Annotated in this window: 62 protein-coding genes (1 of these 62 only partly in view); 37 read left to right on the forward strand and 25 right to left on the reverse strand. The window is 55.9% G+C overall.

Annotated elements, in window-relative coordinates; translation table 11 throughout:
- The first annotated feature begins 303 nt into the window (after positions 1-303).
- Positions 304-1,149, forward strand: coding sequence for an AraC family transcriptional regulator (locus tag ACZRJ6_RS24880; RefSeq protein ID WP_003464995.1), 846 nt, complete (start codon positions 304-306; stop codon positions 1,147-1,149).
- A 29-nt stretch (positions 1,150-1,178) separates the two neighbouring features.
- On the opposite strand, the gene ACZRJ6_RS24885 is transcribed toward ACZRJ6_RS24880, so the two are convergent.
- Positions 1,179-1,697 (reverse strand): YkgB family protein, encoded by a 519-nt coding sequence (locus ACZRJ6_RS24885; protein ID WP_003464991.1) that lies wholly within the window; start codon positions 1,695-1,697, stop codon positions 1,179-1,181.
- A 730-nt stretch (positions 1,698-2,427) separates the two neighbouring features.
- On the opposite strand from ACZRJ6_RS24885, the gene sdhC reads away from it, so the two are divergent.
- The gene (gene sdhC / locus ACZRJ6_RS24890) at positions 2,428-2,802 is read left to right on the forward strand and encodes a succinate dehydrogenase, cytochrome b556 subunit (RefSeq protein ID WP_005005993.1); all 375 of its coding nucleotides are present in this window, start codon (positions 2,428-2,430) and stop codon (positions 2,800-2,802) included.
- Positions 2,803-3,662: 860 nt separating this feature from the next.
- On the opposite strand, the gene ACZRJ6_RS24895 is transcribed toward sdhC, so the two are convergent.
- From ACZRJ6_RS24895 to ACZRJ6_RS24915, 5 genes are all read right to left on the reverse strand, one after another.
- Positions 3,663-3,929 (reverse strand): hypothetical protein, encoded by a 267-nt coding sequence (locus tag ACZRJ6_RS24895; protein ID WP_003464988.1) that lies wholly within the window; start codon positions 3,927-3,929, stop codon positions 3,663-3,665.
- 169 nt (positions 3,930-4,098) lie between these two features.
- Positions 4,099-4,380 carry a DUF427 domain-containing protein gene (locus ACZRJ6_RS24900; protein ID WP_003464986.1) on the reverse strand — a complete coding sequence of 94 codons (282 nt, stop codon included), beginning with the start codon at positions 4,378-4,380 and terminating at the stop codon, positions 4,099-4,101.
- A 67-nt stretch (positions 4,381-4,447) separates the two neighbouring features.
- Positions 4,448-4,720: a glutaredoxin 3 gene (gene grxC, locus ACZRJ6_RS24905; protein WP_005005995.1), complete on the reverse strand. Its 273-nt coding sequence runs from the start codon at positions 4,718-4,720 to the stop codon at positions 4,448-4,450.
- 453 nt (positions 4,721-5,173) lie between these two features.
- Positions 5,174-5,920, reverse strand: coding sequence for a ferredoxin reductase (locus ACZRJ6_RS24910; protein WP_002118292.1), 747 nt, complete (start codon positions 5,918-5,920; stop codon positions 5,174-5,176).
- Complete coding sequence (locus tag ACZRJ6_RS24915) at positions 5,913-6,560, reverse strand: sulfite oxidase-like oxidoreductase (protein WP_002118288.1); 648 nt, start codon at positions 6,558-6,560, stop codon at positions 5,913-5,915. The genes ACZRJ6_RS24910 and ACZRJ6_RS24915 overlap by 8 nt, the downstream gene beginning before the upstream one ends.
- 422 nt (positions 6,561-6,982) lie before the next feature.
- Here ACZRJ6_RS24915 and ACZRJ6_RS24920 point away from each other — a divergent pair, with 422 nt between their 5' ends.
- Positions 6,983-7,453: a TlpA family protein disulfide reductase gene (locus ACZRJ6_RS24920; protein WP_003464979.1), complete on the forward strand. Its 471-nt coding sequence runs from the start codon at positions 6,983-6,985 to the stop codon at positions 7,451-7,453.
- Positions 7,454-7,778: 325 nt separating this feature from the next.
- Here ACZRJ6_RS24920 and ACZRJ6_RS24925 read toward each other — a convergent pair whose 3' ends face one another.
- The 3 genes from ACZRJ6_RS24925 to ACZRJ6_RS24935 all read right to left on the reverse strand — a co-directional run bounded on the left by ACZRJ6_RS24925 (position 7,779) and on the right by ACZRJ6_RS24935 (position 9,648).
- Positions 7,779-8,072, reverse strand: a complete 294-nt coding sequence (locus ACZRJ6_RS24925; protein WP_010591688.1) for a DUF1330 domain-containing protein — start codon at positions 8,070-8,072, stop codon at positions 7,779-7,781.
- A gap of 58 nt (positions 8,073-8,130) precedes the next feature.
- Entirely contained in the window at positions 8,131-8,562 is a 432-nt protein-coding gene (locus ACZRJ6_RS24930; RefSeq protein ID WP_005006001.1) for a GlcG/HbpS family heme-binding protein, read from the reverse strand.
- A 72-nt stretch (positions 8,563-8,634) separates the two neighbouring features.
- A complete protein-coding gene (locus ACZRJ6_RS24935; protein WP_002118279.1) occupies positions 8,635-9,648 on the reverse strand; it encodes a zinc-binding alcohol dehydrogenase family protein in 1,014 nt (337 codons plus the stop codon).
- Positions 9,649-9,723: 75 nt separating this feature from the next.
- Here ACZRJ6_RS24935 and ACZRJ6_RS24940 point away from each other — a divergent pair, with 75 nt between their 5' ends.
- On the forward strand, positions 9,724-9,891 hold the full coding sequence (locus tag ACZRJ6_RS24940; RefSeq protein ID WP_016487060.1) for a hypothetical protein: 168 nt from the start codon (positions 9,724-9,726) through the stop codon (positions 9,889-9,891).
- A gap of 204 nt (positions 9,892-10,095) precedes the next feature.
- On the opposite strand, the gene ACZRJ6_RS24945 is transcribed toward ACZRJ6_RS24940, so the two are convergent.
- From ACZRJ6_RS24945 to istA, 7 genes are all read right to left on the reverse strand, one after another.
- A complete protein-coding gene (locus tag ACZRJ6_RS24945) occupies positions 10,096-11,064 on the reverse strand; it encodes a magnesium and cobalt transport protein CorA (RefSeq protein WP_003464971.1) in 969 nt (322 codons plus the stop codon).
- The gene (locus tag ACZRJ6_RS24950; RefSeq protein ID WP_003464969.1) at positions 11,061-11,765 is read right to left on the reverse strand and encodes a glutathione S-transferase N-terminal domain-containing protein; all 705 of its coding nucleotides are present in this window, start codon (positions 11,763-11,765) and stop codon (positions 11,061-11,063) included. Before ACZRJ6_RS24950 ends, ACZRJ6_RS24945 begins: the two co-directional genes overlap by 4 nt.
- Positions 11,766-11,905: 140 nt before the next feature.
- Positions 11,906-12,445 carry a peptide-methionine (S)-S-oxide reductase MsrA gene (gene msrA, locus ACZRJ6_RS24955; RefSeq protein ID WP_003464967.1) on the reverse strand — a complete coding sequence of 180 codons (540 nt, stop codon included), beginning with the start codon at positions 12,443-12,445 and terminating at the stop codon, positions 11,906-11,908.
- A gap of 1 nt (position 12,446) precedes the next feature.
- The gene (gene msrB / locus ACZRJ6_RS24960) at positions 12,447-12,890 is read right to left on the reverse strand and encodes a peptide-methionine (R)-S-oxide reductase MsrB (protein ID WP_003464965.1); all 444 of its coding nucleotides are present in this window, start codon (positions 12,888-12,890) and stop codon (positions 12,447-12,449) included.
- A gap of 282 nt (positions 12,891-13,172) precedes the next feature.
- Complete coding sequence (locus tag ACZRJ6_RS24965) at positions 13,173-14,294, reverse strand: ISAs1-like element ISPa60 family transposase (protein ID WP_010455375.1); 1,122 nt, start codon at positions 14,292-14,294, stop codon at positions 13,173-13,175.
- Between the two features lie 354 nt (positions 14,295-14,648).
- Positions 14,649-15,452 carry an IS21-like element ISPst3 family helper ATPase IstB gene (gene istB / locus ACZRJ6_RS24970; protein ID WP_010454871.1) on the reverse strand — a complete coding sequence of 268 codons (804 nt, stop codon included), beginning with the start codon at positions 15,450-15,452 and terminating at the stop codon, positions 14,649-14,651.
- Positions 15,445-16,944, reverse strand: coding sequence for an IS21-like element ISPst3 family transposase (gene istA / locus ACZRJ6_RS24975; RefSeq protein ID WP_024012635.1), 1,500 nt, complete (start codon positions 16,942-16,944; stop codon positions 15,445-15,447). The genes istB and istA overlap by 8 nt, the downstream gene beginning before the upstream one ends.
- A gap of 933 nt (positions 16,945-17,877) precedes the next feature.
- On the opposite strand from istA, the gene ACZRJ6_RS24980 reads away from it, so the two are divergent.
- Positions 17,878-18,057, forward strand: a complete 180-nt coding sequence (locus ACZRJ6_RS24980; protein WP_217648984.1) for a hypothetical protein — start codon at positions 17,878-17,880, stop codon at positions 18,055-18,057.
- Between the two features lie 32 nt (positions 18,058-18,089).
- Positions 18,090-18,386, forward strand: a complete 297-nt coding sequence (locus ACZRJ6_RS24985) for a hypothetical protein (RefSeq protein WP_047741491.1) — start codon at positions 18,090-18,092, stop codon at positions 18,384-18,386.
- A 14-nt stretch (positions 18,387-18,400) separates the two neighbouring features.
- On the opposite strand, the gene ACZRJ6_RS24990 is transcribed toward ACZRJ6_RS24985, so the two are convergent.
- From ACZRJ6_RS24990 to ACZRJ6_RS25005, 4 genes are all read right to left on the reverse strand, one after another.
- A complete protein-coding gene (locus ACZRJ6_RS24990; RefSeq protein ID WP_047741493.1) occupies positions 18,401-19,360 on the reverse strand; it encodes a tyrosine-type recombinase/integrase in 960 nt (319 codons plus the stop codon).
- Positions 19,357-19,908 carry a GNAT family N-acetyltransferase gene (locus tag ACZRJ6_RS24995; RefSeq protein ID WP_071667625.1) on the reverse strand — a complete coding sequence of 184 codons (552 nt, stop codon included), beginning with the start codon at positions 19,906-19,908 and terminating at the stop codon, positions 19,357-19,359. The genes ACZRJ6_RS24990 and ACZRJ6_RS24995 overlap by 4 nt, the downstream gene beginning before the upstream one ends.
- A gap of 710 nt (positions 19,909-20,618) precedes the next feature.
- Entirely contained in the window at positions 20,619-20,948 is a 330-nt protein-coding gene (locus tag ACZRJ6_RS25000) for a stability/partitioning determinant (protein WP_169907245.1), read from the reverse strand.
- Entirely contained in the window at positions 20,945-21,652 is a 708-nt protein-coding gene (locus ACZRJ6_RS25005) for a ParA family protein (RefSeq protein ID WP_169907244.1), read from the reverse strand. Before ACZRJ6_RS25005 ends, ACZRJ6_RS25000 begins: the two co-directional genes overlap by 4 nt.
- 592 nt (positions 21,653-22,244) lie before the next feature.
- Here ACZRJ6_RS25005 and ACZRJ6_RS25010 point away from each other — a divergent pair.
- The 8 genes from ACZRJ6_RS25010 to ACZRJ6_RS25045 all read left to right on the forward strand — a co-directional run bounded on the left by ACZRJ6_RS25010 (position 22,245) and on the right by ACZRJ6_RS25045 (position 29,267).
- The gene (locus ACZRJ6_RS25010; protein ID WP_169907235.1) at positions 22,245-22,505 is read left to right on the forward strand and encodes a hypothetical protein; all 261 of its coding nucleotides are present in this window, start codon (positions 22,245-22,247) and stop codon (positions 22,503-22,505) included.
- A gap of 31 nt (positions 22,506-22,536) precedes the next feature.
- Positions 22,537-23,061 (forward strand): hypothetical protein, encoded by a 525-nt coding sequence (locus tag ACZRJ6_RS25015; RefSeq protein WP_200661100.1) that lies wholly within the window; start codon positions 22,537-22,539, stop codon positions 23,059-23,061.
- Positions 23,062-23,104: 43 nt separating this feature from the next.
- Entirely contained in the window at positions 23,105-23,338 is a 234-nt protein-coding gene (locus tag ACZRJ6_RS25020) for a hypothetical protein (RefSeq protein WP_169907242.1), read from the forward strand.
- A gap of 354 nt (positions 23,339-23,692) precedes the next feature.
- On the forward strand, positions 23,693-24,382 hold the full coding sequence (locus ACZRJ6_RS25025) for an NYN domain-containing protein (protein WP_169907241.1): 690 nt from the start codon (positions 23,693-23,695) through the stop codon (positions 24,380-24,382).
- Between the two features lie 395 nt (positions 24,383-24,777).
- Positions 24,778-25,245, forward strand: coding sequence for a TrfB-related DNA-binding protein (locus tag ACZRJ6_RS25030; protein WP_048402831.1), 468 nt, complete (start codon positions 24,778-24,780; stop codon positions 25,243-25,245).
- 586 nt (positions 25,246-25,831) lie between these two features.
- On the forward strand, positions 25,832-27,805 hold the full coding sequence (locus ACZRJ6_RS25035) for a ParB/RepB/Spo0J family partition protein (RefSeq protein ID WP_169907240.1): 1,974 nt from the start codon (positions 25,832-25,834) through the stop codon (positions 27,803-27,805).
- Positions 27,806-28,142: 337 nt separating this feature from the next.
- Entirely contained in the window at positions 28,143-28,979 is an 837-nt protein-coding gene (locus tag ACZRJ6_RS25040) for a DUF932 domain-containing protein (RefSeq protein ID WP_048402826.1), read from the forward strand.
- 69 nt (positions 28,980-29,048) lie between these two features.
- The gene (locus ACZRJ6_RS25045; RefSeq protein ID WP_169907239.1) at positions 29,049-29,267 is read left to right on the forward strand and encodes a hypothetical protein; all 219 of its coding nucleotides are present in this window, start codon (positions 29,049-29,051) and stop codon (positions 29,265-29,267) included.
- Positions 29,268-29,322: 55 nt separating this feature from the next.
- On the opposite strand, the gene ACZRJ6_RS25050 is transcribed toward ACZRJ6_RS25045, so the two are convergent.
- Complete coding sequence (locus tag ACZRJ6_RS25050; RefSeq protein ID WP_169907238.1) at positions 29,323-29,607, reverse strand: mobilization protein; 285 nt, start codon at positions 29,605-29,607, stop codon at positions 29,323-29,325.
- Between the two features lie 252 nt (positions 29,608-29,859).
- On the opposite strand from ACZRJ6_RS25050, the gene mobA reads away from it, so the two are divergent.
- Positions 29,860-30,192 (forward strand): plasmid mobilization protein MobA, encoded by a 333-nt coding sequence (mobA, locus tag ACZRJ6_RS25055; RefSeq protein ID WP_198818298.1) that lies wholly within the window; start codon positions 29,860-29,862, stop codon positions 30,190-30,192.
- Between the two features lie 6 nt (positions 30,193-30,198).
- On the forward strand, positions 30,199-32,157 hold the full coding sequence (gene traI / locus ACZRJ6_RS25060; RefSeq protein ID WP_169907236.1) for a TraI/MobA(P) family conjugative relaxase: 1,959 nt from the start codon (positions 30,199-30,201) through the stop codon (positions 32,155-32,157).
- Positions 32,158-32,227: 70 nt separating this feature from the next.
- Here the strand turns inward: traI and ACZRJ6_RS25065 are convergent, their stop codons facing one another.
- On the reverse strand, positions 32,228-33,652 hold the full coding sequence (locus ACZRJ6_RS25065; protein WP_048402818.1) for an aminotransferase-like domain-containing protein: 1,425 nt from the start codon (positions 33,650-33,652) through the stop codon (positions 32,228-32,230).
- A gap of 165 nt (positions 33,653-33,817) precedes the next feature.
- Between ACZRJ6_RS25065 and ACZRJ6_RS25070 the strand changes: the two genes are divergently transcribed.
- Positions 33,818-34,006 (forward strand): hypothetical protein, encoded by a 189-nt coding sequence (locus tag ACZRJ6_RS25070; protein WP_048402816.1) that lies wholly within the window; start codon positions 33,818-33,820, stop codon positions 34,004-34,006.
- A gap of 9 nt (positions 34,007-34,015) precedes the next feature.
- On the opposite strand, the gene ACZRJ6_RS25075 is transcribed toward ACZRJ6_RS25070, so the two are convergent.
- Positions 34,016-34,369 (reverse strand): helix-turn-helix domain-containing protein, encoded by a 354-nt coding sequence (locus tag ACZRJ6_RS25075; protein ID WP_169906946.1) that lies wholly within the window; start codon positions 34,367-34,369, stop codon positions 34,016-34,018.
- A 244-nt stretch (positions 34,370-34,613) separates the two neighbouring features.
- Here ACZRJ6_RS25075 and ACZRJ6_RS25080 point away from each other — a divergent pair, with 244 nt between their 5' ends.
- The 17 genes from ACZRJ6_RS25080 (at position 34,614) to ACZRJ6_RS25160 (ending at position 49,651) form a co-directional block, all read left to right on the forward strand.
- Positions 34,614-35,126 carry a transcription termination/antitermination NusG family protein gene (locus tag ACZRJ6_RS25080; protein WP_169906945.1) on the forward strand — a complete coding sequence of 171 codons (513 nt, stop codon included), beginning with the start codon at positions 34,614-34,616 and terminating at the stop codon, positions 35,124-35,126.
- Between the two features lie 368 nt (positions 35,127-35,494).
- On the forward strand, positions 35,495-35,713 hold the full coding sequence (locus ACZRJ6_RS25085; RefSeq protein WP_048402810.1) for a hypothetical protein: 219 nt from the start codon (positions 35,495-35,497) through the stop codon (positions 35,711-35,713).
- A 293-nt stretch (positions 35,714-36,006) separates the two neighbouring features.
- Positions 36,007-36,498 carry a lytic transglycosylase domain-containing protein gene (locus ACZRJ6_RS25090; protein ID WP_048402806.1) on the forward strand — a complete coding sequence of 164 codons (492 nt, stop codon included), beginning with the start codon at positions 36,007-36,009 and terminating at the stop codon, positions 36,496-36,498.
- 36 nt (positions 36,499-36,534) lie between these two features.
- Positions 36,535-37,002 carry a DotD/TraH family lipoprotein gene (locus tag ACZRJ6_RS25095; protein ID WP_048402804.1) on the forward strand — a complete coding sequence of 156 codons (468 nt, stop codon included), beginning with the start codon at positions 36,535-36,537 and terminating at the stop codon, positions 37,000-37,002.
- Positions 36,999-37,799 (forward strand): type IV secretion system DotC family protein, encoded by an 801-nt coding sequence (locus ACZRJ6_RS25100; RefSeq protein WP_048402803.1) that lies wholly within the window; start codon positions 36,999-37,001, stop codon positions 37,797-37,799. Before ACZRJ6_RS25095 ends, ACZRJ6_RS25100 begins: the two co-directional genes overlap by 4 nt.
- Positions 37,796-38,968 (forward strand): plasmid transfer ATPase TraJ, encoded by a 1,173-nt coding sequence (gene traJ, locus ACZRJ6_RS25105; RefSeq protein WP_048402868.1) that lies wholly within the window; start codon positions 37,796-37,798, stop codon positions 38,966-38,968. Before ACZRJ6_RS25100 ends, traJ begins: the two co-directional genes overlap by 4 nt.
- A complete protein-coding gene (locus tag ACZRJ6_RS25110) occupies positions 38,965-39,516 on the forward strand; it encodes a phospholipase D family nuclease (protein ID WP_048402802.1) in 552 nt (183 codons plus the stop codon). Before traJ ends, ACZRJ6_RS25110 begins: the two co-directional genes overlap by 4 nt.
- 37 nt (positions 39,517-39,553) lie before the next feature.
- On the forward strand, positions 39,554-39,799 hold the full coding sequence (locus ACZRJ6_RS25115; protein ID WP_048402800.1) for a hypothetical protein: 246 nt from the start codon (positions 39,554-39,556) through the stop codon (positions 39,797-39,799).
- Positions 39,800-39,837: 38 nt separating this feature from the next.
- On the forward strand, positions 39,838-40,125 hold the full coding sequence (gene icmT, locus ACZRJ6_RS25120; RefSeq protein WP_048402798.1) for an IcmT/TraK family protein: 288 nt from the start codon (positions 39,838-39,840) through the stop codon (positions 40,123-40,125).
- 48 nt (positions 40,126-40,173) lie between these two features.
- Positions 40,174-44,265, forward strand: a complete 4,092-nt coding sequence (locus tag ACZRJ6_RS25125) for an LPD7 domain-containing protein (RefSeq protein WP_463954513.1) — start codon at positions 40,174-40,176, stop codon at positions 44,263-44,265.
- Between the two features lie 34 nt (positions 44,266-44,299).
- Entirely contained in the window at positions 44,300-44,656 is a 357-nt protein-coding gene (locus ACZRJ6_RS25130) for a conjugal transfer protein (protein WP_082149452.1), read from the forward strand.
- Positions 44,653-45,360, forward strand: a complete 708-nt coding sequence (locus ACZRJ6_RS25135; RefSeq protein ID WP_048402794.1) for a DotI/IcmL/TraM family protein — start codon at positions 44,653-44,655, stop codon at positions 45,358-45,360. Before ACZRJ6_RS25130 ends, ACZRJ6_RS25135 begins: the two co-directional genes overlap by 4 nt.
- Positions 45,361-45,455: 95 nt before the next feature.
- Positions 45,456-46,535, forward strand: a complete 1,080-nt coding sequence (locus tag ACZRJ6_RS25140) for a DotH/IcmK family type IV secretion protein (protein ID WP_087148782.1) — start codon at positions 45,456-45,458, stop codon at positions 46,533-46,535.
- 9 nt (positions 46,536-46,544) lie between these two features.
- Complete coding sequence (traO, locus tag ACZRJ6_RS25145; protein WP_048402793.1) at positions 46,545-47,921, forward strand: conjugal transfer protein TraO; 1,377 nt, start codon at positions 46,545-46,547, stop codon at positions 47,919-47,921.
- The gene (gene traP / locus ACZRJ6_RS25150) at positions 47,921-48,637 is read left to right on the forward strand and encodes a conjugal transfer protein TraP (protein ID WP_048402792.1); all 717 of its coding nucleotides are present in this window, start codon (positions 47,921-47,923) and stop codon (positions 48,635-48,637) included. The genes traO and traP overlap by 1 nt, the downstream gene beginning before the upstream one ends.
- A gap of 8 nt (positions 48,638-48,645) precedes the next feature.
- Positions 48,646-49,188: a conjugal transfer protein TraQ gene (gene traQ, locus ACZRJ6_RS25155; RefSeq protein WP_048402791.1), complete on the forward strand. Its 543-nt coding sequence runs from the start codon at positions 48,646-48,648 to the stop codon at positions 49,186-49,188.
- A gap of 76 nt (positions 49,189-49,264) precedes the next feature.
- Positions 49,265-49,651, forward strand: coding sequence for a DUF6750 family protein (locus ACZRJ6_RS25160; protein WP_048402790.1), 387 nt, complete (start codon positions 49,265-49,267; stop codon positions 49,649-49,651).
- Positions 49,652-49,693: 42 nt separating this feature from the next.
- Here ACZRJ6_RS25160 and ACZRJ6_RS25165 read toward each other — a convergent pair whose 3' ends face one another.
- Both ACZRJ6_RS25165 and relB read right to left on the reverse strand, forming a co-directional pair.
- Positions 49,694-49,969, reverse strand: coding sequence for a type II toxin-antitoxin system RelE/ParE family toxin (locus ACZRJ6_RS25165; RefSeq protein WP_048402789.1), 276 nt, complete (start codon positions 49,967-49,969; stop codon positions 49,694-49,696).
- Positions 49,956-50,147: a type II toxin-antitoxin system RelB family antitoxin gene (gene relB / locus ACZRJ6_RS25170; RefSeq protein ID WP_048402787.1), complete on the reverse strand. Its 192-nt coding sequence runs from the start codon at positions 50,145-50,147 to the stop codon at positions 49,956-49,958. The genes ACZRJ6_RS25165 and relB overlap by 14 nt, the downstream gene beginning before the upstream one ends.
- Positions 50,148-50,329: 182 nt before the next feature.
- Here relB and ACZRJ6_RS25175 point away from each other — a divergent pair, with 182 nt between their 5' ends.
- The 3 genes in view from ACZRJ6_RS25175 to traW are tightly spaced (at most 11 nt apart) and all read left to right on the forward strand, a layout consistent with a single transcriptional unit that may run on beyond the window.
- Positions 50,330-50,956 carry a hypothetical protein gene (locus ACZRJ6_RS25175; RefSeq protein WP_048402785.1) on the forward strand — a complete coding sequence of 209 codons (627 nt, stop codon included), beginning with the start codon at positions 50,330-50,332 and terminating at the stop codon, positions 50,954-50,956.
- Positions 50,931-53,984 carry an ATP-binding protein gene (locus tag ACZRJ6_RS25180; protein WP_463970457.1) on the forward strand — a complete coding sequence of 1,018 codons (3,054 nt, stop codon included), beginning with the start codon at positions 50,931-50,933 and terminating at the stop codon, positions 53,982-53,984. Before ACZRJ6_RS25175 ends, ACZRJ6_RS25180 begins: the two co-directional genes overlap by 26 nt.
- Before the next feature lie 11 nt (positions 53,985-53,995).
- A protein-coding gene (gene traW, locus ACZRJ6_RS25185) for a conjugal transfer protein TraW (RefSeq protein WP_233100841.1) crosses the window boundary here: on the forward strand, positions 53,996-55,083 show its 5' portion. Its footprint extends 130 nt past the window's final position; the window shows 1,088 of its 1,218 coding nt (coding positions 1-1,088); the start codon lies at positions 53,996-53,998; its stop codon lies beyond the right edge, outside the window.

A 55,083-nucleotide genomic window follows, 5' to 3' on the forward strand; every position in this document is an offset into this window, starting at 1 on the left:
CACCTTCCAGACTGACGGCAAGTTCATCGACCTGGATGCGCTCGTGGCGGGACTGGAGCTGGGCTGACGGAAATTTCTGGGATTCCGGCGTACAACCCCGTAAAATAGAAGAGTGAGCACTTGATTTGCTGGTGCTTTCAAACAACGGTGTTGTTTTTTTAACAGCCGAACTGGAAAGGGAGGCTGAGCTGCTCAGTGATCACTTTATCCGTTGGCTGATTTACGCCGGCATGTTCGCTACAGGCACTGAACGACAACGCAGATGGTATGGTCTGTGCGTTCTGACTCGTCAAGGATCGGCCAATGGATCGTTTGTCTAATTTGCTCTCGCGGTTCGGCGTGCGGGCCAATCTGTTCTATGACGGCGACCTATGCGGCTCTGCATCTTACGATGGCGCCGAGCGGCGAGGTTATATCCATCTGCTTCAGGCCGGCAGCGTGACGTTGCTTGGTCCCGATCGCAAGGATTTGCAGCTCACTCGCCCTAGCTTGATTTTTATGCCACGCCCCGCCAAGCATCAATTGTTTGCGGGTGAGTCCGATGGCGCAAAGTTGTTGTGTGCTTCCATGGAGTTTGAGGGCGGAATTGATAATCCTTTGTCGGCTTCATTACCGGACTGTTTGGTGCTCGCACTCGATGATCTGCCCATGCTGGCAGACACGTTGGAGTGGATGTTTGCCGAGGCGGCAAATGTGCATTGTGGAAGGGAAGCCGCGCTTGAGCGCTTATTTGAGCTCCTAATCATTCTGTTGCTCCGTTACCTGCTCGATCATCACCAGTTGCGCACCGGAATGATGGCTGGACTGGCCGACATGCGGCTTGCCCGATCGCTTTTACAGATGCACAACTCCCCGGAACATGCCTGGTCAATAGCAGAGCTGGCCAGTGAGTCAAATATGTCACGCGCTGCGTATGCCGTGCATTTCAAGAGTGTCATCGGACAGACGCCTGCTGATTATTTGTTGAGTTGGCGAGTTAGCCTGGCTCAGAAGCTGATGCGAGAAGGGCGCTCGATTACGCTGATTGCAGCTCAAGTCGGCTACGAAAGTCCTTCGGCGCTGTCTCGCGCATTTAGACGCAAGACGGGGTTGAGCCCTCGTGACTGGTTGAAAGATCTGGCGGGGGAAAATGATGGCAAAAAGGCCTAAGGCATTACTGCCTTAAGCCATTGAAAAAATTATGCATTAATTTTACGTTTTTCCAGTTCAACCAGCGAATGGCCTGCCACAAATATCGAAACAGCAAGCAACCCTAAGTCTTTAAGCAGAAACTGACCTGGCGCAACGGAAATCGCCGGAAACCCTAAACTAGGCTCAATGACGCCCGGAGTGGAAAACATAAAGCTAAGGGTTGTGAAGAACAGGCCTGCAGACAGAGCGCCTCCTACCACGGATAGTTTGGGCGACAGCATGCGGCCTGCGATCAGAGTGCCGATCGAAATCTCTAGTATGCCGAGCAGGCTGGAGAACATGTCGACCGAAAAAATGCTATACACCCATCCCAAAAGCGGGCTGTTGCTCACCAGTGGAACCAGGCCCTCGGCCTCGTAGTGGGTAAATTTCATGCCGCCGAACCAGAAGTAAATAATAGCGAGAGCCAAGTACGCGCCATAGATACCTAGCCCCATAGTTTTGGTTCCAAGCGTTAAGTGGGCCTGTACGCTGGACTTCGAGTTTTCAATGCCTATGGTTTTCATGTCTGAGCTTCCAGTAGTGAGTGAGAGTGTGTTGGCTGCCGAACGCCGTATGCGTTGGCGATGAGATGATTATGGCTGGCATCTCTAATCAAGAGGCATCAGAAAGTATTGATTTCAGTGCAGATCGTCTTGGGCGGTGCAATTCGCGATGAAGGGATCGCCGTGGAGAGCGATGAGTGCACTATTTCGATAAAGGAGTCGTTTTACATAGGTCGATGAAGCGCGTTGCGGCATCGCCTACTGTCATTTCTCAAATCTGACTATGGGGCTTGGGGCGAAGGGCGGCACTGACTAGGCTTAGAACAGCTACCAACTAGCCGCGCGGCCGCGATGCACAAAGAATGGTAACTGAGCCGTGAGTGCGGTGGGCGCCCGCATTTATTTCCAAACCCTACAGATACATCGATCTTCGACTTCAACCGGGCAGATAGCTGTTGCAGCAAGCCTATCAATCGACTTTGACGTGTTAAAGAGGATAGGTTTTCCAGGGTTGGGGAACAGCATGCCCTGCAGAACGACACACGTCACTTTTGTTAAATTAATAAGCTAGCTACCTATTGGGCATAACCTTGCAATTTGCTTCAATTTACGCACATGCACTTGCGACCTCAAAATGCAACGTAAGCCCCGAATATCTCCATTATTGTCGCCGCCAGCCTTAGTTACAGCTGCTATGATGAATGAGATCGAAAACTGAAATCCCCCACTAGAATTGTTGACTGGAGTCAAAATGAATAAAAAGCGGCCGGTTAATCTTGATATTCGAACCATTCAGCTTCCTCTCACGGCGCTTACATCGATTCTGCACCGGATTTCAGGAATTATGCTCTTTATTTTTCTGGGACTGATACTGTATATGCTGAGCAAATCGTTGGAGTCAGAAAAGGGTTTTAATGAAGTCAAGGAGATTTTTTCTTCACCTTTCGGCAAAGTTAGTTTCTGGTTGGTATACTCTTCATTTATTTATCATCTCGTAGCCGGAATTCGACACCTAGTTATGGATGTGGGTGTTGGTCATACTTTGAAAGGCAGCAATCGCGCCTCTACTATTGTTTTAGTAGTGTCGGGTGTTTTAATGGTTGCTGGCGCCGTATGGATTTGGTAGCTGTGGAGTCGTAATGCGTATTTACAAGGACTAAAAGCGTCCTTTAAAGCTAACTTACGAAAGTATTTATAATCGACGGTTCACGCTTAAACGGTTGAATCCTTTCGGGCTTCCGAATAGCTGTTAGCTGAAAGCTATCATGAGCTAAGTTTTCTGTGCATCATCAAATGTGTTAATGGGAGCGCCATAGTACTAGGTACAAATATGGCTCTAGGACAATGTTAGATGTTTTGGATTTTGAGGCGGATCGCTCTTATCGAAGATCGTCTAATTCGCTCTGAAGCGCAGGTTTTTTGAAACTATCACCTGGTTGGCACACTGTGCGAATCAACATCAGATATGAGAAAGCCAATCAGGTGAACACTACCCTCGAGGGCTCATCTGTCCAGTTAAAGCCTCGAGTCTTTCTGGGTGCGCAAAAGACAAGAAGGTTATATGGGAAAATTATGAGGCCTGGATACCATGCGTCATGGGCGTGCCGATGCTGTGAGTGACAGAGCGAGAAGCAAGTGAAAGTCCCTGAAGTAGGGGCGGGATGCGCCCGAGTGGCATTTTTTGTCTTAAGGTAGATCGCGTAGCTGTTCTTCAGAATAATCTTCAGAGCGTTGACGACAGCCATCGCTGTGCATTCCTCAAGAATAGAATGTGTCGGAAGGGTGGCGTCATTGGTGTTAGTCATCGCTTAGGATTTCTCAATCTGGCTTACACGGGCGCCTGTACCGATATCCCCGCGGATGGCGACGTATCGATGTTGAATTCCTCGCCAGACGAAGTGCAATGAGCTGCGGCTATAGGCTTGCGCAGCCTTAGATAGCCGGCCGTCGCAGGCGCGCCGGTTGGCCGGGATCTTCTTCTGCCCGTCAGGTGTCCGGTCGGAACTCCAGCACGAACGCTACGACCTTTTCGGCGGACATTTCGCACGGCTTCAACAATGTCCTATCTGATGTAACGCGGAAGAGGTTGAAGCTGACAATGTCAGTCCCGTCCAACTCCCTGGCGAACAGACTGTTGCGACGTCCGTCCCCAGATCGCCGGACGATCAAGCTGAAACGCCGGCCTTCATAAGTCCCTTCTCTGTATCCCTCCGCAAGCTTCGCGAAAGCGGCATCGAACTCGGAATGCTCCATGTCATCCATCCTTATTGATAGAACAGAGGCGCGGCGGGTGCGAGACCGCCAGTGCCGGGTCGCGCTAAGGTGCCGGGCAGATTCCTGCAGCCGACGAGGCCCGGGGTGGGCAGGATAATTGAGATGTCGGCGCCCGCATGGCTATCAGCGAAGTCGTCCGTCCAGTCTGCTAGGCAACGTCCACGCCTTTCCAGAAAGCGATGTAATCCCGGATACCCTCGGCATCCGGAGTGGGGGCGGGATAGGTCCAAGCGGCGTTCACGTTGAGCGCGTCACCCGCGCGAACATGAAAGAAGCGCGCGGCGCCTTTGATCGGACAGACAGATGTGTGCGGGCTCATCTCAAGCAGGCTCAGGTCGACTCCTGACGGTGGGAAGTAGTGATTTCCCTCGACGATGACTGTTTCGTCGCTTGTGGCGATAGTAGTGTCTTTCCAGATGGCTGAGACCAACGGACTCTCCTTTTGTATTCATCAACCGGCGAAGGCTCGCGGGCTGGCTGCCCCAAGCCGCACCTCCTCAGGTGGCAGGCGGGTTGCGCCCGAGAAGTTTGTCGAGCTCGCCTCTGACATCGAGCGCGAATAGCTCATCGGAGCCACCGATAAGGGTGCCATTGATGAAGATCTGCGGCACGGAGCTTCGCCCCGACGCTTCCGCCATGGCCTGCCGGTGAGCCGGATCCGCCTCAATATCGAGCTCCTTCCATCGCACGCCCTTTTCCTTGAGGAGCGCCTTCGCTCGGCGGCAGAACGGGCACCAATTCGTGGTGTACAGCAATACATCAGTTGTCATATTGCATCTCCGGCAGTTGCACGCGGATCGCTGTCATGGCGTTGATCTCCAATTCGCGGCGTTCAAAGATGGCGACTGCACCTTGGCCGACATCGGAGCAGATGCTGACGATTGGCCGCTATCCAGGCGACATGGCCCAAAGTGCTTTCACCGCCAGGCAGAGGCCGCACGCGCCTCCTGTAGCGCCGAGCCGATGCTCTAAGGTAACCGAGCCTCGATTGGGACGGAAGCGGTCCCGCTCGAATCGCCCATCATGCTGGTCGAGCATATCAGGACGACGGATAGTGCAGGAACTTTCAAATTGAGCTTGATGTCGAGCCAGGTATCGCGAGCGAAGGCGTTCTAGAGGCCGGGGGGTACGAAGACTGTGTTCGGCAAAACGGTTCACGTTGATCGCCAAAGCTTCCCAGGGCGCACGTCTACGATCGGCGCGACGTGAGATAGCTCGCGCCGCTAGCCCCCGTAGCGCTCCGTCTTGATGATGGAGGCGTCCAAGCCCGCCAGCAGCGCGCTATCGGTTGCGATGTTGACGAATCCGTTAGACCCGCAGACGAACACTTGCGTCGGCTTTCCCTGAAGCCTGGTTAGAATTTCTTGGACCATCATGCCGTCGATCCGTCGCGCAAAGTCCGATGCGCGAACCGGTTTCTCGCGCGTAATCGCGAGCGCCAGGACGAACGCCGGATCGCTGATTTCGATGCAATGAAGTTCTTCTGAGAAGAGAACGTCCTCGGCGGTTCGTGCGGACAGGAGCAACGCTGTCGGAACGGCTTGGGCCAATGCGCGGCGCTGCCGGATCATTGCCATCAACGGCACGAGGCCGGAGCCTCCCCCGATCAACAGAACCGGATCTATGGCAGGCTCAGGCCAAAGGAAATGGCCACCGAGCGGACCGCGAACTTCGATTTCGTCACCAATCGCCGCGATGTCGTGAAAAAACGGCGAAACTTCGGCATCCGGCATGCGCTCGATAGCTATCTCGACGATCGGGGTCGAAACTGCCGATGACGCGATCGAGTAGCTGCGCATTGCACTGTAGCCGTCGGGCGCGGTCAGCCGGATATCGACGTGCTGACCTGCGGTGTGCGCGAACGGCTTGCTCAACCGAAGGAAGAAGCTCTTGATACTCGGTGTTTGCTGGATGATGTCGTCGATCACGCATGATTGCCACGAACGGACTTGCGCTTCGTTTTCAGTCATGGGTGTATCGTTGTTCGCGCCACGGATCGCCGTAGATGTGATAGCCGTGCAGCTCCCAAAAGCCGGCCTCGTCACGCGTCGTGAATTGCAGCGCATTCACCCATTTGGCGGATTTCCAGAAGTAAAGGTGCGGCACTAGAAGACGCGCCGGCCCCCCATGATCGCGGGAAAGTGGCTTGCCCGCATAACTGAGGGCGACCATCGCTTTCCCGGAAAGCAGATCCGTCAGAGGGACGTTTGTCGAATAATTATCGTAGCAGTGCGCCAAGACGAAATCGGTAGGCCGATCAAGCTCTGCATCTGCAAGGATGTCTTCAATGAGTACACCCTCCCAAACGGTATCCAGTTTGGACCAAGAGGTGACGCAGTGAATATCCTTTGTCACCTGGGTCTTTGGTAGAGTGTTGAATTCGCCCCAATTCCACGTTTTGACGGGCTTCGGACCAATTTTGACTGTGAATTTCCAGTCGGAGGGCTCTACCCTCGGCGTAGGGCCGGCCGACAGAACAGGGAAATCCTCCACCAGATGCTGACCTGGCGGAATCCGATCGGACTGGTCGCCTGAACCGCGACCGGTGAAACCTCTGGTGACCATAGTGACCCCTCTTGCTCGATACGGCAGACCGAAGCCGGCCTTCATTTCAGTACTCTGCGTAAAGCATTTGCCCGCACATCCGCCGAATAAGCCAATCGACTAAAAATCAGATACAGATGCTCTATCATCGTAAAAAATCGCGTATCGAACATAGCGTCAGGCCAGCATGATTCCCAATACCCAATGGCTATAGGGTAGATAACCCCAAGGCTGCGTACGCTGATCTGCGGTATGCGGAGCGGAAGTTGCAGGTTCGCTCTCAAACGGATGGGCAGCGTGCAAAGCTCAAGGCTCACCAGCGCATGGTTGCCCAGTTCGCGCTCGCCGGCAGCTTGAGTATATTAAGGACGAAATGTCGATCTGATCTATTCTGGCTTCAGGAAATAGGGAAAATAAGGTCGGACGTTCGCGCACCGTCGCGACGCGCGATCATCCACTAAGCTTCTGTATCGGGGTTGGAGGATCAGATGAACGAGATCGAACGACAAGCGCCTGAGCTGCGGGTGCAAAAATGGATTGGCAAAGATGGGGAAAGTATCGCGCCGTTCAAACTGTCAGATATCGGGCCCGGCCCGAAAATCTTGTTTGCCTTCCAGCATTGGTGCCAAGGTTGCCATTTGCATGGGTTTCCGACGCTACAAAAGTTGCATGCAGCGTTGAGCTCAAAAGACGTGGGGTTCGCAGTGATCCAGACCGTCTTCGAAGGAACGCATGAGAATACCTTCGAGAAGTTGCGCGTGAACCAGCTCAAGTATGAGCTTCCTATCGTTTTCGGTCACGACGAGCAACCGACCGGCTCGCCGTTTCCAACCTTCATGGAAGACTACCGCACACGAGGAACTCCGTGGTTTACGGTTATCGACGCTGGCGGTAGCATTGTTTTCTCGGACTTCCATCTCGACGCGGAGCGACTAGTGAAGCAACTTGAGCAAGGTTAATCGTTGGAAGGTGGGCAATCATCCTGATTGCCACCCATCCCCTGATGCCCACTACAGGCGTTGCGCGCTGTAACTCTGTTGATCAGCGTGCGAAAACCCGGATCCGGATAGGAGGAGCGTCAACGATTGAATCAATCCGTTGGGAGAGGGCGGCTCCGCTCCGTCAGCTCGGCAATAGATAACCCATTCTCGCCGAGCAACTCTCTGATCCGATCGACGATATGAGCCCCTAGCGCCGCTGTCTTGGTCCCCCCCACAGATTCCCAAGATGCGAGTTCACACGCCGATACCTCGTGGTCAGCGCCGAAGTGCTTCTGTCGGTATGTCACCGCCGCCCTTCAATGATAAAGGCGCGGTAACGGGAACCGGCAAAGCGTTGAGCAGCGATGGTTTGGTAGGCGGGACTGTCATACCAGTCGCGAGCGGCCTGCATCGTCGGGAAACGCAAGATTACGGCCCCTTCGATGGGCGGCCCCTCCAAATGCTGGATCGCGCCATAAGCGGCGAGAAAGGTAACGTCGTGACCATCGAACGATGGTCCGACGCCTGCAGAATAGGTTGCGAGTGCATGTGGGTCGCTGGTTTCTTCCCGCGTAAAGACGACGAACGCTTCCATCATTAGGCCTCTCAAAGGTTGGATCTGTTGGCCATTACCACCGGTGATGGCCTCACAGTCGTCAGGCTGGCAACTGGAACCCGATTTTCATGAGTGCCTCGACGCACGCATCCTGATCCTGCTGATAGTTGCCTCCGGAGATGCCTATGCCGCCGATCAACTTCCCATCCTCCAGAATCGGATAACCGCCGCCGACAGCGACCATCCGAGGGCGATAGGCTAGCGGCGCCACTTTTGGATCGTTGGTCACATAGTCGTTCCAGACATGGGTCGGGAACCCAAACGAGGCGGAACTCCAGGCCTTGTCGATGGCAACATCGACGGTAAGGAACGGCGCATCGTCGGTGCGCTCGAACGCGCGCAGGTTACCGGTGGCGTCGACGACGGCGACGGCAGCCGGGATGCCGATGGCACGGGCCGCAGCGAGCGCCGCGTCGATGAGGGCGACTGCGGTTTCGCGGTTGATCGAGGCGGTGGCAATAGATTTGGTCATGGGATTCTCATCGCTGGGGCATAACCCGTTCGGCTTTTTGAGGTTGGACAAGATGTTTGGCGATCGCGGTCGTTAGAAGCCTTCGAGGACGATCTTGCCTTTAGCCGCGCCACTTTCGATCAGTGCATGCACCGTCTTCAGATTGGCGGCATTGATCGGCGACAGTCGCCGGGTCAGCGTCGTGCGGATTTTGCCGTCGTCAACCAGCGCTGCCATCGCATCCAGAATCTCGCCCTGCTCATTCATGTCGGGCGTGCCGTAGATCGACCGCGTGAACATCAGCTCGTGGTGGATCGACACCGCCTTGCGCTTGAAAACCATGATATCGAATGCCTTGGGATCGTCGATCAGTCCGAACCGTCCTTGTGGGGCGATCAGTTCGGCGATGTCGGCGACATGTTGCTCGGTATGTGTGGTCGAAAAGACGAAAGCGGGAGCACCGATGCCGAGTTCGGCGATCTGTGGCGCGAGCGGACGAGAATGGTCGATGACGTGGTGAGCTCCAAGCCCTCTTACCCACTCTTGGGTTTCCGGTCGAGAGGCTGTGGCGATGACGGTGAGGTCCGTGCGCTGTCGCGCGATCTGGACGGCGATCGACCCAACCCCGCCCGCGCCACCGATGATGAGGATCGCCTCCGCCGCACCGGGTACGGGCTTCGCCACGTCCAGGCGGTCGAACATCGCCTCCCAGGCCGTCAACGTCGTCAGCGGCAGCGCCGCCGCTTCCGCCCAGGAGAGCGACGCAGGTTTGTGACCGACAATCCGGGCGTCGACGAGATGGAACTCCGCATTGGTACCGGGCCGTGTGATCGATCCGGCATAATAGACCTCGTCGCCTAACTCGAACTGCGTGACGTCGGGGCCGACCTCGCGCACAATCCCGGCGGCATCCCATCCCAGCACCTTCCAATCGCCATCTGCCGGCGGCGTGCTGTTGCGGACCTTGTAGTCGACCGGGTTGACCGAGACGGCCTTCACCTCAACCAGGATATCGTATCCTGCAGCGACAGGCCGAGGCAGATTGATGTCGACCAGCGCGGCATCCGCGGCGATGGGTCCCGGAACCTTGTAACCAATGGCTTTCATAAATGTCTCCAGCTTGCTTGATCGGATGACGCGAATGCTCGTTAGTCAACTTCTTCTACATTGAGGTCCCGACTCTTGAACTGGGTCGCGGTAGCAGATTTCATCGAACACGTCGATCAACAGGCCCTTATGCTCGGTCGCCGGATCGGTGATCGCGTAGAGGGTGGAGGCGTTATCGCCATCATCACCGCTTCCGAGGCGAAACGCCGCGTCGACGCAGATGCCGCACGGACCGATGGTTGATCCTGGCTCGAGATCGACGAGATTGCTGTCCTTGACGCGCTATTCGCGGTCTTAGCCCTTGGCGATGAAGGACTGAACTGCTTGTAGAGCGTCGGTCAGCTGCTATGTCATGGACGCACCTTCATCTTGAGTTGGATTGGACAAGCTTCCGTATAAGGCCCGCTGTAACCGTCAGATGACGGCGAAGAAAACGATGGGCAGTATTCACAGCCACTTAGCCTTCTTGAAGCGCACAAATAGGAAAACGCACGATATCGCTATCACTCCGAGCACGACAAAGTATCCGTAGGCCGTGTCCAGCTCCGGCATGTGCTTAAAGTTCATGCCGTATATTCCAGCGATCGCCGTCGGGACTGCCAGTATTGCCGCCCAAGCCGCCAGCTGGCGGGTGATCACCCCCGTCCTTTGCGCTTCAAGAAGGCTGCTGGCCTCAAAGACCGTGGACAGGACAAGCAGGAGGCCGTCGACCATGGACTGCACGCGGTGGACATGGTCCGCGACGTCGTGGAAATATGGTGTCATTTCGGCGCTGATGCAGGGAAAGTGGCCGCGAACGAGCTTTCGCACCAGCTCGGCCATAGCCCCGAGCGTGCGCTGGAACCGCGTGAGTTCGGACCTTAGTTCGAAGATTCGCGCCACCTCTTCTGGCCCGAGGAAATCGTGCAGCGACCGTCGCTCCATCGCCAGGACGTCGTCCTCGATCATTTCGAAGATGGGCAGATACTGGTCGACCACGCGATGCAAGATCGCGTGCAGCACATAGTCGACACCCTTGCCGAACTGCGTCGGCGATGCCTCGAGTTGCTCCCGAAGTTTGCCCAGCGCTCCGGCATTGCCGTGCCGCACGGTGATAAGGTGATTGTGACCGGTGAAGATCGCCATCTTGCCGTAGCTGATCCGGTCGCCGACCAGCTCGGCGGTCTGCGCGACGACGTACAACTCATCGTTGTAGACCTCGAGCTTGGGCGGGCACAGCGGGTGCATCGCGTTGTCGATCGCCAACGGATGAAGATTATATGTCCTTTGGATCGCGAGTAGTTCCTCGGGGGTGGGTTCGCTAAGCGCGATCCAGCAGAAGCCCGAGCGACTCTCGCCCAACTTGACGTGCTCATCGAGCGCGATTTCGCGAACTCGCTTGCCTTCGTTGTAATAATAGGCGGCGATGATGCTCATGCTGGCCTCGCGGGAATGTGGAGGCCACGCTGGACGGCCGGTCGAGCCAGCCCGCGTCCAAGCCATGCGCGGACGTTCGAAAAGCTGCTGAGGCCAAGGATGTCACCCGCAGCGTAGAATTCCACCAGCGCATTCACCCAGCCGAGCGTCGCGATGTCCGCGATCGAATAGTCGTCGACGATCCAGTCGCGGCCTTCCAGCCGGCGATCCAGAATCCCCAGCAGACGCGTGGATTCGTCGATAAAGCGCTGTTGCGGCCGCTTGTCCTCATAGTCCTTGCCGCCAAATCGCAGGAAGAAGCCGAGCTGACCGAACATCGGCCCGATGGCCGACATCTGAAAGAACACCCACGCTAGGGTCTCGTAACGCTGGCCTGGTTCGGTGGAGATGAACTGACCCGTCTTGTCGGCCAGATAGAGGAGGATCGCACCGGATTCCCATAAGGCGATGGGTCTACCGTCAGGGCCAGCCGGATCGATGATCGCCGGTATGCGTCCGTTCGGGTTCAGCGACACGAACGCCGGATCCTTCGACTCGTTGTTCGAGATGTCGATCAGGTGGGGCTCGTACGCCAGGCCAGTCTCCTCAAGCATGATCGAGACCTTGACGCCATTGGGCGTAGGGGCTGCGTAGAGTTGCAGGCGATCGGGATGAGATGCCGGCCAGCGCTGCGTGATCGGAAAGGACGAGAGGTCTGGCATAAATCTGCGATCCTGGTGTTGCGATGGCGACTGACTGGAACGAGCCGTCACTCTGAAGTAGGGTTCGATGACCGCGTCGCTGAACGACGCGGTCACGAAGATTGCGGACCGGATCGGCGCAGTGGCAACGGCAGTGAAGCCTATTCCGCCGCGGTCCCGGCCGCTGGCTGTACGTCGTCAACCTTTTGGCGCTTCGGAAGCACCCAGCCGGGACGGACGAAGTGGCAGGTGTAGCCGCCCGGGCGCTTCTCCAGATAATCCTGGTGATCGGGCTCGGCCTCCCAGAACTCGCCGACCGGCTGGACCTCGGTCACCACTTTGCCATCCCACAGCCCCGAGGCATCCACATCGGCGATCGTATCCTCGGCGACGCGCTTCTGCTCCTCGTCGACATAATAGATGCCCGACCGGTAGGAGAGCCCACGATCATTGCCCTGGCGGTTCAGCGTCGTCGGATCGTGGATCTGGAAGAAGAATTCCAGGATGTTCCGGTAGCTCGTCACTGTCGGGTCGAAGACAATCTCGATCCCCTCGGCATGCGTGCCGTGATTACGATACGTGGCGTTCGGAATATCGCCGCCCGTGTAACCCACACGGGTCGAGATGATGCCGGGCCGCTTGCGGATCAGATCCTGCATGCCCCAGAAACATCCTCCTGCGAGAACAGCGCGCTGATGCATGTTAAGCCTCCTCTACTTGATCGAGATATTCACCGTATCCCTCGGACTCCATCTCGTCGCGCGGGATGAAGCGAAGGGACGCTGAGTTGATGCAGTACCGCAGACCGCCGCGGTCGGAAGGACCATCGGGGAACACATGGCCGAGATGACTGTCTGCGTGTACTGACCTGACCTCCGTCCGGACCATGCCGTGTGCGCTGTCCCGCACCTCGTTCACGTTTGCCGAAACGATCGGCTTGGTGAAGCTGGGCCAGCCAGTACCCGAATCGAACTTGTCCGTCGAAGCGAACAGTGGCTCTCCCGACACTATGTCGACGTAGATGCCAGGCTCCTTGTTGTCGTTGTACTCGCCCGTGAAGGGCCTTTCGGTGCCCGCCTCCTGGGTAATTCGGTGTTGCTCGGGAGTCAGGTGGTCGATTGCTGTCTGTGACTTTTCAAACTTCATTACAGTCTCCAATACTTATCTAGAGGGCCAGGCACGCTACCGCTAATTTTTTATGTCTCCTGATTTGCTCCTACAATGGTAGTGGGATGGCAAACGAGGTTTTACTAAGTGTTGGAAAATTAGAGATTTAAATTTCGCGTCTATTAGTTCTAGCGCAACTGAGTGGTTAAGCAAGTACGTAATCAGTAAATATTAAAAAAATAACACAAAAGCACGATTATATAATACAGTGTCAGTGTTTTATGATAATCAACAACGCCTGTCAAGGCAATCGCATGAAGCTCACCTGAGACCTAATAGTTCAGCCCGATAATCATCAGAGGTTGCAGCAATCAGCCTTCGTGCCTTGATGCCACCCTTGCGCTTGACCGGATCCAACCGGATCAAATTCAATGTAAGTTGCTTGAGAACGGCCATGTTGTGGGCAGCATGCCCGGTTCGGATCCGCATCTGATCGTCACCAAAAATGACATCCATGCACCAGTGGACGCGGTTCTCCACGCCCCAGTGCGCCCTGATGGCATGTGCGATGCGCTCTGCATCCGGAGCAAGACTGCTGATGTAGTAACGGCGCTCCAGGCTGGTCTGGTTGCCCACAGTCCGCTCGGACTCCAGCATCACGAAAGTGCGCAGTCCTGGCCAGCGTTCTGGCTGTGGCAGGCACTGGAGTTGGTCGAAAACATGGCAGCGACGAACCTCCAGCCGGCCATGGTCCTTCTCGACATGCTCGAAGTGCGCATGGGGTACCCGGGCAGGATCGCCGTCCAAAAAGGTGTCAGCGAAGTCATCGATCGCTTCGGCCAGCTTCGGCTGGTTTCCCTTGATGGCCAGCAGATAGTGCGCCCCGCGATCGAGAATGGCCTGTGCAATGTCCGGCTGGGTACCCATGGCATCGATCGTCACGGTGCAGCCCTCAAGCGCCAGTGTGGCCAGCAGCTCAGGAATGGCGGTCTTCTCGTTGGACTTCTGGGAGGTCGCCCTCTGCCCGAGAATCAGCCCTGAATCAGCCGCAAAAGCGCTGACCAGGTGCAACGGGGCCGTGTTTTTCTTGCCGGAGCGGCGACTGGTCTTGCCGTCTAGGGCAACCACTTGCGGAGAAAGGGCCGGTAGGATCGCCGCAACCCAACAGCGGAAGGCCTGCTCGAACTCCTCTGGATCGATCAGGCTGAATAGCCGTCCAAAGGTGTCGTGTGAGGGAATGCCGTGGGGTAGTTTCAGAATACGGCGGAACCAGTCCAGCCGCTGCTCAGCCCAGAGTTCGATTTCGATGAAGGTGTCAGCGCCGGCAAGCACGCCGCAGATAGCCACGACCAGTGTTTCGACCAGGTCGTGACGAATCTTGCCCTGCTGACGGGGATCATTGATGGCGACCAGAACATCGGAGATTGGTATGTGATGCGACATTGCAGGGCATCCTGAGTAGAGAGGCGCTCAGGATGCCCGCTGGGAAAGGACTCATTCAAATCGGCAGGCGTTCATGCGATTGCCCTGCAACGCCTGTTTAGATGCTGGTAGATGCGAATTTTTTGGCGTACAGTCAAAATTTTCTGATGGTTGCTTAGTGTGTTGGCGCTGATGGAAAATTGACCCACCCTGCCGATTGAAATTTGACCCAGGGCGGATTGCTGATTTTGTTACCAGCAACTGTGGATAAGTCTACCAGCGCAGCTGCTGTTGCCCCCACTCCTTCGCTAGCCCAGTTCAGTTGTTTAAGACCTGCCACACGCAGCCATGTAGCAGGCCGTCGTCGCCATGAAATCAGAACGGCTCATCGTCCTCCGGTTCCTGGCCGCCCTTACGCTTTCGCTCCCGTGATTTGATCTTGGCCTGGGCCGCCAAGCTACTGTGTTGCAGGCGATAGGACTCGTTACCGGTTTCGACGATGTGGCAGTGGTGGGTCAGCCGATCCAGCAGGGCGGTGGTCATCTTGGCGTCGCCGAACACGCTCGACCATTCGGCGAAGCTCAGGTTGGTGGTGATCACCACGCTGGTGTGTTCGTACAGCTTGGATAGCAGGTGAAACAGCAACGCACCGCCGGCCTGGCTGAAGGGCAGATAACCCAGTTCGTCGAGGATGACCAGATCCATGCGCAGCAGAGCTTGGGCGATCCGCCCGGCTTTGCCGTCGTGCTTTTCGCGCTCCAGCAGATTGACCAGATCGACCGTGGAGTAGAAGCGCACGCGCTTGCCGTGCCGGGTGATGCCGGACACGGCCAGCGCAGTGGCCAGGTGGGTTTTACCGGTGCCAGGCCCACCGATCAGCACCACGTTCTGCGCGGTGTCGGTAAAGGCCAGACTGGCCAGTTCGCTGATCAAACGAGCGTCTGCGCTGGAGGCGCTGAAGTCGAAGCCGGCCAGGTCGCGGTGCATCGGCAGCTTGGCCATGTTCATCTGGTGGCTCACCGAGCGCATGGCGCGATCTGTGTGCTCTTGTTCCAGCAGGTGTTCGAGCAGCCACTTGGACGAGGCTGTGTTCGACTCACCCTGCGCAGTCAACTCCGCCCAGGCCGTGGCCATGCCGTGCAGGCGCAGCTCCTTGAGTTCCGCCATCAAATCACGCATGACCGATCTCCTCGGTCTGGCCACGCAGGCGGTCGTAGCGCGCCGTGTTAGCGACGGGGGCTTCCTTGAGCGACAAGTGGGTTTCGACGCTGGGTGGTGGTTCGGTCGCGGCCAGGCGCGCCACGACATTGAGGATGTGTTCGGCGCTCAGGCTGCCGCTTTCCAGTACCAGCTCAACAGCCACCAGCACCGCATCGAGCCCGGCGACCGGTACGGCAGCCAGAACTTGCGCCATGATCCGGTCACCGCCGGCATGACGCCCCAGACCGTGCTTAAGCTGACGCAGCGGCGCCGGCAGATCAGCAAAGGGCGCGCCGTTGCGCAGCGCACCGGGCTTGCGTTCGATCAGCGGGAGGTAGTGCTGCCAGTCATAGCTGACCTGGTCGCGATCCAGCAAGCGGACATGGCTGGCGATCAGCGCGTCGTCAGCCACCACCTCGATTCGCGTCGGATACAAACGGCTGCTGACCCACTTACCCGCATACTCACACGGCACCGAGTAGCGGTTGCGCCCGACGCTGACCAGGCAGGTGCTGGAGACCCGCGCAGGCCGCTCGACGTAACCGTCGAATGGCGCTGGCACAGGCATCAGTTCAGCGCGCTCCAACTCCAGCACTTCGGCCACACTCAGCCCGCTGTATTGAGGGTGCGTCAGCTCGTTCCAAAGCGCGCGGCAGCGCTGGCCCAGCCAGGCATTGAGTTCCTCGAAGGAGTGAAACTGGCAGTCCTGGGCGTCTAGCCAGATACGCCTGCGGCTGTCTTGCACGTTCTTTTCAACGATGCCCTTTTCCCAACCAGCGGCGACGTTGCAGAAGTCCGGATCGAACAGGTAATGCGCGCACATCACCGCAAAGCGCGCATTCACCGCCCGGCCTTTGCCCTTATTGACCTTGTCGACGGCGGTCTTCATGTTGTCGTAGATGCCCCGGCGCGGCACGCCGCCCAAGGAGCCGAACGAGCGTGTATGGGCGTCAAATAACATCTCATGGCCCTGGCTCGGATACGCCACAAGCCAGAACGCACGGCTGGCACACAGCTTCAGATGTGCCACCTGCATACGCCGGTAAATGCCGCCGACCAGCAAGCCTTCCTCGCTCCAGTCAAACTGAAACGCCTCGCCAAGAGCAAAGGTCAGCGGCACAAAGGCCTGCGACGCCTTGCCCTGTCCCCCTCGCCAGGCACGGATAAACGCGGTGAGCTGGCTGTAGCCACCGTCATAACCTTCGGCTTTGATTTGCGCCAACAGCGCCTTGGCACTGCGCCGCTGTTGCTTGGGCCGCAGCGAATCGGCTTTTAGCGCCTGCTCCAGCGTGGCGTGAAAAGGGCTGAGTTTGTTGAAGATCGCGCGGCGTTGGTAGACCGGCGGCTTGGCCTCAGGTGCTCTGACCCACTTGCGAATCGTGTTGCGCGCCAACCCGGTGCGCTTGGCTATCTCATGCAGCGACAGCTTGTCGCGGAAATACATCCGGCGAATTTTGCCCATCATTTCCATACTGATCACCCTGTGTTCTCCTGCTCAAAAATTGAGCAGAAGCAGTTGAACACCTGGGTCAGTTTTCAGTCGGCAGAACAGCCTCTACTGGGTCAGTTTTCGGTCAGCGGCAACACCCCGGCGGCAATCAGCGCGTCGCGCTGCAAATCGGTAGCCTGGGAGCCGTCCGCCTTCGATACCCGCATGTAGCCTATCAGCATGTCGTACCTGTCACATATACGTTCGATTATGTGACAGTTTGAGTCGGAAAGCTCTGGCCGTCAAAAATTGTCACTTAACCCGTTATTTAATTTAAGACATGCAAAGGATTCATCAAGCTCATAATGTGACAAAAATTCCGGGGAATCCGCTCGTTGGTAAACATGGCATTAAGTCTGCGTCGAAACCTGTGATCCCTACCCACAAGATCCTCTGACTTGCAGTTAATGCTGGTTGGCGACGATGGAATGCAGGTCGGTGTGGATCAATGCAGGTTCATTCGCAGCTAACGCTGGTTTGCCGGGCCGGACAGTCGCAGTTAATCCTGGTCGAAAACGGCGCTGATTGCAGGTCGGAACGTTTTCGTTTGCAGGTCGTTACAGCTACCGCGCAAGCTGCTCATGCACAAGCTCCAAACGAGAGCACGCCAGCGTCGACCGCTGCCTCCTTCGCTTCCCAGTTCTACGGTGTCGATGCTTCTGTAGTAGACGTGACAATCACCAAGCAGGATTTGTACACAGCTACAGCAACTACCAAAGCCCCAGGGCAAGCTGTCTGCTCGCTTGAGCTGGCAGTGGTACCTGACGGAGCGAACACCAACTGGGCGCTCGGCAGTTGGGCCTGTGACAAGCAGCCAGCTTCTTAACCACATACAGCAAGGGCAGGGCCGGGATTGATAGTCGCCGGTCCTTCTCGACGATTGCAGCGAAGGTGTGTTCAAAGATGGAGAAGGCGATGAATAATTATTCCGAATGGGAAACGGCTGTTGTCCAGCAGCTCGCTGAATCAATGGAGATCAGCTATTCAGACGCATCAGGCGTGGTGGAAGCCCAGACCTTTCACATACAGCAATCTTGGGTAAAGGGATTGGACGCAACTGATACTGCCCGCAAGGTGCTCTCAGAAATTAGGTAGTAACAGTGACAAGCTGACCAAGGAAAAAAGCTATGAACCTATCACCTAAACATCTGACCTTTGATGCGATGTATTCGGCTTACACCGCCGTGCTCCATAGCCAACCGGGCAAGGCGCTACGTCTGCCTGACGGCGGGGCCATCTTCCTCGAAGATGGTGAAGTCTATGCCGTGACATTGAACGAAGCTGGTGAAGTAGAAATGGAAACTGCAGGGTGTATTAGTCCTGTCGCATGGGACGATGATCGCGGTTGCTGGGATTGCGACGAAAGTGCTGAAGTTTGCGCTTCGGCGGTTAACTTCCCAGTTTTTGTCAGCCTCCCGGCTTGACTATGAGTTCGTACTCAATACTTAACCTTATACGTAGGTGAATCCTCCGGCCGCTGGCCGCGCCGATCATACAGTCGCGTTGTGCTGATGTTCGCGTGACCCAGCCACATCTGAACCTTCGCGATGTCAGCATCATGGTCCAGGGCGTTTGTCGCGGCCGTAGCGCGCAACCCATGCACGCCCAGGCCGTCGACCTCGATGCCAGCAACACGCGCCCAATACGCCACCACCGTATAAAGCCCATTCGCTGTAACTCCAGCACCGGTGGTTTTGCCCCGGACGGAACGGAATAGCGGTCCCGATGATGTATCTCGGGCACTGTCGAGCTCCAGGTACGCATAGATCCGCTCAGCAGCAACTGGGTGGAGTGGGAGGAAGCGAATTTTCTTCCCCTTCCCATGCACCCGAAGATGCTTTATGCCTCGGCGCTCCACCAGGTCACTCGTTGTCAGTCTTGCCGCCTCTTCCCGTCGAAGCCCGTGGTACAGCAATACAGCCAGGATCGCCCGATCCCTCACTCCCTTCACGGTTTCTGTATCAGGAGCGTCCAGCAACCTTTTAGCCTGGTCGTCACCGAGTGCCGGCGTTTTCCCTTCGTTGGTTTCGATCTTGGGTCGCTTGACCCCATGCACAGGGTTCCCACCGGCAACGGCATTGTTCTCCAGGAGATGATCGAACAGGCTGGCCAGCGCGGCCAGTTTGCGCCGGATCGTGGCCCCGGCCAGGCCCCGAGTTTCCAGCTGGGCACGCCATGCCAGTACATGTGCGCGAGTAACAGCACGGAACTCATCGGCGCCGGTGAGGCCGACAAAGCTGCAGAAGTCTTCCAGGTCATTCTGATAGGCACGTCGGGTACGTGGGTTGTCGATATTGGCAAACCACTCGACTGCAGCTGGCACACTGGCCAACTGCTGGAACTCAGCGGAAGTTAGTCGACGTCCACCGGCGCCGCCCGAACTGACGAGCTCGCTCATAACTTCTGCCTCGCTATGAACCCAGCCTCGATCTCGGGCCAATCCGGCGAGGCCATCATCTCGCGGATCTGCCGCTCGTGTGCCAGCTCGGGCACCAGATGCTGCCAGCGCTGTTTGGCGGCATCAAGCTCAGTGTCAGTGCGCAGTTGATCTTCTATCAGCGCACCGGCTGCCAAGAACCGCTGACGAGCCAGGCTCCAGAATCCGTTAGAGGCGCCGTACTGGTAAAGCGGCACGATGGGCACCTGGTGCTTAAGCCAAAGGCACCAAAGCACCCCCAAGCCAAACCCTTGGCGCTGATGTTGCAGCTCGATGTCAATCTTGTTGATGTACACGCGGTCATCCAGCGGATTGATGCCGTAGCTGACATATCCGACGCGCTGGCCACCGACCTCGATGTCATCCACAAAGTCGGTACCGGGAAAAACAAAGTTGCCGCGATGGGATTCCTGCCGTCGATTCACCAGGTGAACGCGGGAGGCTTGTTCATTCAGAATTTTGGCTTGGCGTCTATGGAAATAGTCGCGGATGGGGTCAAAAAGTGCCATGCGCCCTTCTGCCTCTAAAAGTGGTGATAACCTATTTTATCACCACTTATCAGGCTTGCGAGCAATACGGCGGGTTTTGTCGTGTAGTGACCGGAATTGATGGATTTGTTCACGACGCGATCACGGAGTATGAATCTGTACCAGTGATCAATTTGGCGCCGGTGTGGGCAATGACGATCACAGCAATCGGCTTATTGTGATCGGTGCGCTTCGGTCATAGATTTTTGCCTAAGAGTCGAGATAAACGAATTTCAGACAAAAAATCCCTCAAGTATTGACAAATACTGGGGGAGTATGAGTATAATGGTAGTTAAGTATGCAGAGTTAGCCAACGTTATTGATTTACCCTAGACAAGTCAAATCATAACGCAAGGTTACACAAGCGTCAACTTGTACCAGGACCGTTGGTCAGGGAAGGTTTTCCACCTCGTAAGGGGTTTCTGCATGCCAGGAAGCAATCCTGCTTCTGACTGCCTTGGCAGGTAACGCAGCAGAAATCCGGAGGTGTTTATGGACCCAGTGTCCCTTGGCAGCATCCTGATGGTGTGCAAGATCATCCTGGTCGTGACGAAAATCACGATCTTGGTGGTCGACGCAACTATCAGGTACATGTAATGCAGTACGCCTTTCTCCAGCCCTTACTGGAGGAAGGCCATTTTTTCACCACAGCAGCGGTAGCTGCTGTGAGTTTGGCGCGCTTTAAGTCCCCTTCAACGAGGCCCTGTCTCCAGTTCACGTCGTAAGGCTGCCAAGGCCTGCTTGAGTGTTTCACCCAACGGTTGATCGATATCGTCAGCAACGCGGTACAACTCATCCTTGGTTTCCTGCTCGCCTTTGATGTTGATCTGGACGTTGCGTCCGGTTTTATGACGGCGCTTTGACCGGTCAACTGGGACGTTTAGAGGGGTTACTTGTCGGCCGACAAACCCGTGTTGGTTCGCCATTTCTTCCACTTCTGCGTTGCTTTGCTTTGCTTTCTGCTCAGTGGTTGTTTTAGGTTCAAAACTTTTCAAGCTATCCAGCGGATCTACGCGACTCATGATGTGACCTTCTCTTGCTGTGGCTGGGCCTCTGAGGTGATTCTGGATATCAGTTCCCGAGCGAACGCTTCGGCGTTCTCAATAGCCTTACCGACATTGGAGACTTCGTCAGTTGGCAGCAACTCAAGCGGCTGACGGTAGGAAAACATTGCCTTGAATGCAGCCCGCTCATTCAGTTCCGTCTCAAAGAACGGAATCCCCCCTGCCTCAAAGCTCTTGCGAATATGTCTTGTGTCCCGGCTCTGAATCGCTGCAGATGTGCGAGTGAACAAAACGGCGTAAGGCAATTTGTAATCAGGTTTATGTTTCTGGATGCCCCGTTCGTGGGCCCTGATCAGCCCAAACGCCCTACTCGCCTGCTCAGCGTCCAGTTGTGAGCCTTGGGTAGGTACGACCACGAAGTCTGATTCTGCGATCGCATAGGCAACGATTGTGGCCGCTGTGCCCTCCAGGTCGACGATCACGAAAGGCGTCTTTGTAGCTGCATCTGCGATCGTTTCACCGATTGTTTTGTCAGTAACGTCCGAGATAATTGTCATGTTTTTTGGGGCTTCACCGCCCTCTGACCACGACTTAATGGGGTGATTAGGGTCGGCATCAATAACGGTGACCGGTACGCGCCGTGCGATTTGCTCAGCGAGTGCCAAAGCGGAAGTGGTCTTACCCGCCCCACCCTTTGGGGAGACGAAAACAATGACTGGCATACACAGGCCCTCAGTAGGTTAGTAACCCTTGAAACCTTCAATGGATTCTTTATAGAATTCTTTTTGAATTCCATGAGGAAACCATATATGAAATCTTTTAGGAATTCTATAGAATTCACAAAGGAATTCTATATTGGAACCTTTGGGAATTCCTTAAGGATACTATTTGTGAATTCTTTATAGAATCTAATAATGAATTCATTTTTGAGTGCTTGTAGAATTCTGTTTGAATTCTTTATGATTCCAGCTATGGTTTCTTTAGGAATTCCATGTGGAATTCCACTTGGAATTCATTTTGGTTGTACGGGCTTACACATTGCCAGTAGCTACCGGTGCTGATGACTCTATGAAGCAGGGAAGGGTGCCATATACAGATTTTAGGCATCCTGGACACGTAATAGCTGACACGATTTGATCGTGTCGCGCTGACGCAGCATTTCTTGCCGCGCATGCGCTTCCTGGAGCAACGTAGGTTTTGTTGGCTGGCCTTGGGCATGCCAAGGCCCGGGAAATGCCTCTAGCGCAATTGTAGGCGGTCGGTTTTACGTAATGACCTAAATTCAGAGCAAAATAGCCGAAAGGAACCCCATCCATGCGTACGATTGAACCCGGAAAACTGCCGGCGCTAACCGACGCCCAGGTGCGAGCTGATGCCCGGCCAGGGGAAAGCTGGGAGCAGGCGCGTAAACGGCTGGAAAGGGCGAATCGGGCGTGTCCGCCGGAGGCGGTGGACGAACAGGAAGGCGCCGATTATACCATTGCCGGTCCTATCGATGAGTGCGAAGGCCTCGACGGCCGCCCGATTCAATGGGAGCCCGGCGAGTTGGGTTACTACGAGCTGCCGCTATTATAACGAACCAACTGTTAGTAAGGATCCAGAAGCGATGGCTACCTGCCTCTTTTGCATGGCTGCCCCGGCTGACTTGGGCCGTTATTGTTCTGGCTGCTATGGCCGGGTGTTCCATGAGGATGGTTCGCCCTTGGTGCTGGGCGATCCTGCTGACCCGTGGCGAGAGTTCAACGCCGAAGCAGACCGGACTATGGCTGACGCCAAGGTGCATGCGGTCCTGGCGCCTCGGATGGCGGCTCGGTGGTTTTTCCCGGTCAAGGTCGCGGCCTTGAAGCTGCGACCAAAAACCGACAACGCAACACAGACTGGAAGGCCCCCTAACATGAGTACGACTGAAACCCCGTTGTTGACCCTTATCTTGGATGCCAAGGCCCAGGCCGCGTTGATGCGCAGTCAGGAAGCCTATCGGGCTTGGCTGTATGCCCCCGCCGAACAGAATACCGACAGCCTGCGGGAAGAGCGCGTGACAGCGGCGCTACGTCTGGCGGATGAGATAAGCCGCATCGCTCAACCGGATCTGGATTTGGCTCTCATCGCGGCAGCCCAGGCCAAAAGGTAAGCCCCCGGTACCGGGTTTTTAACAAACAGAAAGGAACCCCGCCATGAGTGCCGAGACGATCCACGTCCGTGACTGGCCCGACGCGCCGGTCGATGCCACCCATGCGCTGTTGCGCCCAGGTGCGGCCATCAGTTGGCTCAAGTTAGAAGGGCCGCGTGCGCCGGCCTACTGGTGGCGGCGCACGGCGTGGGTTCAGGACGTGAACCGGAGTTGCTATTGGCTGGCTGATCCGCAAGTGGTACCAAGGGTGTATCGCCTGCCAGCGGAGGCCGTGTAGCCGCGAGGTGAATGCTGTCACTGAGCGTCTGACTGCCTGGGGGGAACGTTGGGCGCTGCGTGGCGCCTAAGCATGCGACCTGTCAGGTTGAAGCCATAGAGGCTGGCCGCGAGGTGTCAGAAAATGCCGAAGCCAGCTCTAGCTTGACGTTGTACAGGTTGCCAGCCTGACGCCGTGTTGAGGAGTACTTCAACCGGATAAGTACAGCGGTACATGGTCACAGTTGACATACACGTCAACTATGGCCATTATTAACGCACTACTCAGCCCCGTACGCAGCGATTAAGTTCGCTGGCTGTTGGGGTGAAGAAACCGGCCTAGCGCCGGTTTTTTCGTTTCTAAGGACTGAAAATCTTGCGTACAGCGTGCTTTGTAGACGGTTACAACCTGTTTTATGGCCTACTCGCAGGCACACAGTACAAATGGCTCGATCTTCCGTCTTTGCTCGCGCACATTCTGCGCGTCGAGCATCCTGAAAACTCCCTGGCGTCCGTTAGCTTTTTCACTTCCGGTGTGAAACCCTCGCTTGCCAGTCGTGGCATCCTTTCGAAAGAAGCTCAAGACAGTTACCTGCGCGCCTTGATTGTGCGAGGCGTCAGCGTTACTTACGGGCGCCATCAGTTGGAATCAGGAAAGGCCCCTCGTTTCGTCGACAAGAAGACCCCGGCGTCCAGGCTTGATCAGGTCGACATCTGGAAACTTGAAGAAAAGGAAACGGACGTTCATATCGCCATCAGTATGTATCGGCTCGCTGCTCAACAGGCGGGCCTGATGCCGGAAGACCGCATCCAGCAGCTTGTATTGGTCTCCGCTGATACTGATATGACCCCAGCCTTGCGAGCACTGCGAGAAGACTTTCCAAACCTGCGGATAGGGGTGATTTTGCCGCACCGCGAAGGCATCAAGCGGACGATACCCGGTTCCCTCAAAGACCATTCGCATTGGATGCGTCACATCGTGACAACTGAAGAACTTGCCACCCATCAGTTTCCTGATCGTGTGCCTACGCTCAAAAAGCCCGCCGTTAAGCCTGACTACTGGTAATCCTAGGCAATATGGGACACCGGAACAGGAAGCGCACTTAAGCTAAGTTAGCTTAGCGTACGATTTTTTCCGAATTCTGTAGGCTCCCCGGTCAGAGCATTTTTTTGCTCAAAAAAAAGCCCCCGACGCGAAGTAGGGGGCCTCTCATTCAACCGTAGGCCCGGCTAGGCCATCGGTTGGGTGCTTCTTTCGCCCTTGTAGGGGATAACGAAAGTCGCCTGGTCATAATACACAGGACTCTGAGGTGTGGTTAAATTTAATTGTTTGTAGTGACAAGTAGTGACGTTTTATTGTAAAGTTAACTTGTTCTTGGCTGTACGGCCGTGGATCACACACCAACCATACCACCCGCCATGGGGTTGATTCTCCCTGGGCAATGAACTGGAAACACCACCATGCCTGCAAATCGCAACGAAGTAGAGCTGCAGATCATGGCCGCCCAAATCAAAGTGGCCTATTCACCAGGTGAAATTGCCCAACTGGTGCGCTTGATCAGCCCCACGCCCAGTACCGGAGAAATGAGCGCTGAAGAGTTTGAGCGCGTGATGAAGGTCCTGGTTGCGCACAATAAGCGACGGCCTTACTCCGCGAAATCGATTACCGCCGCTCGGCTCGTATTGGTGATGGGGGCCACAATTTCTGAGGCAGCAGCTGAGGTTGGGTTGAATCGACAGAATGTCAGTGTGCTGATGAAGCGCATACGTGGCCACATGGAGTCTTTACCTAAAGGTTGGGTAAAGGTCGGTGAGTGGTTCCCTGGCGAGGTGGCTACACAGCTAGGGGAAATCTCGGAGTCGCTTAAAGAACTTCATGCTGCAGGTAAGCCGCTCGATGGACTTACTTTTACCATCACACTGCCTTAGCTAACGCCCTGATTCCAGGCTTCCAGCTCTGCCGGCGTTCTGCAGATCCTGGTACCGGGCGTTCCCCTGCGCTGCGCTTGGGGCCGTGCTTTCGTGCTGCGCATCGAGCCAGGCCATGAAGCCGGCCCGTCTCGACCCTTCGGGCTTCAATCACATAACGCTTCGGCCTCCGGCCGGAACGCTCTACGCGCGGGCATAGCCCGCACTGCACGCCCTTCACTGTGGCCATGCATTCCCCTCTTGCCTCCACCTACCCACCAGGTCGCCCTAAATGCCACGGCACAGGGCTCAGCGAAGCCATGTCTCCACCTCGGGCACACAGAAAGGCAGCAGCAAAGCCCAAAGCAGGAGAGCGCGTCGGAGGTGGTCGGAGTGCGATTTGTGCCGTCCTGTACTAGTGAATGCGTAGCTTGCACCGCTTCAATGCGTGGGGGGAGGGGGGCTGATTTATTCATGTTTATTGTAGTGACAAGTGGTGACATAAAGTTGATATGGATGTATAATAAATCCATCGGCGCCACACCGGCGCCGAAGCCCGAAACGAGCGGCGGCTACCGCTCCGGGCATCACTTGTAGGGGTTATTTCATGTCAAACGCATACAACACGGTCATTCCCTTTAACCGTCTGCGCCGCAGCGAGAGAAACGCCCGCCGTACTGGCCGCAATTCCGCCAGTTACCGAGCAGGAATTGTGTCCCTTGCAGCTTCCATCCTTAGCACTCACGAACAGACTGGCCAAGGGCTTTTGCAAAACTTGGTCGTACATGTCAACGGCGAATTCTTCGATGTAGCGGCAGGCGGTCGCCGGTTTGACGCGATCACTCTACTGGTCGAACAAGGCAAATTTCCAGACGACTACCCCACGGCCAGCTTGGTTATCGGCGCGGATGCAGTCACGGCCGCCAGTCTGACTGAAAACTTCAGCCGTGAAGCCATGCACCCGGCCGATGAGTTCGACGCGTTCAAAGAATTGACCGAGCAGGGCTGGACCATCGACCGCATCGCGGACAGCTTCGGAGTCACGACGCTGGTTGTTGAGCGCCGCCTCAAGCTACGCGCAGCAGCTCCGGCATTGATCGAGGAATACCGCGTTGGTGAGCTGACAACCGAACAGCTGATTTCCCTGTGCGCAACGGATGATCATGACCGCCAAACAATGGTGTGGAACCGTGTTCGTGACCAGCACTGGAACAACGACCCAGCCGCGCTACGACGCGCCGTTATCGAAACGGAGGTAGATGCCAGCAAAGACACCCGTGTTGCGTTCATAGGCGGTGTGGAGGTCTACGAGCAGGCCGGTGGTGGTGTGCGCCGTGACCTGTTTGCAGAAGACGGGCAGGGCACCTTGCTATCTGACGGCGCCCTACTCGATGTACTGGTCGAGGCGAAGCTACAGTATCTGGGGGAGCAAGTGCGTGCAGAAGGTTGGGGTTGGATCGAGGTCTGGCCGAAATTTGATTACACCCAGTTTGACCGCCTAGGGCGGGCACCAAAGAAACTGGCCGATTTGTCAGCAGAGTCAGCCGCCCAGCTTGAAGCGCTGGAAAAGGAACTGGAAGACACACAGACCGCCATCGAAGGCCACGTGGAGGCTGGGGACGACGAGCAGGCCCAAGCACTGGATGAGCGCGTTGACGAGCTGGAGGCTGAAATACTGAAAATTCAGGCATCCAGAGAAGGATTTGCCCCGGAAGTCATGGAGCATGCCGGCGCGATCATCAGCATGCACTATGGTTCGCTGCGCATTGACCGGGGGCTAGTCCGTACCGCAGATCGTGCCAATGTCACTTCCGCCCTGGGAGAAGGGGAGCGCCTTTCAGGTGGCCGGGAAACAGAACCCGCAGGGCGTAAGGGCAACACAATCAGTGACGCACTGCGTCGCTCTTTACTTGGGCACCGTAATTTAGCCGCACAGTTTATAACGGCAACTAATCCCAAGGCCGCAAAAATTCTAATTGTCTGCAAGTTCGTTACTGACACGCGCAGTGATTGGAGTGGTTCACCAACGGACATGGGTATCAGTAGCGGATACGGTGCCCGCACAGGTTGCCCGATTACTGATGAAGCAGGGCAAGTTAAACAAGATGAGTTTGTTGCACTCGGTGATCAATTGGTCGAGGCGTTGCCAACGGCTGATGGGGACTTGTGGGATGCTCTTACAGCATTAAGTGATGCGGAGCTAGATACCCTGTTGGCATTTGCAGTCGCTCGGTCTGTAAGTCTGTCTGTTGAGCCAAAAGAACTTACAGAGAAGTATGCTCAAGCGCTCAATTTGAAAATGGAAGATCATTTTATTCCTACCGTTGTTAACTACTTGGGCAGGGTATCCAAAGAATTGATCATAGAGGCGTTGACCGAGGCAGGAAAAATAAAGGGTGATGCTGATCGGATTGCTTTGCTGGATATGAAGAAAGGCGCACTTGCTACAGAAGCTGAAACCCGTCTTAGTGGGACAGGTTGGGTGCCTTCGCTGATTCGCACACAAGAGGCGATACCGGTGAAGAAGAAAAACACAACCAAGCCAAAGAGCAATTCTAAGGCAGCCACCAGTAAGCCATAACTAGACAGGGCAGGGGTCAGATGGAACTGATCCCTATCCTAAAATGGAGAGCCAAAATCACTCATCACGGCGCACCTGGTGAAGGCACCATTTTAAAAGTCTGGCGTCGGGAGTGGTGGACATATCGAGAGTGTTTCGACAGGAAAACGAGGTGTTCTTGAGTAGGATTCACGCAAGGCGGTTTGAAAAAAAGTCAAAAAATGTGCAGTTATTGTCATGACAAGTAGTGACACTGTGGTGTGTGTTTGATACAATAAACACATCAGCGTCACTTCGGCGCTGATACCTGAAACGAGCGGCGGCTACCGCTCCAGGTAAACCTTGTAGGGGAAATAATATGCACCTTTCCAGCAGTTTCCGTAATCCAACCATGCTGCGTTCAGACCGTCCGCTGTCGAACGACGATATTGCCCGCGTGGCGCCCTCGATCTTCGCAGAAGAAGCGCATGACAGCCGGTCAGAACGTTACCTGTATATCCCAACTATCGACGTACTGGATGCGTTGCGTGCTGAAGGCTTTGAGCCGTTCATGGCGTGCCAGACTCGCGTGCGGAACGAAGAAAAACGCGAACACACCAAGCACATGCTACGCCTTCGCCATGCAAACACCATCATGGACAAGGAAGCGAATGAAATCATCCTGTTGAACAGCCATGACGGAACCAGCAGTTATCAGATGATGGCGGGGATGTTTCGGTTTGTCTGTGCCAATGGTTTGGTCATTGGTGATTGTTCAATTGACCAGAAAGTACGGCACAGCGGCAAAGGTGATGTCATCAGCGACGTGATCGAAGGTGCCTATGAAGTACTCAATCAGTTTGACTCTGTTAACGATCACCGCGAGAGCATGAAGCAAATCAAGTTACGCCCGGAGCAACAAGAGGCTTTCGCGACAGCTGCATTGTCATATCGCTACGAACCGAAAGATGGCCCTGCGCCGGTAACAGCTCGCCAGTTGCTCAGTGCACGCCGTGTCGAAGACTTCGATAATGATCTGTGGACTACCTTCAATCGTATTCAAGAAAACTCGCTTAAAGGTGGCTTACGTGGTCGCAACAAGGTAGGCCGTCGAGCGACAACCCGTGCAGTCGGTGGGATTGATCAGGATGTGAAACTGAATCGAGCCTTGTGGGTATTGGCGCAAGAGATGCGCGGCCATTTGACCACGGCGTAACAATCGGGCCGGGTGCGTAATGCACCCGGCTTCAACACTTGTTGAACTCAATGCACGGGGCAATAAGACATGAAGACATACAGCGTTTCTTGGAGCATCGATATAGAAACCGATGGTGATCATTTGGCAGCGGCACAGATCGCCGCAAATCAATGTTTTCAAGCAGAGATTGCCGCCGGAAATTTTGACAGCGCTTGCGTATTTACCGTAACAGGTCCTGATCAAGTACCGGCCACGGTCGACCTTGCTAGTAGTCTTTCTGACCTAGACGGCGACGACACGGAATAACAATAACGTGTGTTGCACAAGCCCCGCCAATGCGGGGCTTTTATTTTTCAGAAGATTACTCAATGTTGGTCGTCTTAGGTTTTGGGGTACGTCGCTTTGGTGGTGTACTCAAAAGCTCCGATATTGCCTTAATAGAAACCTCAACTCCGACAGACCCCAGTGCTGATTTTATCTCAGCAGTGGTGTAGCCCTTGGCATTTGCTAACGTGACAATCTGATCTTTCAGAGATTCTAGAAACTCAGTCTTTCCGATCTTATCGCGGCTCAGATCAGGAAGCTGATCGAGAGCCTTTTTTGTTTCCTCAAGCTTGGCTTGGGTGAAGGTAGTAGTTCTGGCCATACTGGGTAACCCTCTGATTATTGAAAACCGTGAAGCCCCGACTCTACCCCAGACCAGACGCGATGCCCAGACCCGCACCATCCGACGCATGCCTCTAATACACGTCCAGTCAACGCAATGACAAAATTAGGTAATCCGAGTAAACTACCGGACAGGAAATGTTTTGTATGTACCGCCTGCACGCAGTCGATCCATCCAAAACCCTGATCAGGGCTGCGCCCCGATACCCCGTTGTGCGTCACAGGTGCCGTTATGTCAAAGAGCGAATCGCGTCAGAAGGGCAGGGTTATTAATCTTCGGTGTACCGAAGAGGAAGCCAATATCCTGAAAGAGAAGGCTAAAGCCGCAGGCATTAGCACCTCAGATTTGCTTCGACGCTCAGCACTCAACCGCAAGATCGTGACGCGTACGGATCTGCGCTTGATGAATGAACTGCTACGCCTCGGAGGCTTGCAAAAGCACCTGTTCAATCAGATGCAGGACAACATGACTACCGAACTCAGCAAGCAATTTTCGGAAGTCCTGGTGGAGGTCAAGAAGGCGATCATTGCCCTGGACCTGAACGTAGTCCCGGTAAGGAACTAAGATCCATTGAACGTCATTATTCCCCCCAAGCGTCGAGACGGTGGCACCAGCTTTATGAAGCTGGTGAGCTATGTCAGCCAGCGCGAGGACAAACCCTCGGGAAAGGACGTTCTATCTAATGAGCCGAAATCGGCTCGTTCAGAATCAAGCAAAGCGGTGTTTGATCGACTGGTGGATTACATCGACCGAAGCGACGCAGAGGATGCACCTGTACGCGTCCTTGAGCAGTTCAACGACGGAAGGCAACGCGTTCAAGCTGGTGACGTGGCGTGTGAAACCAACTGCTTTTTTTGGGAAACAGCAGCTGCAGAAATGAACATGGTGGCGGCTCAGAATCGGCGTGTTAAAGACCCTGTTTATCACTTCATCATATCTTGGCCGGAAACTGACCAACCCACTGACGCCCAGGTATTCGAGTCTGCTCAATACGCCCTTAAATCCATTGGCTTAGAAGCTCATCAATACGTCACCGCTATCCATCGTGACACCGACAATGTGCATGCTCATGTCGCGGTTAACCGGGTAAATCCTGTGACCTACAAAGCAGCCAACATGTGGAACGATGTCGATACCTTGCAGAAAAGCATGCGCGTACTTGAGCGTCGTTACGGCTTTAAGCAAGACAACGGCCCGTGGCAGATGAACGCGGATGACCACTTGGTTCGGCCCGGTATTCATTACCACAGCGCCCCCCAGGGCGCGGCTAAGCGCGAGATATTTTCCAACACTGAAAGCCTTTATCACTATGCGGTTGATAAGGTGCGGGTGAAGGTCAACGAGGCAATCCAGAACAAAGAAGCCGATTGGAAATCCCTGCATCTGTTGTTGCACGCGAATGGCCTTGGGCTGCGTGAACAGAGCGGAGGCCTGGTGATCTACGATTATCTGCGCCCAGGTGAATCTGTACTTAAAGCCTCATCGGTTCATCCGTCGCTCACGAAGGATCGAATTGAGGCGGGTTATGGTTCGTATGAAGGCCCACCGCCGTTTGAATCTGAAGACCCTTATGAGGGTGCATATGCAATCCTCAGTTCTTATCAGCCGTCCTTTCAGGCTAGAGACAAAGGGGTGAGACAAGAGCGCCGAGAAGAGCGAGCGGAAGCCCGAGAAGGATTGAAGGCGCGATACCAGGAGTACCGCAGTACCTGGGAGAAACCAGATCTGAATGTGAAGGGGCGTTACCAGCATGTGGCCGTGTATTATCAGGCTATGAAAGCTGACGTGAAGCGTTCGTATGATGATCCTTTACTGCGCAAGTTGATGTATCGGGTCGCTGAATTTGAACGGATGAAAGCCATGGCCGAGCTGCGCATCGAGCTTCGCCAGGAGCGTCAGGCGCTGTCTGATAAAGGTCTACTTCGGCCGCTCGCGTATCGTCCCTGGGTGGAGCAGGAAGCCTTGAAGGGTGATCTTGCAGCCGTCAGTCAACTGCGTGGTTTCGCCTATAGAGAAACACGTAAGCAAAAGGTACGTGGGGATCAACGTGACAGAACCATTTTTGCCGCCAGGGCCGATGACTCGCAGTTCTATAGTCCGCACACACATTCCTCCAGGCTCTATCGTGATGGCACCATCGAGTACCTGCGAGACGGTATCGCCGGCGTGGTCGACCATGGCGGCCGCGTCGAAATCAAGCCAGGCTTTGAGGACTATGACGATTCGGCCAACTACCGACTGGCCGCCAGTCTGGTCAGTACCAAAAGTGGGGAGAGGGTCGAGATTGTGGGTGACGATCAATTCGTTGACCGGGTGCTTGAAGCCGCCTGCGACTTCAACCATCGGGACAACGGGTATGTGTTCCAGGTTACAGATCGGGATCAGTTGGAACGTTATGACGCCATTGAAAGGGATTACAGGCACTACCAAGTCGATGATGAGTCGGTCCAGGGACAGCCTCGTTATGCCGATTACAATGACCAGGTGGATGAAGCTGAGGTCAGGCCAGATCAACAGCCGAGACCATGAGGTTTTTTAAACTGAACTGACCGAAGCAGTAATGCACTTCGGTCAGTAATTCAGGTTGGCTACTTAGCTTTTACAAACTAAAGCGTTCTCGGGTATGGCTTAGTGATTTGGTTAAGGTTGTAAAAGCCTCAATCAGTAGTTGGTCACTCCCAGACGTGTTGCTGACGCTTGCCCGGATGAATTGAGGTACGACGGCATGTCCTACCGCAAAGTTTTCAGCTGTCGCAACCAAGTAGTTTTGTTGTTTCAGCTCTGACTCAATCTCAGATGCACGGCGTGGCTCGGGAACGGGTATCCAAAAGTGCGAACTGCTTGCATGAGTTTTGTATTCAAGTCCGTAAAGTAGGTGTTCAACCAACATTTTACGCCGACGAATCTCTTTGACTTGTTGTCGTCGTAATAGATCGGCTGTACCGTTTTCTATCCAGTCAGTAACTAACTCAAACGACATTGGAGTAGCCATCCAACACGTCGAACGCAAAGAGGCGGATAGTCGACTGATCAAAGTTAGTGGAGCATGCAGGTAACCTACACGAAACCCAGATGGGACCGTCTTACTCAAGCTGGTGATCAGAGTCGTTCTTTCTGGTGCGAAGCAACAGAGGGGCGGCGGGCGATCATCCATCAAGACTGCGTAGGCGTCGTCTTCAAGAATAAGCAAATTATGATCGCGACATACCTTCGCGACTTCCTCGCGCCGAGTTACCGACATCACGGCAGCGGTTGGAGTCTGGATTGTCGGTGTACAAAAAAGTGCTGAAACACGATGGTTGCGACAAACCGCATCCAGTGAGGATGGCAACAACCCTTCCTCATCTGTTTCAACTCCCACCAATTTAATCCCGAGCATCCGAGCCGCAGTGATCAGCCCGGGATATGTCAGCTGTTCGGTGGCCATCGTGTCACCCGCCTGCAGCAATGCCATCAGGGAACAGACCAACCCGTGTTGACCGCCGTTAACACAGATCACTTGCTCAGGGGTCGGAGTGAAATCAGGCTGCTTAAGCCACTCTGCTCCAGCAGCTCGATACCGTGGTAGGCCAACGTCTGGGGTGTACTGGCTTATATCCCTAATTGCGCTGGGGTTGCCCGCGAGTACTTGTAAGCTCTGCGTTAGAAAGTCGGTCTCGGAACCTGGGATGTACATGTTCCGGCTCATATCAAAAAACGTTGGGGTCTCTTCACTGAAATTGCGAAAGCCCTCATCAAGCTTACGATCAAGCCCACGTTTGCGGACGAACGTGCCATCACCAACGCGAGCCACTACCAGCCCCAACCGTTCTAACTCACCGTAAGCCCGACTGATGGTGCCAATGGTGACCTTGAGCTTGTCGGATAGCGTGCGATGCGGTGGAAGTTTTCGGCCTGGTTCGAATTGACCGCTAAGAATACCGTCGCCTATCGCGTCTGACAGTCGCTTGTACTTCACGCCTTTCCCTTTAGCCAGGCTCTCGCGCAAAAATGACACCATGTCAATATTTGTTTTGACGGCCATCAATTCCACCGTTAGTGTTATTTTAAGGTCAATTAGATTGATCAGCGTCTAAATATAGATGTCAATCGTGGATCTTGACAGGGGTTTTTAATGGGCGGCGGGGAACCGTGGGAAAGCGCCTAAAGGCACATCAGCGAGCGGAACGACGTTTTCAAGGAAAAGGATATGACGAACAACATAGATATAGATATGCAGAAAGAGCTTAAAGAACTCGTGACTTTGGTAAGACTGGACGAAAAATTCACGGCGGTGGTTGCGGAGGGTTTCTTCCCGCTCGACCAGCAGTCGAGCCAATACCATCATCAGCGCGTGATTCGTATCGATGAGTTGTCTCGTAAATACGGAATAGCGTGATGATGGTCACTATTTTTTCGGTGGCTGGTTATACGAAATAAATTTATCAGTGAGGCGAATGATCTCTTCCAAGCTCTCGGGTGAGTCGACCTGAACTATTTTTTCGGCAAGTTCTTGTCGAAGAGCTATCAGGCGAGTTCTTAGTTCGTCCTGGCCACCAGGGAGTATTTCACCTGGCGCTACGTTAAAAACAGTTGCAATTCTGATCAACTGCTCAATGTTAGGAAGCGTCAAACCTCTCTCATAGCGACCGATTAATGGCGCATCACTCCCAATCAAATGAGCCAACTCAGCTTGGCTCATTTGGCATGCTTTTCGGAGAGCCTTGATTTTGGCTCCAATCACATTGCGAAGATTGGTCACATAAGCCCCAAAAAAATCAATAATTTCATCTGGTTATGGATCTATAAAGCTACAGATGTATTCATAGATAACAGAAGTGTTTACTTTTTTTCTAAAACGATTTATTTTGTCACCTGGCAATCCGTCACCCGTCGACCGTCATGGCTCTGGGGCGGATGAAATTGATTTCCCAAGCCGATCACAAAAGCCCCTGCGCCTAACGGTTCGGGATTTCGGAAGGGCGCCTGCTAGGATGGTTCTGCATATGCGAAACTGGTACGTTCTAATTCATAATTCCTCGAATCATCAATCACTTACAGAGTTGATCAAGAGGCTGGACGTTGAGGTGTATTCGCCTTGCAGGGTCACACTTCGTAAGCGCACGGATCGGCCTTCGTCCGTGCGCCGTGAGCTTCCGTTGTTCCCCGGCTATTTGCTGCTGAATTTCGACCCGTATGTGACCCACACCACAGAAATCACAGCGTTGAATGGTGCCCATGGGTTCGTTCGATTCGGTGGGGACGCTTGTGTTGTCCAAGACAGTGTTGTCGACGCATTAAGAGATTTGATCCTGTTACGCACTGATCGCACCTTCAACTGCGTTGAATATCGCAATCTGCCATCTGAGCTGGCCAAGTCCCTACACCTCATCATTGACATGCACTCCGAGGTCGCGCGCAAAGCTGCTTTTTTTGCGCTCCTTGCACAGGGCGATTCACTGCAACGACTAACCAGTCGCCCAGGTGGCCGCGTGTATTCAGCGGTACACCCTTTGTAGTAGTTGATTACCTAAATTCGAATTAGTGCTCTGAGCCTCGGCTATGAGGAGCGCCGGACCTCATGCACCCTGCCCCAACCACTCAGGGCATTCAGAGCTGTAGCGTGCATGTTGTAAGGACCTATGATCCACGGCGAACAGATGCTGTTTGACGCTGTGAGTAGGAAGCTCGAAGCCCACACCGAAGACGACCGGCCAGCCCTGCAATCAGCAGCGGGTACCTGGCCAACACCGCTGACGCAACAAACCCCGCCTGCCGCCAGTAGCGAGGCGGGGGTTCACCATTTCTCATCCCCACCTAATTTGTATTCACCGCCAGGCCCTTGCCTAGCGGTGTTTTTGCGCTTTCCCAACCCATAGGAGTTCCCATGGAGCTACCAGAAGATGAAGCGATGTCCGCAACTACAACAACAACCAGCGTCTACGTCCGTGCAATCAGGGTCGAGGCACTGAATAAGGCTGCTACTAAGGTCAGCTACGAAACCAACAGCCCTAAGCAAATGTCCCCGTCCGGGTTAGCTCGATACCTAATCGATAATTACTTGGACGTGGCAGTTAAAAAGCTGATTGATGACTCGAAAAGATAGTCATTTCAGGAGGCGATTATGCAAAAGCGACTACTTCTAACCGTTCTGCTCATATCCCTATCGGGATGCAACACCACCGCATCAAAGGTCGCCCAGGTGCCAGCAGGACAGTGGGTGGATGAGCAGATTGTGCAAAACGCTACCTCACTGAGTCAGGCGCAGGCCCGGTTACACCAGACCAGCTCTGTGCGAAACACTGCTCCCCTCACGGCACCGGCACCGTTGCCAGCAAAAGTCCAGGTGCCTGCTGTCAACCCTCCCATAAGGCCAGTGCCTAGCTCTGGAGGTTAGCCATGCGTTCGCTATGGCTCATCTTGGCGTTATCGATGCCGTTGCCGGCAGCGGCGTTTTGTTTTCAAGAGGCAGGCCAGCGTTATCAGCAAGATCCCCTGTTACTGGAGGCTATTGGTATATGGGAGAGCAACCTGCGGCCGGGGGCTGTGAACCATAACCGGGACGACACCGGAAAAATCATCAGTTCCGATTACGGTGTCATGCAGATCAATACCGATAACGCTAATCGGCTGGTCCGCCTGGGGCTGATCAAGCGCCCGGAAGACCTGCTGGCCGATGCCTGCTTCAACGTGCAGGTAGGCGCTTGGGTACTGGCCCGCCACCTTCGGGTGTGTGGCAACACCTGGCGCTGCCTCGGGTCGTACAACGCCGGTTTTCATCCCTCGGCTCGCCAAGAAAACAAACGCCTGCGCTACGCGCAGGGCATTCGGGTGATTTACAACCGCCTCAAAGCGCTTGGCGCCACGCCGGGCAACCTCGCAATCCGTTAATTACTGCACCCTGTCCAGGGTGTCAGGAGACCCTTGATGAAGCTCTCTTTTGTTGCTGCGCCTGCGGTGGCTTTGCTGCTGGCCGGCTGTCAGTCTTTTTGCGAAAAGAAACCTGTAGCGCCTCCCCCTGCACCGCCCGTGGTGCTTGCCAAGGTCCCAGCCCAGCAACAAACGCTGTGGATGGAGGGCGTTATTAATACTCGCTCAGCCTTACCGGCTGACGCGATTCGTACCCAGGGCGACCTGGTAGCCGTTGACTGGAGCGGGGATGCGGTCGAGCTGCTTTCCCACCTGGCTCTCCAACGCGGCCAGAAATTTACCTGGACCGGTGTTCGCCTGCCTTTGCCCGTTAACCTCAAAGTCAACGGCATTACCTACCAGAATCTATTGCGCCTGGTAGAAATGCAGACGGCATGGCGTGCCACGCTGACCCAGCTTCCAGGGCAATTGAATCTGGCCTTTGCACAGGCCGAGCCTCAGAAGAAGGCAGGGGGGCGTCAGTGAAAAAATCCATTCTGACGCTGGCCCTATTGCAGGGCTTGCAGGGGTGTGCCCACACACCACCCGCCACGACACCTGATGCGCCGCCGCCTGTTGAGAGCTACTTGGTTCCTGCTCGCCCGGCGTCAGAGGATGTGTCTGAGTCCCGCCGCCAGTTGCTGGAGGAATCAGGGCGCACCATAGGTTTTCGCGGTGGCAAGGCTGAGCGTGCCTGGGAGTTGCGTCAGGCTCTGGACGGACAGATAGGGCGTCTCGATAGCCTTTACGACTTTCGCACCCTTATCAGTCGCCAGGGCTGGCTACCGCCCGTGATCGATGAGGCGGTGGACGTGGCGCACATCACTCCACGGCAGATCCGCACGGCGAGCCATGTTTACGAAATCATCCTTCCAGAGCGGTTTGTCAGTAACCCGCCGTCCTGGCGCACTTGGCTGATGGCTGGGCTGGCATCGTCCACCACCGATGCGTCGTTATCGGTAACGCCTGAAAACAGTGTGCAGAAGGGGCTTTGGCAAGCGGCAATTCGCCAGGGTTGGGGGGAAGGGCGGTTGAGTGCCGATCAGACACTGGAAGCCAACTTCAACCGCCTGACCCGTGATTACCGGGGGATGTTGTTGTACTCGCAGCTTCTGCGCCAAGGCTTCATCACGGCGCCGGTGGTCACGGACCAACAGCAGACTGTCACTGGCGATCGGCAGAAGCTCACCACGGGCGACCGGGTGCGCAAACTCAAGGAAAACGCCGGGTTTATCCCTGATAAGACCCAATGGCAGCCGGTGATACGGAAGGTGCAGCCATGACCCAGGCTACGAGCTTTGAGCCTTATCCGTTTGACGGAGGATTGACCGGTACCTCACTGCGCGAGTTTTTCGTCTGGTGTGCGCGGAAAAACGTCAGTGATATCCATATCCAGGGTAACAACCACCTGGTGGTGGGGCATCACGGACGCTTGCGCCAGGCCAGTCCGTTCGTGCTGGCTGATGACACCCTGTCCAAGCTGCTCGACGAGGTGTTCAACCCGGAAATCCGGGCGACGGTGCGCGGCGGCCGGCCTGTAGACCGGGCGTTGCAACTGGATGGCGACATGTACCAGCGCTACGGCCTGGAACGCGGGGAGCGATTGCGCTTCCGTTGCAACTTTGTACAGGCCACCGCTGGACGGCTGGACACCACCATTGCTCTGACGATGCGGGTTATTCCCTCAGATATCACACCGCTGCCACAGCTGGGTCTTGAGGATGACCTGTTCGAGGCGTTGTTGCCGGCCAGTGGATTAGGGCTGATCGGTGGGATTACCGGGTCAGGGAAAAGCACCCTGGCGGCCTCGATCTACCGCTTCTGCCTGGACACGGACCCTGACCGTAAAGTGACCACGACTGAGGACCCGATTGAATTCGTTCTTGGGCGTGCGGGTGATGTATTGCTCCCGACTCAGTTGCAGATCGGCCGTGATGTGCCGAGCTATGCCGAAGGCATACGGGCGCACCTGCGCCGCGCGCCGTCGATTATCGGCGTAGGGGAAATGCGGGACTTGGAGACCTTTCAGGCGGGCGTTCTCGCGGGCCAGTTGGGTCACTTCAATCTCAGCACCTTGCACATTCACTCCCCCGGCGAAGCCATTCCTCGTTGCCTGACGATGGTGCCGTCTGAAATGCGTGAAGCGACGGCCCGCGATCTACTGGGGGTACTGCAGTACATCGTTGTGCAAAAGCTACTGCGTACTACAGACGGCAAGCGTCAGGCGGTGCGCGAATACATCCTTTTCGACGATCCGCTGCGTGCCCAACTGGCCGGGATGCCATACACCCAGTGGGGCCAGCATATCGACGGGATTATTCGTACTGAGCAACGTCGCTTTGCCGATCATGCTTGGAGGCTTTACCAGGGCAACCGGATTGACCGGCGAGAATTGGCGGTGGCCATGTCGGCCTCTCAGTTGCGCGAACTGGAAAAGCGAGACAGATCATGAGCAGCTTTTCGGCACTAACGCGCCCGATCAGCCGTGGCCTGATGCTCTCGACGTTGCTGTTTAACCTGGTGTTAACGGCTCAGGCGGCAGAGATACAAGTCGGTTTCTCTCCGGAAGGAAGTGCTGAGCAACTGGTACTCAATGTGATCCAGGATGCCCAGCAGCAGATCCGCTTGATGGGCTACAGCTTCACGTCGCCCAAGGTCGTTAAAGCCCTGGTCGCCGCGCAAAAGCGTGGCGTTGATGTCCAGGTGGTGCTTGACGCACATGGCAACGAAAGCAGGGCCAGCCGCGCCGCCATGAACCTGTTGGCCAAGGCCGGAATCGGTCTGCGGACGAATGCCGCGTACAAGATCCAGCACGACAAAGTGATCATCAGCGACGGGCAGAACGTGGAAACCGGCTCGTTTAACTACTCGACCTCGGCAGCCAAGGCCAACAGCGAAAACGCGTTGGTGCTGTGGGGCTTTCCTGCGGTGGCCAGCGTTTATTTGGAACATTGGCAATCACGCTGGGAGCAGGGTCAGCCTTATCAGCCGACCTTCTAAAGGGTTGTCACAGAGGTTCTAGGGAAGGAGAAAAACCATGTGCGAAGACGATTGCCAGTGCTACTTGGAGTCGGACGAATACAAAGGCTACAAGGCCGTTGAAGAACAGATCATCCACTGCACACCAGAGCAAGCCTGGGCCATGTACTTCGTCTCAACTGGCGTGGTGCGTGAACACATCACTCTTGCAGTGATGGAGCAGATCGCCAAGGGCAACACGGCACTGCTGGCTGAATTCCCCGAATTTGCACCGGCAGGGAAGGGGGATCACGAATCAGGCTGATGCGGATCACGCAAGCCTTTACCACGAAGGAGCCACCTATGGCTGATCAACAAGACTTCCTGCAACCGGGCTATTGGCGCAACGCCTCACGCCCTCTCAACGTTTATGGCATTCCAGCACCGTTGTTCTTGCTGTATCTGGTGTGGTTTCGCTTCCCATCGCTGAATACGATTTTTGTGATCAGCGCCATTATTGGCGGCTTTCGGCTGCTGTCGCTATTTGGCTGGACGCTCAAGGTGCTGGTCACCCGACTGACCTACTTGATGCGCGGTAAACGGCTGTCCGGTCGGCCCTGGTGGTACCGGCGTTTTACCGAAGGGGATTGAGCAGGAGCGCAGATATTGCGCTGGGAGTAAATAACGGAGGCATGATGAATGACATTATCCATTGATGATGCCAAGGCACTCGTAATAGATTTCTGTGCTACTTACCCAGTAGCGTCCAGCCTTGGCTACAAACTCAGAGAAACCCAGGAGGAACTATATGGACCGCACGCCACCCGAGAAGCCGCAGGAACAATCCTCGGTTCATTTCATCCAGGAGGAGGACGAGTCCTTTTCGCCACTTCCAACTTTGGTTCGGACGAAGAGTTTAAAAGATCTCTTAGGCACGAAGTCCTTGGACACTTTGGAATCAACACCTTCAACCCCGCCGAAAAACGAGCAGTCCTAGACGGGATTATTGAGGCTCGCAACGAGCCCAGCACGGCCGGTATCTGGGCTAAGGTCGATCAGCTTTACCCCGGGATCAGCGACTCGCGCAAAGCTGAGGAAGTATTTGCCTTTGCCTGTGAGGATATCGAATCACTTGCGTACGGCAACGCCATTGGGGGCGCCCAATCTTTTCGTGAGACCTGCATCGAGCGCTCCCGCCCAATGCAGATCCGCGACCTCATCAGCGTCACCACAATGGTTGCCGAGGGCCTGCATGACCGCAGCCGGTCACAGCAGATCTTTCCGGCGTCGGACGATGCCCAGTTCAAATTAGAAACCACCCCCAACACCTCCGAGTATCCGGTTTGGCTGGCCGTGCCACATGACGCGCGTGAAGTTGTGCGCGCAGCGGCTGGAAAGCTTGAAAACGGTCAGGCGGCAATTGGATGGGACAAAGAATCGAGCTTGTGGTTTGCCCGCCCGGGCGCAGACCTTGACCGTCTTGCGCAGTGGTTGCCCGATACCAGCATTCGGTCGGGTGGCGGTGATCCGGAGGCAGAGTTTTTGGACGCCTTGACCCGTGAGGGGCTAGTGATTCAAGGGATGCCGGTGATGGATGGCCAGCGGCATCGAGTGGCCACCGTAGAAGACAAAAAAGGCAATAAAAGCGGTGTGTACCGAGGGTTTCTGGATCGTCGCCCTGGTGGGTGGTTTATCAACTATCACCGAGCCGAAACGGAAAAGTCAGTGACCAACTGGAGTGCCAAGGGAGGGGAATCTGACCCCATGGCACGTCTACATATCCGCGCCGCCGCTCGCCAGTCGCAGGAAGATGCAGTGCGTGTGCGCGAGCAACTGTATGCCCAGCAAACCCTTGCTGCCAAAAGGCTCTATGACCGATTGCCTGGAGCAGACCCCGCGCACCCGTACTTGGTGCGTAAGGGAATACCCCCTACGCCCGACCTACGCCAAACAAGAAACGGCGCCCTGGTGGTGCCGTTTTTTAATGCCTCGGGAACATTCAAAACCCTGCAGTACATCCCCCCGGACGGGGAGAAGTACCTCTTTAAAGATGCGCCCAAGCAAGGACACTTTCTGGTTGTGGGTGGTTCGCTGACCCCTGGCCAACCGGTGCTTTATGCCGAGGGCTACGCCACGGCGCGTAGCGCGAACCTCGCCACGGGCCTTCCGGTGGTGATGACCATTGATGCCGGAAACATGGTGGCCGTCGCCAAGGTTTTGCATGAGCAGCTGCCCGATAGCCGGCATGTGTTCTTGGCGGACCTCGATCACGCCAAAGAGCAGAACAAGGGGTTGTTGATGGCCACTGCGGCGGCTGAGCAGGTCGGCGGTCAGGTGCTGTACCCCGCATTCACTGATGAAGAAAAGGCCCGTGGCCTGACCGACTTTAACGACCTTCACCAATCCCGGGGACTGGATGCCCTGCGCAACCAGATTAGCCAGGTATTGGCCCATGACAATGAGGTGCCCACCATGCAGGAAGAGAAAGCTGCTTTAGATCCGGCTGCTACCTCAGCCCTTGTAGACTCCGTATTACCACCCGCTGCTCCAGAGCCGTTGACCTTCACCCACAACGGCGAGCCCGCCACGATTGACCTGGAGCGCTTTCAGTCACAACCACAGGTTGAGCAACCTGCGGCACCGAGTGAGCGGGATATTCCAGCCGCTCCAGCGCCGCTGAACTTTACCCACAACGGTCAACTCGCCACGATTGACCTGGAGCGTTTCCAGCCACAACCGCAGATTGAGCAACCTGTGACACCGAGTGAGCGGGATACTCCAACAGCTCCAGCACCGCTGGCCTTCACGCACAACGGCGAACCCGCTTCGTTGGGTTTGAAGCCCGATCCAGCGACTGCATCATCAGCTGACGCGGTGGCTGCCGTTGATGAAACGACGCGTGCACAACGACGGGCCGAGGAACAATTGAGCATGGCCCTGGAGCCAACATTGGCACCGACTGCCAACGCAGAGACTGTTATTGCACCCATTGTGCAGCCGGTTGAGCGTCAGGCGTTGGAGTCAGAAGCAGACTCTACCGCTCCTGACGCCACACCATTGTCTCCAGCGCCGTCAGCACAAACCCCGGAACAAGAGACCCCAGTGGCTTCTGATGATCCAGCTCCGGTGTCCCGGTTAAACGACGCCGGCAATGGAACATCGCCTGTAGCCGCTAACGAGGCAGATGCAATCTTGGTGGGGGCACCACGGCCTAGCGGGACGGAAGTCGAGCCACAGATCAGCCATCTGGATTTGGATTCACTGCTGGCACGGGTTGGCTGGGAGAAACAAGGTGATAGTCAGACCCTTTACACGCTCGATGGTGAACCGGCATTTGTGGATCATGGCGCCCGTTTGGAAATGGCACCAGGAGCGGGCCAGAGTGATGAAAAAATCGTCGCGGCCCTGCTGACCGCTGCGCAATTTTATCGAGGTCGAATCGAACTGACCGGCAGTGACGAGTTCAAGGCCAAGACGATCGGCTTGATTGCGCAGCATCAAATCAACGTCGAGATGAAAAATCCCGTTCAACGGGCATTGCTGGACGACGCCCGTAAAGCCTTGACGGCAGAACCGGTGGTACGCGATGCCATTGCCGGCGAGGCGCCACCTGCATTCGGTACGCTTCCTGCTCAGCCTAGCCACGCGGTGCCAGAGGCGGTGCCAGCACAGCCTCAAGCGGCGCCATTGCTGGAGGTTGAAAATGTGGCCACCGTGTCACAGTCAGCCGCGCCAAACAGGGCAGCTGAGCCTGGACCTGAAAATGTCGTTGCCCAGCCTCAAGGGGTTTCTGCGGAGGTTCATCAACCCGCTGAAAAGGCCAAGGACGGCGTCGTCGGGAAGGTGATGGCTTGCGGAATGGCACCGTATCACTTTGATGAAAACAACGACCCAACTACCTATATCAAGCTGCGCACCAAAACCGGTACGCAGACCTTTTGGGGTAAGGAGCTGGCAGGGTTGATGCGTGAAACCCGTGTTCAGCCAGGGAAAATGGTGACATTGCAGTGGCTGGGTAAAGAAGCGGTCGTGGTTAAGGTTCCGCACAAGAATGAGCAAGGCGTCACGACACACTTTGAGGACAAGAATGCCCATCGCAATCAATGGGCGCTCACCGTGAAGGGTGCTGCAACTGTACGTACCGGCCAGGATGAGGGGGTAAAACTGGCTCCTTATGACGCAGCCCGATTTGCCGTAGTACAGCAAGCCGTGATTAACCGTCTGGGACTGGACGTGCCAGTACCCACACCACCCGCTCAGGGCCTGTACTGGATGACACCAAACGGCCAGGGCAGTGCAAAAGCTGGGGATGAACTGTCGGCACAACGTCCGGCTATTGACCCGAGAAAGTCAGCAGGGCAACCGGTGATCAGCAGTTGGTCGCAAGACGGGCACCTGGACATGCTTCTGGTGCGCGGCGATGGCCCTTACCTGCAAGGCGTGGTGCGTCAGGGTAATGAGTTCCAGCATGTGTTGGTTAGCTTGCCGGGCACTCAGGACGCGCCGCCGATGGTGTTTAACGCCATTACACCAGAGGGGCTTGTGCCGATTGGCACGGGCAATGCCATTAACCGCTCAGGCGGTGTGCCAGTTTCTCGGGAAAACATCGCCTTCAAGCTTGAAGGCGACAACGCAACGCGCATCGCCAAGCTTGATGCGCCTGCCGATATTCCCCCCGCCTTGCATGCCCGGTTGGGTTTTGATGAGCGCTGGAAGGAGGACAACTCCCTCCCAAAGTCAGCACCCACAGCGGCACCGGCAGCACAGCCGAGCGATCCACGCCCGGCGTGAGCAAGAAAAAACGCTAACAGCAAAGGTACTCACCATGTTCAAGAAAAGCATGTGCGCAGCACTGCTGACGGCTTTGTGCTGCTTGCCAGTTGTGGGAAATGCAGCGGTTTGCCGCTCAGGACAAGCGGCCAGCGCAGGCAGTCAAGCCGGTTACGAGCAAGCCAAAAGGGCATCGGATGTATGGGCAGAGCGTGAGCGCACCGTCTCCGATGAACTCCAGGACTGCTTGGCACGTATTCGCACCACCAGCATCAGCTTGCCCTCATTCCCGAGTCTGTCGGATCTGTTGAACCAGCTAGCCGATCAGATATGCCAAGCAGCGGTGGACAAAATCAATAGCCATATCCCTAGCACCATTGATCCCTGGCGGTCCCAAGGAGGTTTGTTGTGAACTCATTACCTGATAATTCGGTCCAGGCGGATCAACCGCCTTTCGAGCCCAATACAGTCTCGGCGGCGGATGAAGAGACGTTTAAACATGCGGTAAATGCGCAGAACAAACGGGAACTTGGCGCCGCGTTTGCCCACCGCTGTCTGACGGCTGTGCTGTGGCTTGGCCCCGCCCTGGTGTTGTCGGTGACCATTAATGGGTTTCTTGGCTGGAAGGTCGCTAATCCCGACGTGAAGTACTTCACCACTGAAAATGGGCGAGTTACCAAGGTCATTCCGCTGGATAAGCCCGGGGTTAGCATGAGCGACGTGGCAGCGTTTGGCGCTGACACGATCCGAGAGAGCTTCACCCTGGACTTTGTGCATTACCGAGACCAGATGACCCGCCTTGGTGAGCGCTATTCCGAAGTAGGTTTCCAGGACTACTACAAGGCCCTGACGACTTCGAACGTGCTAAAGGCGGTCAAGGAACAGCGCATGAACCTTTCGGTCGATGTGGGCCCCGGGGTAATTCGCAGCAAAGGCGAATTGGGTGGCCGGTATGTGTGGGAGTTTCAGTACCCGGTCACGCTGAAATTGCACGGGCAACAGTCCGGCAGCCCGCCGTTGCACTTCTTCTTCACCCAGCGCATTCAGCGCACCGACGTGCGGGTGAAAAACGCCGGTCTGGAAGTAACGCAAGTCATCACCAGCAATACCAACTGAGGTGAGGACGGCACGCCGCTCCCTCACACCAGTTCCATAACCGACAGGATTTACGCACGTTGACCGTCAGGTCTTCGGTGTTACGAGGAACTTCCATGAAAACCACTATTGCGCTCGCCTTATGGCTGGCAGCAGGCGGATACGCCTGGGCGGATGAAACTGCCAGCCCGCAGGCGGCACCGACAGCATCCGCCGCACCTACAACGACAGCAACGGTACCCGCTGCTGCGCCTTCCGCCAATACGGCGGCGCCTTCAGGCTGGGTATCGGGTGCCTCACTCACCTCCGCAACGCCGGCAGCCAGCGTTCCCAGCCAGGCTGGACCAGGTCCCGACATCGGGAAAGTGGCTGCAGCCCCGGCGCCTTCGGGCAATGACCCGTTGCCGCCGCCGTCTCCGCTGTTTCAGCAGGCTCAGGACATGGTTTCACCACTGACCCCGCAAGAGATTCGGCAGTTGCGAGGGCAGGTTGAGGACATTAATCAGGCGATCGCTGCACCACAGATCACGGTAGTGCCAAGGATCAGCGCACTGACCGTGAATTTATCACCGGGAGCCAGCTTGCCGCTGATACGCACTGCCGTGAATTACCCCAGCTCGTTGAGCTGGATGGACAGTACCGGCGCACCTTGGAAAATTGGTGCGGCGCCCATCAGCGGCAATTCTGACTTCACTGTGTATTGGATACCCAACAGTCCGGTAATGGTGGTACAGGCCAAAAAGCCCTTTAGCAGCGGCAACGTCACTGTCTACCTGGAAGGGTTATCGGTGCCGATTGTTCTCAACGTCACCAGTGGGGAGCCTGACACCAAAGCGGGCACCTGGACGGTAGACAGTCGCTTGGACATGCGCATTCCCGGCCGGGGGCCAGCGGCTCTACCTGGCGCCGCCCCTGAAACCCGTATCGGGCTGCATGACCGCACGTTGCAAGCCTTCCTTGATGGCATACCTCCCAAGGAGGCCCGGCGTCTGAAAACGACCGGTGCGGTGCCCGATACCTCGGTATGGCAACTGGGCGATGACCTGTACATCCGCACACGGGCTGATATCCGAGACGAGTTTGAGGCAACGCTGTCGTCGGCAGACGGTACGCACCTATGGAAATTGCCGGTGACGCCTTACGTATCGTTCTCGGTAATGGGCCGCACAGCGGCGCTCAACGTGGCCTTGGAGTAATTAATCATCATGGCAAACGAAAACGATGCAAAACGTGACAAAAAACTCACGCTGGGGTTGATCGGTGCGGCCGTGGTGGCGGTGGTGGGGGGCAGCTATTTCCTATGGACCTGGCTCACCAGTCCTCCCCCGGAACAATCACGACTTGACCTCACTCGGGTATCGGTGGCTTCACGCACCAACAGCACTGAAAGCCCGGCTTACCGCGCGTTGTTAGACCAATTCAACCAGAACGGGGCCGCAGCGGCCAAAAGCCAAAACAACAGCTTTATTGCCAGTATCCCAATGGAGCAACAGGCCGTAACGCAACCTACACCGGTTGCCAAACCCGCTCCCCAGCGGGAAACAACCACCCGACGTAGTAGCAGCAGCCAAGGACAGACTTCAAAAAGCGGAAGCGAAAAGGAAGATCCGCGTCAGAAGGCGTTGGTCAAGTTACTTTCTCGAATCAATCCCCAAGTTAAGACGCAAGACGAACAGCCCAGCGGCCTGCAGGTGGCCGAGGTGATTGGGGGGGTAAGTAGTGGAAGCGGTTCTGGCGGCACGATGGCTGGCACTGCAAGCAGCTACGACCGCTGGAGTGAAAGCCTTCCAGGTGGCGCCAGGCTACAAACAGCCTCCATGAAGTCCGGTGGCGATGCGCCTTATTCCGCTGTTGAAGTGGTTCCGCCGTATTGGCGGGGTGCTGGGGTTATTGATATCGGGGTGGATTCGGACAACAGCACCACGCCGGTTCTTGGCAAGTTGTCCGGGCCCTATGCCGGGGCTGTATTGAAAGCCCCAGATGGGGCCAGATTGCAGGGCGATGGCGTGGTCATCCACTTCACTGAAATGGCCTTCAAGGGTATCAACTACAAGGTGGATGCCTATGCGCTTCAAGATGACACCTTGTTGGCCAATGTGGCTTCCGAAGTGAACCACCGTTACATGTCGCGCATTGTCTTGCCGGCAATTCTGGGCGGCATTGGCAACATCAGTGACATGTACACCCAGGCCAACACCCAGGTGGTGAGTAATGGGTTTAGCACTCAGGTAGCACGACCAGGAACACCGGACGGAACAGCAGTGGCCGGAGCCATTCTTGGCGGCGCCGCTAGCCAGGCTGCCAAAGTGCTAACTGCGGATGCCGCCCGTACCCCAGCGACCCAAGTGAACGTGTTCAAGGGCCAGGTGGTAGCCATTCAGTTCATGCGCGGTGTGTATGCCGGTGATGCAATTGCACCAGGGCGAAGCGGGGAAGCGGTGCAATCTGCTGTTCCAGCTCAGGCAGTGATGACGACACAACCTCAACCCCAGGCCCCAACCCAACCTCAGTCGGCTGATCAATGGCGTGCGCAGACCCAGGCACGGATCGAGGCGCAACGCAGGCTACAGGAGAATCAATAATGAGCGAATTTAGTGCTACAGCAGAAGATAGGGTGTCGCCGGTTGTCTCGGCACCTTCCTCCCAATCAGCCGATCAGGGGGTGTGGCAACGCCCGATGATGGGGGGACTGTCATTGCCCTGGATAATCGGGGTCGTGGTGATCCTAGTGGGTGCCGGTTGGTACTTATTTGGTCCCGACAGTACCCCCACGGTAAATCAGTTGGCTTTTCGGGAAGATCACGACGAGCAGAGCATTACCACCGAAGGGACTGGGACGACCCCCCCATTACGGGCCACCTCTGACGCAGGAGGGAGCCAGTTCAAGGATGAGGTAGCGCTCATGATTGGCGGTGTTCGCAGTTACGCGGAAACCAACCGCACAGCCATTGGACGGTTGTCGGAAACGGTCAAGTCTCAGGGCGCGGGGATGACGCTCCAACAGCAGCAGCTGTCTGAGGCTCAAGCACAACTCAGCGTGTTATCGGCTCGTTTGTCTTCCCTGGAGGGGCGACCCGTTGTACAGGTTTCCACACCGCGTGCGACCAAACCTGCAGCCCGTGTCCGATCACCATTGACCGGTATGCGCGTGGAGGCAGTGCAAAACGGTATGGCCTGGCTGTTCTGGCAAGACAGAACCTGGGCGGTGAAAGTGGGCGATCAAGTGGGGCAGGTGACCATAACCCGTATTGATGCTCAAGCCCGTGAAGTGCATACCAGCGCCGGCACACTCAAGTGAGGTGAGCCATGGGTGGTGGAAATGATGCGATTCAAATGTTGGTCAATCTGTCCCATAACTTGCTGGGCACATTTGTCAGCCTGGCTTTCACGTTAGGCGGTTTTTTTGCCGTCATTGGTGCAGTGACCTACCTCGCTTCCAATGCCAGTGCCTCCCGTAAAGCACCCGGCCAGTCGCAGAGCGGCGGCAAGGTGATTGCCGTGTTGTTGCTGTGTGGTGGTCTGGCAGGCCTTGATCAGATGATCGGCGCCGCTGCTCGCCAGTTTGGCTGGCAAGGGGCGACTTTCGACGCCATCAGCTACGTGGATGTGGGCACCTTCGGTGTTGCAGCAGACGCAGCTAATGCGGTGTTGAGTTTGGTACGAATGCTGGGCGTATTTTTTGCCTTGCAAGGCATGCTCGCCTGGAAGCGGTCACTCAAGGATGGGCATTCAGGGCTTACAGCCAGTCAGGATGTATCCAGCGGCACTCTCAAGTTTGTCCTGGGCGTTTTTTGCGTATGCAGTCCGTATCTGCTGAGCGCCCTGCAAAAGTCTCTTGGCATGCTCTAAGCCGGCCGGGGATCTAACGCGCCTAAGCGCACCTTTAATCGTTACATCAAACTGATCAATCAATAAGGAGTTGGCCATGTCCAAAGACATGTTGCTGTGGGCTGCTGTGCGCGTCACTGTTTTTAAAGATGGGATGCGACAGCGGATGGTGAAAGGCTTAACGGCGGCCATGGCCGCGAGCCCGGTACTGGCCTTTGCTGGTGACGATATTGCGGGTATGGGGGATGCTGCGGCAGAGGGGGCCAAGTCTTTGCAAAAATCCGCGCTGACGGTCGCTCAATTCGTTGGCGTGGTCTTTGTAATTGGTGGGCTGATTGCTGCCAAGACCAAGAAGGATAACCCTCAGATCAAAACCGGTCACATTATCGGGTCCATCCTGTTTGGGGTGTGCCTGGTCGTGATCCCGGAGATCATCAAGCGTTCGCAAACTCAGGTTGGCTTGTCGCCTGTGGACGTGGGCTAAGGAACCACCCTGCGATGACTTCGGTCATCGCAGGGCTGCGGGTTAGGGGTATTTCTGGCGGGCGTGCAGGACGCGTAAAACATCAACGCTGCCTGATTTGACCTGATAGACCACAACGTAGTTGGGATGTACGACGCATTCACGCGTTCCTTGAATACGCCCGTACCTGAAGTGATAAGCCGTTTCTGAAAGACCTTCCGCGGCCTTCTTGATGATGTTGTGCAGATCTGTGGCTGCTACTGGGTTTCTCTGGTCGATGTAATCAATGATTTCGTCGAGGTCGTCAAGGGCGACGACTTTCCAGTTAACTGCCAGCACGGGCTTTTCTCTTGGCGGCTAGGCGCTGCTCGACGAGAGCCATGGCTTCATCATGAGGAATGCTAGGCCGAGGATCATCAAGCGCTTCTTGTACTTTGGCGCGAAACCAAAGGTCGTAACTGTCTGCTTGTTCCTGCGTTTCGAACTCTGAAACGATGGGAGAAAGTTGGGCGCTCATAGAGACCTCCTATATAGATACCCATCAGCTTAAACCTTCCTGGGCTTTCTGTCGTTTAGCCCGGACCAAGTGCACCACAACGGTTCAGCCGTTGTATTTCTGACGCAAACCTACGGCGGTTAGCCGTACAAGCCAAAAACTACGACTTTTCCGAATTCTGAAGTGATCCAGAAGGAGCGCTTATGGATGTCGATATCCAACATGAACAACCCCCACTGGCCCCCCTGATGCTTGATATCAGTGGCGACCCTGAGTTGCCGGTGCCGGTGGCCATCGCAGGCGATCGATGCGCCTGCTGTGGGATCTGGACTGAAAAACTGTGGCAGGGCGCCAGGGCCGGATTCACCGACTCCCATACCGTTTGCACCCTCTGTTACCTGGCCGGGCACCTGGACAGCCCAACGGCGGCCCATGGGCTTCTGGCCTTTTTGCCTGGTATGGCGATGAGCGACGTGCATCACCTGCAGCGCCGCGCCCTGATAGCCATCCGGGCAGGAAACAAAATCCAGCGCCGTGAGGGCCAAAAAATATGGCTGTGGCTTGCCCGCCATGGCCGTGAAGTTGAGCAGGCATGGGGCACGGCGCGAGCGGGAGAGTACGCCATGGCCCTTCAACGTCTGCCCCCCCATAAGCGCTTAACCCTGCAAACCCGACTGACGGGCTGTGCCCTGATTTTGCCACCTGACAGGTTTGATGACCTGACGTTGTTACTGCCCAGCGGGAAAACCGCTGCTGCCGTACTCACCTCCCGAAGCTGGGACACCTATACCCGGAGTGATTTGTATGTCGAGCCTGATACGTTGGGTTGAAAACCTGATTACTGAAACCTCGCGGTTTGCCGTGTCCCGGGATCTGCCGGACTACTGCGACCTGCAAACGATCGTGCGTCTGACCGAGGATGACCGGACCCGTCACCCGGGCCTCAAAGCCCCGTATATCTTGGTCAACGATGAGGGTGATTACTGCACGGTGTATGCAGTGGCCGGAAGCTTTTGCGATACCGACGAAGCTGCAGCAGTTAACGAGCCCTATTCCTGGAGTGGTCGACTTGAGCGTATGACTCAGGCGCTGACGGCTCACTATCGCCGTCATGGGCACAAGGTCAGTCTGGTATTTGAAGACGATCCGGAGCAGGGCCGAAAGGAAGTTCAGCGCTTGTTGGCTCCCCAATACGTTTCCGTGAAGCGTACCGGCATCGACATGACGCCTATTTTGGATGAACACGTCGAGAAGCTTGCCCCGTGGGTATCGCGGGAGCGTTGCTACATGGTGTGTTACACCGGGCGAAAAGCTCTATCCGCGCATGAGCTGGTCGATGAAAACAAACGCCTCAAAGAGCTGATCGGCCAAAGCCCAGATGCGAAATTTGGGCAAAACCCAGTGTTGGCCGAAATGGCCGGGTTGAAAATCCGACACGATGGCTTTCTGAGCGCTGTGGAAAGCGCATTTAGTGATAACGGCCAGGGTGTGCTGCTGGAATTGCTCGATGCCCACGACGTGGGTCAGGCTCTGCGCTCGCAGGTGGACCGCGAGGGCACCAGTGACGCCTGGCAACCACTGTTACCTGATGATCCCATTACCCCGCATGGCGTGCGTCAAGGGGATGACCACACGCCTTTCCTGGCACCGCATCTGAACTTTCAGTTGATGAACCAGGACATGGAAACCCACGGAAACAAGCTGTGCATCAATGGAACCTGGCATGGAACCTTGTCAGTAGCCCTCGGACCGCAGGCGCCGCAGACCTTTGCCCACCTCAAAGCATTGGTGCCGCGTGGTGTGCCGTGGCGTGTACGCATGGACCTGATGCCGGGCGGCATGAAGTCGCTGGGGGCCAAGAAATCAACCCTCGATTTTATGGCGTTTGTGCCGGCGCTGCGGCCGGTGTGGAACTCCATAGAAACCCTGACGCGGATCGAGCAGGAAGAGCCGGTGTGCGTGATGACCATCATGGCGTCCACCTGGGGTGATAGTAAGGCCACGGTGACACGTAATCTGACGCTGCTTACCCAGGCCTTTCAGTCCTGGGGTGTCTGTGAGGTGACGCAAACCTTCGGTAACCCGGTACGGGCCTGGGCGTCGACCTTAGTTGCTTCCAACAAAGGCAGTGGCCCACATCTGTTGTATCCGCCGCTGTCAGAGGTGCTGAACCTGTTGCCGATCACCCGTCCTGCCTCCGCTTGGGAAGATGACGGTAACGCCTTGTTCCCAACACTGGATGGCAAGCTGTACCCAGTTGGGCTGGCCACCAGCAAGCAGAACAAGCTCACTAACGTGATTGTTGGTTCTCCGGGGCTGGGCAAGTCGGTGCTGCTGAATGCACTGGGGAACACAATGGTATCCAGCGCCCAGCGGCAGTTACCGTTCATCGCCGGCGTGGATAAGGGCTTTTCGATGCAGGGTCAGGTGGCCTTGCTGCGCGATAGTCTGCCACCAGAGCGCAAGGACGAAGTCGTCGGGATCGTGCTGCAAAACAGCACCAAACATTGCCGCAACCTGTTTGATATCCAGTTGGGCGCACGCTTCCCAATCCCCCACGAGCGTAACTGGATCATCAGCATGCTCACGGCCATGTGTATTGATCCATCGACGGGCAACCCGCCAAACGAGCGTGATACCCGGCAGATCTTGGAGCGCATCATCAGCATGGCCTACACCGCCAATGCTGAAACCAGTCCCAGGGCCTGGACGCGAGGTGTTGTACCTGTGGTCGACGCAGCCCTGGACAAAAGTGGCCTGATCGAGCGTTACCCGGCCCAGTGGTGGGAAAGCACTACCTGGTACGAGGTCCGCGACTTGTTGTTTGAAGCAGGGTTTGTACAGGAAGCTCAGCGCGCCCAGTTTCAGGCGGTACCGGAACTGGCGGACATGACCAGCTTCTTGAACCATGAAGACGTACAGGGGGCATTTGGTCGGGTGCAACGCGATGAGAGCCAGGAAGTCCTGTTGGAGTACCTGCACCGCTGCATGACCGACGCCACCAACGAATTCAAGATGTTGGCCGGGCGCACGCAGTTTGTAATCAGTCCGCGCACGCGAGTGATTGCTATCGACCTGAACAACGTGATGGGCGATGACAGCAAGTCCGGGCACTTGAAAACCGGGATCATGTTCTTGTTCGCGGGCCAGGTGGCTGGTGGTGATTTTGTGTTGCCTCAATACAAGGAGGCCTTGTTGGAGGCGGTGCCCAAGCTTTATCACCCCTTGCATAAGGACCGACTGGAGCAGCTCGACCAGGAAGTCAAAACGAAGGTCTACGACGAGCTACACAACGCCGCCAAGGTGCCCTTCATCTTCCCGATGCTGGAAACCCAGGACCGCGAGCAACGCAAGTTCGGGGTCCGTACCGTGTTGTCTTCGCAATACGTGCGTGACTTTCCCGACGCGATTCTGCGTTCGGCCAACTCGTTGTTCATGATGGAGGTGGACCCCGATGACGAACACTTACTGATCGACCGCTTCAAAGTGCCGAAGGTAACGATTCGCACATTTCAGCGCACCGGATCAGGTCCGGCAGCGGACGGCAGCGGCGTTCCGTTTTTGGGTGTGTTTCGGATCAAGGGCGGCGGCACCCTGGCGCGGATTCTGAAAAACGCTTTGGGGCCTCTGGAACTTTGGGCTTTGAACTCATCACCCACCGACAGCTCTTTGCGCCGTCTGCTGTACGAGGAAGTGGGAGGTGCCACGGCCCGCGTCATGTTGGCCGAAGCCTTCCCGCAAGGCACGGCGGAAAAGCTCGTAGCGCTGCGTCAGAAAGAGGCTGGTGAGGCGGACGAAAACAACGTGATCCGCACTCTGGCCAATGAACTGATCACACGGCGCGGTTACAACCTTTGAGGGAATAAATCATGATGAAAAGACGTTATACGTTAACCGCGCTGGCCATGAGTGTGCTGGGGGGGCCGCAGGCTTTTGCCTATGTGCAGCCGACGGCGGAGGTGTCCAGCGTACCAATCACCATACAAGTTATGCCTGCCATGGTGGGGCTTCAAGCCACCTTGGCGGAAATTCTAACCACTGATATGCAGATCGGCACGGCCATTGTGCAGGCCAGTGACAAGCAGGTCGCCGTCATCACTGAATCGGCCCGCGCTCAACGCGAAGCGGACATTTTCGGGCGTCAGACTGAGCGCCTGGAGCGTGCCCGAGAGCAGTACACAGTAGCGGACAGTATTTGCAGCGAGTCTGCTTCTGGTATGGCTGCAACGGTAGGCAAGGTGAGTCGTTCCAATTCCTCAACCCTTGCTACGGGATCGGGCGTCAGTAGTGCGGTGGTGCGCAAAACCATCGCCTCATTGCCCGTCGCACCACGCCAGGGTGGCTATCGCAGTGCAGCCATGCACGCTGCATATTGCACCGAGAGCGAGGCCGCGCAGTATGGCGGCACGGACTTGTGCCCGGGTGTGTCCAGCCTGCCAGGGGGCGACATTGAAATGCGTTCGTTGCTCGACGGTGCGGGAGCGGTGGGTAAGGCCCCTGACCTGACCTTCAACCAGGACCAGATAGATGCGGGGATGGCCTACATGAAAAACTCTGCGCGTCATGACGGTGGTCGGGTACCGGGTAAGGGCGAAATCCAGTCAGCCACTGGGCGTGAATATCAGGGGTTGATGACCCAGTACAAGGCGATTCAAAGCGCGGCCACTCAACCGCAACTGGACATGATCGCCGCCAGTCAGGCCAATCCGGCCACGAAGGACGCGCTGCAAGAAGCCTTGCAAAGCCCATCAGCGGCGGAGTATTTCGCCACCACCGGCAGTCAGGAAGCGCAACGCACGGGTGTGATGAGTGAACGCGAGTTTGAGGCCTTTGAGGTGGGCAGACGTTATGCCAATACAGCCTATGAGACTGACTTGCAGGCTATGAGCGGTGAAAACCTGACGCGTGAGCTGGTACGAGTGCAGAGCTTGGGCAATTGGCTGCAATTGGGACTTAA

The organism is Pseudomonas sp. C321 (assembly GCF_055407105.1).

Bases quoted from the DNA above. Each gene is read 5' to 3' on its own strand.
- ACZRJ6_RS24880 (WP_003464995.1), top strand. From the start codon at position 304: ATGGATCGTTTGTCTAATTTGCTCTCGCGGTTCGGCGTGCGGGCCAAT.
- ACZRJ6_RS24885 (WP_003464991.1), bottom strand. From the start codon at position 1,697: ATGAAAACCATAGGCATTGAAAACTCGAAGTCCAGCGTACAGGCCCAC.
- sdhC (WP_005005993.1), top strand. From the start codon at position 2,428: ATGAATAAAAAGCGGCCGGTTAATCTTGATATTCGAACCATTCAGCTT.
- ACZRJ6_RS24895 (WP_003464988.1), bottom strand. From the start codon at position 3,929: ATGGAGCATTCCGAGTTCGATGCCGCTTTCGCGAAGCTTGCGGAGGGA.
- grxC (WP_005005995.1), bottom strand. From the start codon at position 4,720: ATGACAACTGATGTATTGCTGTACACCACGAATTGGTGCCCGTTCTGC.
- ACZRJ6_RS24910 (WP_002118292.1), bottom strand. From the start codon at position 5,920: ATGACTGAAAACGAAGCGCAAGTCCGTTCGTGGCAATCATGCGTGATC.
- ACZRJ6_RS24915 (WP_002118288.1), bottom strand. From the start codon at position 6,560: ATGAAGGCCGGCTTCGGTCTGCCGTATCGAGCAAGAGGGGTCACTATG.
- ACZRJ6_RS24920 (WP_003464979.1), top strand. From the start codon at position 6,983: ATGAACGAGATCGAACGACAAGCGCCTGAGCTGCGGGTGCAAAAATGG.
- ACZRJ6_RS24925 (WP_010591688.1), bottom strand. From the start codon at position 8,072: ATGATGGAAGCGTTCGTCGTCTTTACGCGGGAAGAAACCAGCGACCCA.
- ACZRJ6_RS24930 (WP_005006001.1), bottom strand. From the start codon at position 8,562: ATGACCAAATCTATTGCCACCGCCTCGATCAACCGCGAAACCGCAGTC.
- ACZRJ6_RS24935 (WP_002118279.1), bottom strand. From the start codon at position 9,648: ATGAAAGCCATTGGTTACAAGGTTCCGGGACCCATCGCCGCGGATGCC.
- ACZRJ6_RS24945 (WP_003464971.1), bottom strand. From the start codon at position 11,064: ATGAGCATCATCGCCGCCTATTATTACAACGAAGGCAAGCGAGTTCGC.
- ACZRJ6_RS24950 (WP_003464969.1), bottom strand. From the start codon at position 11,765: ATGCCAGACCTCTCGTCCTTTCCGATCACGCAGCGCTGGCCGGCATCT.
- msrA (WP_003464967.1), bottom strand. From the start codon at position 12,445: ATGCATCAGCGCGCTGTTCTCGCAGGAGGATGTTTCTGGGGCATGCAG.
- msrB (WP_003464965.1), bottom strand. From the start codon at position 12,890: ATGAAGTTTGAAAAGTCACAGACAGCAATCGACCACCTGACTCCCGAG.
- ACZRJ6_RS24965 (WP_010455375.1), bottom strand. From the start codon at position 14,294: ATGTCGCATCACATACCAATCTCCGATGTTCTGGTCGCCATCAATGAT.
- istB (WP_010454871.1), bottom strand. From the start codon at position 15,452: ATGCGTGATTTGATGGCGGAACTCAAGGAGCTGCGCCTGCACGGCATG.
- istA (WP_024012635.1), bottom strand. From the start codon at position 16,944: ATGGAAATGATGGGCAAAATTCGCCGGATGTATTTCCGCGACAAGCTG.
- ACZRJ6_RS24980 (WP_217648984.1), top strand. From the start codon at position 17,878: ATGAATAATTATTCCGAATGGGAAACGGCTGTTGTCCAGCAGCTCGCT.
- ACZRJ6_RS24985 (WP_047741491.1), top strand. From the start codon at position 18,090: ATGAACCTATCACCTAAACATCTGACCTTTGATGCGATGTATTCGGCT.
- ACZRJ6_RS24990 (WP_047741493.1), bottom strand. From the start codon at position 19,360: ATGAGCGAGCTCGTCAGTTCGGGCGGCGCCGGTGGACGTCGACTAACT.
- ACZRJ6_RS24995 (WP_071667625.1), bottom strand. From the start codon at position 19,908: ATGGCACTTTTTGACCCCATCCGCGACTATTTCCATAGACGCCAAGCC.
- ACZRJ6_RS25000 (WP_169907245.1), bottom strand. From the start codon at position 20,948: ATGAGTCGCGTAGATCCGCTGGATAGCTTGAAAAGTTTTGAACCTAAA.
- ACZRJ6_RS25005 (WP_169907244.1), bottom strand. From the start codon at position 21,652: ATGCCAGTCATTGTTTTCGTCTCCCCAAAGGGTGGGGCGGGTAAGACC.
- ACZRJ6_RS25010 (WP_169907235.1), top strand. From the start codon at position 22,245: ATGCGTACGATTGAACCCGGAAAACTGCCGGCGCTAACCGACGCCCAG.
- ACZRJ6_RS25015 (WP_200661100.1), top strand. From the start codon at position 22,537: ATGGCTACCTGCCTCTTTTGCATGGCTGCCCCGGCTGACTTGGGCCGT.
- ACZRJ6_RS25020 (WP_169907242.1), top strand. From the start codon at position 23,105: ATGAGTGCCGAGACGATCCACGTCCGTGACTGGCCCGACGCGCCGGTC.
- ACZRJ6_RS25030 (WP_048402831.1), top strand. From the start codon at position 24,778: ATGCCTGCAAATCGCAACGAAGTAGAGCTGCAGATCATGGCCGCCCAA.
- ACZRJ6_RS25035 (WP_169907240.1), top strand. From the start codon at position 25,832: ATGTCAAACGCATACAACACGGTCATTCCCTTTAACCGTCTGCGCCGC.
- ACZRJ6_RS25040 (WP_048402826.1), top strand. From the start codon at position 28,143: ATGCACCTTTCCAGCAGTTTCCGTAATCCAACCATGCTGCGTTCAGAC.
- ACZRJ6_RS25045 (WP_169907239.1), top strand. From the start codon at position 29,049: ATGAAGACATACAGCGTTTCTTGGAGCATCGATATAGAAACCGATGGT.
- ACZRJ6_RS25050 (WP_169907238.1), bottom strand. From the start codon at position 29,607: ATGGCCAGAACTACTACCTTCACCCAAGCCAAGCTTGAGGAAACAAAA.
- mobA (WP_198818298.1), top strand. From the start codon at position 29,860: ATGTCAAAGAGCGAATCGCGTCAGAAGGGCAGGGTTATTAATCTTCGG.
- ACZRJ6_RS25065 (WP_048402818.1), bottom strand. From the start codon at position 33,652: ATGGCCGTCAAAACAAATATTGACATGGTGTCATTTTTGCGCGAGAGC.
- ACZRJ6_RS25070 (WP_048402816.1), top strand. From the start codon at position 33,818: ATGACGAACAACATAGATATAGATATGCAGAAAGAGCTTAAAGAACTC.
- ACZRJ6_RS25080 (WP_169906945.1), top strand. From the start codon at position 34,614: ATGCGAAACTGGTACGTTCTAATTCATAATTCCTCGAATCATCAATCA.
- ACZRJ6_RS25085 (WP_048402810.1), top strand. From the start codon at position 35,495: ATGGAGCTACCAGAAGATGAAGCGATGTCCGCAACTACAACAACAACC.
- ACZRJ6_RS25090 (WP_048402806.1), top strand. From the start codon at position 36,007: ATGCGTTCGCTATGGCTCATCTTGGCGTTATCGATGCCGTTGCCGGCA.
- ACZRJ6_RS25095 (WP_048402804.1), top strand. From the start codon at position 36,535: ATGAAGCTCTCTTTTGTTGCTGCGCCTGCGGTGGCTTTGCTGCTGGCC.
- traJ (WP_048402868.1), top strand. From the start codon at position 37,796: ATGACCCAGGCTACGAGCTTTGAGCCTTATCCGTTTGACGGAGGATTG.
- ACZRJ6_RS25110 (WP_048402802.1), top strand. From the start codon at position 38,965: ATGAGCAGCTTTTCGGCACTAACGCGCCCGATCAGCCGTGGCCTGATG.
- ACZRJ6_RS25115 (WP_048402800.1), top strand. From the start codon at position 39,554: ATGTGCGAAGACGATTGCCAGTGCTACTTGGAGTCGGACGAATACAAA.
- icmT (WP_048402798.1), top strand. From the start codon at position 39,838: ATGGCTGATCAACAAGACTTCCTGCAACCGGGCTATTGGCGCAACGCC.
- ACZRJ6_RS25125 (WP_463954513.1), top strand. From the start codon at position 40,174: ATGACATTATCCATTGATGATGCCAAGGCACTCGTAATAGATTTCTGT.
- ACZRJ6_RS25130 (WP_082149452.1), top strand. From the start codon at position 44,300: ATGTTCAAGAAAAGCATGTGCGCAGCACTGCTGACGGCTTTGTGCTGC.
- ACZRJ6_RS25140 (WP_087148782.1), top strand. From the start codon at position 45,456: ATGAAAACCACTATTGCGCTCGCCTTATGGCTGGCAGCAGGCGGATAC.
- traO (WP_048402793.1), top strand. From the start codon at position 46,545: ATGGCAAACGAAAACGATGCAAAACGTGACAAAAAACTCACGCTGGGG.
- traP (WP_048402792.1), top strand. From the start codon at position 47,921: ATGAGCGAATTTAGTGCTACAGCAGAAGATAGGGTGTCGCCGGTTGTC.
- traQ (WP_048402791.1), top strand. From the start codon at position 48,646: ATGGGTGGTGGAAATGATGCGATTCAAATGTTGGTCAATCTGTCCCAT.
- ACZRJ6_RS25160 (WP_048402790.1), top strand. From the start codon at position 49,265: ATGTCCAAAGACATGTTGCTGTGGGCTGCTGTGCGCGTCACTGTTTTT.
- relB (WP_048402787.1), bottom strand. From the start codon at position 50,147: ATGAGCGCCCAACTTTCTCCCATCGTTTCAGAGTTCGAAACGCAGGAA.
- ACZRJ6_RS25175 (WP_048402785.1), top strand. From the start codon at position 50,330: ATGGATGTCGATATCCAACATGAACAACCCCCACTGGCCCCCCTGATG.
- ACZRJ6_RS25180 (WP_463970457.1), top strand. From the start codon at position 50,931: ATGTCGAGCCTGATACGTTGGGTTGAAAACCTGATTACTGAAACCTCG.